The sequence below is a fragment of the Nocardia acidivorans NBRC 108247 genome, assembly GCF_001625085.1.
Lineage (GTDB): Bacteria > Actinomycetota > Actinomycetes > Mycobacteriales > Mycobacteriaceae > Nocardia > Nocardia acidivorans.
The window spans coordinates 1-56,441 of record NZ_BDAW01000012.1; the positions used below are offsets into that span (position 1 = coordinate 1).

Annotated in this window: 57 protein-coding genes (1 of these 57 running past the window's edge); 37 read left to right on the forward strand and 20 right to left on the reverse strand. The window is 67.3% G+C overall.

Annotated features, from left to right (window positions below):
• The first annotated feature begins 563 nt into the window (after window positions 1-563).
• On the forward strand, window positions 564-1,931 hold the full coding sequence (locus tag NA10_RS06025; RefSeq protein WP_084514384.1) for an RsmB/NOP family class I SAM-dependent RNA methyltransferase: 1,368 nt from the start codon (window positions 564-566) through the stop codon (window positions 1,929-1,931).
• Between the two features lie 53 nt (window positions 1,932-1,984).
• On the opposite strand, the gene NA10_RS06030 is transcribed toward NA10_RS06025, so the two are convergent.
• Genes NA10_RS06030 through NA10_RS06040 form a run of 3 tightly spaced genes read right to left on the reverse strand, consistent with a single transcriptional unit; the run spans window position 1,985 to window position 4,200 of the window.
• On the reverse strand, window positions 1,985-2,677 hold the full coding sequence (locus NA10_RS06030; RefSeq protein WP_067564496.1) for a hypothetical protein: 693 nt from the start codon (window positions 2,675-2,677) through the stop codon (window positions 1,985-1,987).
• An 18-nt stretch (window positions 2,678-2,695) separates the two neighbouring features.
• Window positions 2,696-3,778, reverse strand: coding sequence for an RNA polymerase sigma factor SigF (locus NA10_RS06035; RefSeq protein WP_307188379.1), 1,083 nt, complete (start codon window positions 3,776-3,778; stop codon window positions 2,696-2,698).
• Window positions 3,778-4,200, reverse strand: a complete 423-nt coding sequence (locus NA10_RS06040) for an ATP-binding protein (protein ID WP_067564854.1) — start codon at window positions 4,198-4,200, stop codon at window positions 3,778-3,780. Before NA10_RS06040 ends, NA10_RS06035 begins: the two co-directional genes overlap by 1 nt.
• 183 nt (window positions 4,201-4,383) lie before the next feature.
• On the opposite strand from NA10_RS06040, the gene rpe reads away from it, so the two are divergent.
• A complete protein-coding gene (gene rpe, locus NA10_RS06045) occupies window positions 4,384-5,049 on the forward strand; it encodes a ribulose-phosphate 3-epimerase (protein ID WP_067564498.1) in 666 nt (221 codons plus the stop codon).
• On the opposite strand, the gene NA10_RS06050 is transcribed toward rpe, so the two are convergent.
• On the reverse strand, window positions 5,035-5,481 hold the full coding sequence (locus NA10_RS06050; protein ID WP_067564500.1) for a hypothetical protein: 447 nt from the start codon (window positions 5,479-5,481) through the stop codon (window positions 5,035-5,037). The two genes, rpe and NA10_RS06050, sit on opposite strands and share 15 nt — an antisense overlap.
• 451 nt (window positions 5,482-5,932) lie before the next feature.
• Here NA10_RS06050 and NA10_RS06055 point away from each other — a divergent pair, with 451 nt between their 5' ends.
• From NA10_RS06055 to NA10_RS06070, 4 genes are all read left to right on the forward strand, one after another.
• Window positions 5,933-6,559, forward strand: a complete 627-nt coding sequence (locus NA10_RS06055; RefSeq protein ID WP_067564502.1) for a riboflavin synthase — start codon at window positions 5,933-5,935, stop codon at window positions 6,557-6,559.
• A 178-nt stretch (window positions 6,560-6,737) separates the two neighbouring features.
• Window positions 6,738-8,006, forward strand: coding sequence for a bifunctional 3,4-dihydroxy-2-butanone-4-phosphate synthase/GTP cyclohydrolase II (locus NA10_RS06060; protein ID WP_067564504.1), 1,269 nt, complete (start codon window positions 6,738-6,740; stop codon window positions 8,004-8,006).
• Window positions 8,007-8,042: 36 nt separating this feature from the next.
• Window positions 8,043-8,522 (forward strand): 6,7-dimethyl-8-ribityllumazine synthase, encoded by a 480-nt coding sequence (gene ribH, locus NA10_RS06065; RefSeq protein WP_067564505.1) that lies wholly within the window; start codon window positions 8,043-8,045, stop codon window positions 8,520-8,522.
• Between the two features lie 125 nt (window positions 8,523-8,647).
• On the forward strand, window positions 8,648-9,175 hold the full coding sequence (locus NA10_RS06070) for a PH domain-containing protein (protein ID WP_245677057.1): 528 nt from the start codon (window positions 8,648-8,650) through the stop codon (window positions 9,173-9,175).
• A gap of 203 nt (window positions 9,176-9,378) precedes the next feature.
• Here NA10_RS06070 and NA10_RS06075 read toward each other — a convergent pair whose 3' ends face one another.
• Window positions 9,379-11,334 (reverse strand): gamma-glutamyltransferase family protein, encoded by a 1,956-nt coding sequence (locus tag NA10_RS06075; protein ID WP_084514358.1) that lies wholly within the window; start codon window positions 11,332-11,334, stop codon window positions 9,379-9,381.
• Between the two features lie 239 nt (window positions 11,335-11,573).
• Here NA10_RS06075 and NA10_RS06080 point away from each other — a divergent pair, with 239 nt between their 5' ends.
• A complete protein-coding gene (locus NA10_RS06080) occupies window positions 11,574-13,043 on the forward strand; it encodes an amino acid permease (protein ID WP_067564507.1) in 1,470 nt (489 codons plus the stop codon).
• A 241-nt stretch (window positions 13,044-13,284) separates the two neighbouring features.
• Window positions 13,285-13,782, forward strand: coding sequence for a hypothetical protein (locus NA10_RS06085; protein WP_157556123.1), 498 nt, complete (start codon window positions 13,285-13,287; stop codon window positions 13,780-13,782).
• Between the two features lie 52 nt (window positions 13,783-13,834).
• Here the strand turns inward: NA10_RS06085 and NA10_RS06090 are convergent, their stop codons facing one another.
• Window positions 13,835-15,499, reverse strand: a complete 1,665-nt coding sequence (locus NA10_RS06090) for an FAD-binding dehydrogenase (protein ID WP_067564511.1) — start codon at window positions 15,497-15,499, stop codon at window positions 13,835-13,837.
• An 80-nt stretch (window positions 15,500-15,579) separates the two neighbouring features.
• On the opposite strand from NA10_RS06090, the gene NA10_RS06095 reads away from it, so the two are divergent.
• Complete coding sequence (locus NA10_RS06095) at window positions 15,580-16,830, forward strand: winged helix-turn-helix domain-containing protein (RefSeq protein WP_245677058.1); 1,251 nt, start codon at window positions 15,580-15,582, stop codon at window positions 16,828-16,830.
• A 7-nt stretch (window positions 16,831-16,837) separates the two neighbouring features.
• Here the strand turns inward: NA10_RS06095 and NA10_RS06100 are convergent, their stop codons facing one another.
• Window positions 16,838-17,170, reverse strand: a complete 333-nt coding sequence (locus tag NA10_RS06100; RefSeq protein WP_067564513.1) for a hypothetical protein — start codon at window positions 17,168-17,170, stop codon at window positions 16,838-16,840.
• Between the two features lie 105 nt (window positions 17,171-17,275).
• Window positions 17,276-17,440 carry a hypothetical protein gene (locus tag NA10_RS36445; RefSeq protein ID WP_157556125.1) on the reverse strand — a complete coding sequence of 55 codons (165 nt, stop codon included), beginning with the start codon at window positions 17,438-17,440 and terminating at the stop codon, window positions 17,276-17,278.
• A gap of 221 nt (window positions 17,441-17,661) precedes the next feature.
• On the opposite strand from NA10_RS36445, the gene uvrC reads away from it, so the two are divergent.
• From uvrC to NA10_RS36450, 8 genes are all read left to right on the forward strand, one after another.
• Window positions 17,662-19,662 carry an excinuclease ABC subunit UvrC gene (uvrC, locus tag NA10_RS06105; RefSeq protein WP_067564515.1) on the forward strand — a complete coding sequence of 667 codons (2,001 nt, stop codon included), beginning with the start codon at window positions 17,662-17,664 and terminating at the stop codon, window positions 19,660-19,662.
• A gap of 171 nt (window positions 19,663-19,833) precedes the next feature.
• A complete protein-coding gene (gene rapZ / locus NA10_RS06110; RefSeq protein WP_084514359.1) occupies window positions 19,834-20,784 on the forward strand; it encodes an RNase adapter RapZ in 951 nt (316 codons plus the stop codon).
• Window positions 20,781-21,863, forward strand: a complete 1,083-nt coding sequence (locus NA10_RS06115; RefSeq protein WP_067564517.1) for a gluconeogenesis factor YvcK family protein — start codon at window positions 20,781-20,783, stop codon at window positions 21,861-21,863. The genes rapZ and NA10_RS06115 overlap by 4 nt, the downstream gene beginning before the upstream one ends.
• The gene (whiA, locus tag NA10_RS06120) at window positions 21,854-22,837 is read left to right on the forward strand and encodes a DNA-binding protein WhiA (RefSeq protein ID WP_067564519.1); all 984 of its coding nucleotides are present in this window, start codon (window positions 21,854-21,856) and stop codon (window positions 22,835-22,837) included. Before NA10_RS06115 ends, whiA begins: the two co-directional genes overlap by 10 nt.
• 172 nt (window positions 22,838-23,009) lie before the next feature.
• A complete protein-coding gene (gene gap, locus NA10_RS06125; RefSeq protein WP_067564521.1) occupies window positions 23,010-24,029 on the forward strand; it encodes a type I glyceraldehyde-3-phosphate dehydrogenase in 1,020 nt (339 codons plus the stop codon).
• 5 nt (window positions 24,030-24,034) lie between these two features.
• Entirely contained in the window at window positions 24,035-25,246 is a 1,212-nt protein-coding gene (locus tag NA10_RS06130) for a phosphoglycerate kinase (RefSeq protein ID WP_067564523.1), read from the forward strand.
• Window positions 25,247-25,249: 3 nt separating this feature from the next.
• Window positions 25,250-26,035 carry a triose-phosphate isomerase gene (gene tpiA / locus NA10_RS06135; RefSeq protein ID WP_067564524.1) on the forward strand — a complete coding sequence of 262 codons (786 nt, stop codon included), beginning with the start codon at window positions 25,250-25,252 and terminating at the stop codon, window positions 26,033-26,035.
• A 205-nt stretch (window positions 26,036-26,240) separates the two neighbouring features.
• Entirely contained in the window at window positions 26,241-27,350 is a 1,110-nt protein-coding gene (locus tag NA10_RS36450; protein ID WP_067564526.1) for a beta propeller repeat protein, read from the forward strand.
• Here the strand turns inward: NA10_RS36450 and NA10_RS06145 are convergent.
• On the reverse strand, window positions 27,254-27,910 hold the full coding sequence (locus NA10_RS06145; protein WP_067564528.1) for a methyltransferase family protein: 657 nt from the start codon (window positions 27,908-27,910) through the stop codon (window positions 27,254-27,256). The genes NA10_RS36450 and NA10_RS06145 overlap by 97 nt on opposite strands.
• 88 nt (window positions 27,911-27,998) lie before the next feature.
• Window positions 27,999-28,391 carry an Rv1352/Rv1906c domain-containing protein gene (locus tag NA10_RS06150; protein WP_067564530.1) on the reverse strand — a complete coding sequence of 131 codons (393 nt, stop codon included), beginning with the start codon at window positions 28,389-28,391 and terminating at the stop codon, window positions 27,999-28,001.
• Window positions 28,392-28,761: 370 nt separating this feature from the next.
• On the opposite strand from NA10_RS06150, the gene NA10_RS37485 reads away from it, so the two are divergent.
• From NA10_RS37485 to NA10_RS06190, 8 genes are all read left to right on the forward strand, one after another.
• Window positions 28,762-29,250, forward strand: a complete 489-nt coding sequence (locus tag NA10_RS37485) for a hypothetical protein (RefSeq protein WP_067564870.1) — start codon at window positions 28,762-28,764, stop codon at window positions 29,248-29,250.
• A gap of 5 nt (window positions 29,251-29,255) precedes the next feature.
• A complete protein-coding gene (locus NA10_RS06160; RefSeq protein WP_067564531.1) occupies window positions 29,256-30,431 on the forward strand; it encodes a sensor histidine kinase in 1,176 nt (391 codons plus the stop codon).
• Entirely contained in the window at window positions 30,398-31,054 is a 657-nt protein-coding gene (locus NA10_RS06165) for a response regulator (protein ID WP_245677059.1), read from the forward strand. Before NA10_RS06160 ends, NA10_RS06165 begins: the two co-directional genes overlap by 34 nt.
• A 54-nt stretch (window positions 31,055-31,108) precedes the next feature.
• Window positions 31,109-31,471 carry an ACT domain-containing protein gene (locus NA10_RS06170; protein ID WP_067564536.1) on the forward strand — a complete coding sequence of 121 codons (363 nt, stop codon included), beginning with the start codon at window positions 31,109-31,111 and terminating at the stop codon, window positions 31,469-31,471.
• A 123-nt stretch (window positions 31,472-31,594) separates the two neighbouring features.
• Window positions 31,595-31,969, forward strand: a complete 375-nt coding sequence (locus tag NA10_RS06175; protein WP_067564538.1) for a BlaI/MecI/CopY family transcriptional regulator — start codon at window positions 31,595-31,597, stop codon at window positions 31,967-31,969.
• 180 nt (window positions 31,970-32,149) lie between these two features.
• Window positions 32,150-32,602 (forward strand): putative copper homeostasis (lipo)protein LpqS, encoded by a 453-nt coding sequence (lpqS, locus tag NA10_RS06180; protein ID WP_067564540.1) that lies wholly within the window; start codon window positions 32,150-32,152, stop codon window positions 32,600-32,602.
• A gap of 133 nt (window positions 32,603-32,735) precedes the next feature.
• On the forward strand, window positions 32,736-33,824 hold the full coding sequence (locus NA10_RS06185) for a PLP-dependent cysteine synthase family protein (RefSeq protein WP_281180154.1): 1,089 nt from the start codon (window positions 32,736-32,738) through the stop codon (window positions 33,822-33,824).
• Complete coding sequence (locus NA10_RS06190) at window positions 33,821-35,119, forward strand: MFS transporter (RefSeq protein WP_373862340.1); 1,299 nt, start codon at window positions 33,821-33,823, stop codon at window positions 35,117-35,119. Before NA10_RS06185 ends, NA10_RS06190 begins: the two co-directional genes overlap by 4 nt.
• Here the strand turns inward: NA10_RS06190 and NA10_RS06195 are convergent.
• The 6 genes from NA10_RS06195 to NA10_RS06220 form a co-directional block, all read right to left on the reverse strand.
• A complete protein-coding gene (locus NA10_RS06195) occupies window positions 35,031-35,996 on the reverse strand; it encodes a M56 family metallopeptidase (protein WP_067564542.1) in 966 nt (321 codons plus the stop codon). The two genes, NA10_RS06190 and NA10_RS06195, sit on opposite strands and share 89 nt — an antisense overlap.
• Before the next feature lie 281 nt (window positions 35,997-36,277).
• Window positions 36,278-39,154, reverse strand: coding sequence for a thiamine pyrophosphate-dependent enzyme (locus NA10_RS38505; RefSeq protein ID WP_373862341.1), 2,877 nt, complete (start codon window positions 39,152-39,154; stop codon window positions 36,278-36,280).
• A gap of 138 nt (window positions 39,155-39,292) precedes the next feature.
• A complete protein-coding gene (locus NA10_RS06210; protein ID WP_218021461.1) occupies window positions 39,293-39,748 on the reverse strand; it encodes a 3'-5' exonuclease in 456 nt (151 codons plus the stop codon).
• Window positions 39,723-39,869, reverse strand: coding sequence for a 3'-5' exonuclease family protein (locus NA10_RS38095; protein ID WP_218021462.1), 147 nt, complete (start codon window positions 39,867-39,869; stop codon window positions 39,723-39,725). Before NA10_RS38095 ends, NA10_RS06210 begins: the two co-directional genes overlap by 26 nt.
• A gap of 55 nt (window positions 39,870-39,924) precedes the next feature.
• On the reverse strand, window positions 39,925-40,707 hold the full coding sequence (locus NA10_RS06215; protein ID WP_067564544.1) for an META domain-containing protein: 783 nt from the start codon (window positions 40,705-40,707) through the stop codon (window positions 39,925-39,927).
• A gap of 19 nt (window positions 40,708-40,726) precedes the next feature.
• Complete coding sequence (locus tag NA10_RS06220) at window positions 40,727-42,133, reverse strand: lipase family protein (RefSeq protein ID WP_067564546.1); 1,407 nt, start codon at window positions 42,131-42,133, stop codon at window positions 40,727-40,729.
• A 164-nt stretch (window positions 42,134-42,297) separates the two neighbouring features.
• Between NA10_RS06220 and NA10_RS06225 the strand changes: the two genes are divergently transcribed.
• From NA10_RS06225 to NA10_RS06280, 11 genes are all read left to right on the forward strand, one after another.
• Complete coding sequence (locus NA10_RS06225) at window positions 42,298-42,915, forward strand: TetR/AcrR family transcriptional regulator (RefSeq protein ID WP_067564547.1); 618 nt, start codon at window positions 42,298-42,300, stop codon at window positions 42,913-42,915.
• Window positions 42,916-43,200: 285 nt separating this feature from the next.
• Window positions 43,201-43,434 (forward strand): preprotein translocase subunit SecG, encoded by a 234-nt coding sequence (gene secG, locus NA10_RS06230; RefSeq protein ID WP_067564549.1) that lies wholly within the window; start codon window positions 43,201-43,203, stop codon window positions 43,432-43,434.
• A 79-nt stretch (window positions 43,435-43,513) separates the two neighbouring features.
• Window positions 43,514-44,200, forward strand: coding sequence for a DUF1361 domain-containing protein (locus NA10_RS06235; protein WP_067564873.1), 687 nt, complete (start codon window positions 43,514-43,516; stop codon window positions 44,198-44,200).
• 121 nt (window positions 44,201-44,321) lie between these two features.
• Window positions 44,322-45,047, forward strand: coding sequence for a response regulator (locus tag NA10_RS06240; RefSeq protein WP_067564875.1), 726 nt, complete (start codon window positions 44,322-44,324; stop codon window positions 45,045-45,047).
• Window positions 45,047-45,835: a sensor histidine kinase gene (locus NA10_RS06245; RefSeq protein ID WP_067564551.1), complete on the forward strand. Its 789-nt coding sequence runs from the start codon at window positions 45,047-45,049 to the stop codon at window positions 45,833-45,835. Before NA10_RS06240 ends, NA10_RS06245 begins: the two co-directional genes overlap by 1 nt.
• A 73-nt stretch (window positions 45,836-45,908) precedes the next feature.
• Window positions 45,909-46,493, forward strand: coding sequence for a diaminobutyrate acetyltransferase (ectA, locus tag NA10_RS06250; RefSeq protein WP_084514364.1), 585 nt, complete (start codon window positions 45,909-45,911; stop codon window positions 46,491-46,493).
• The gene (gene ectB / locus NA10_RS06255) at window positions 46,493-47,767 is read left to right on the forward strand and encodes a diaminobutyrate--2-oxoglutarate transaminase (protein ID WP_067564552.1); all 1,275 of its coding nucleotides are present in this window, start codon (window positions 46,493-46,495) and stop codon (window positions 47,765-47,767) included. The genes ectA and ectB overlap by 1 nt, the downstream gene beginning before the upstream one ends.
• Window positions 47,764-48,159, forward strand: coding sequence for an ectoine synthase (locus tag NA10_RS06260; protein ID WP_067564554.1), 396 nt, complete (start codon window positions 47,764-47,766; stop codon window positions 48,157-48,159). Before ectB ends, NA10_RS06260 begins: the two co-directional genes overlap by 4 nt.
• Before the next feature lie 300 nt (window positions 48,160-48,459).
• The gene (locus tag NA10_RS06270; RefSeq protein ID WP_067564878.1) at window positions 48,460-48,906 is read left to right on the forward strand and encodes a MarR family winged helix-turn-helix transcriptional regulator; all 447 of its coding nucleotides are present in this window, start codon (window positions 48,460-48,462) and stop codon (window positions 48,904-48,906) included.
• A gap of 97 nt (window positions 48,907-49,003) precedes the next feature.
• Window positions 49,004-49,450 (forward strand): hypothetical protein, encoded by a 447-nt coding sequence (locus NA10_RS06275; protein WP_067564557.1) that lies wholly within the window; start codon window positions 49,004-49,006, stop codon window positions 49,448-49,450.
• A 175-nt stretch (window positions 49,451-49,625) separates the two neighbouring features.
• Window positions 49,626-50,861 carry an amidohydrolase gene (locus NA10_RS06280; protein ID WP_373862343.1) on the forward strand — a complete coding sequence of 412 codons (1,236 nt, stop codon included), beginning with the start codon at window positions 49,626-49,628 and terminating at the stop codon, window positions 50,859-50,861.
• 19 nt (window positions 50,862-50,880) lie between these two features.
• Here NA10_RS06280 and NA10_RS06285 read toward each other — a convergent pair whose 3' ends face one another.
• On the reverse strand, window positions 50,881-51,726 hold the full coding sequence (locus tag NA10_RS06285; protein ID WP_067564882.1) for a helix-turn-helix transcriptional regulator: 846 nt from the start codon (window positions 51,724-51,726) through the stop codon (window positions 50,881-50,883).
• Between the two features lie 139 nt (window positions 51,727-51,865).
• Here NA10_RS06285 and NA10_RS06290 point away from each other — a divergent pair, with 139 nt between their 5' ends.
• Window positions 51,866-52,645: an NAD(P)H-dependent oxidoreductase gene (locus tag NA10_RS06290; protein ID WP_067564884.1), complete on the forward strand. Its 780-nt coding sequence runs from the start codon at window positions 51,866-51,868 to the stop codon at window positions 52,643-52,645.
• A gap of 82 nt (window positions 52,646-52,727) precedes the next feature.
• Here NA10_RS06290 and fadD8 read toward each other — a convergent pair whose 3' ends face one another.
• The 3 genes in view from fadD8 to NA10_RS06305 are tightly spaced (at most 44 nt apart) and all read right to left on the reverse strand, a layout consistent with a single transcriptional unit that may run on beyond the window.
• Entirely contained in the window at window positions 52,728-54,335 is a 1,608-nt protein-coding gene (fadD8, locus tag NA10_RS06295) for a fatty-acid--CoA ligase FadD8 (RefSeq protein ID WP_067564559.1), read from the reverse strand.
• Window positions 54,336-54,356: 21 nt separating this feature from the next.
• Window positions 54,357-55,550, reverse strand: coding sequence for a thiolase C-terminal domain-containing protein (locus NA10_RS06300; protein ID WP_067564561.1), 1,194 nt, complete (start codon window positions 55,548-55,550; stop codon window positions 54,357-54,359).
• A gap of 44 nt (window positions 55,551-55,594) precedes the next feature.
• Window positions 55,595-56,441, reverse strand: partial view of an SDR family NAD(P)-dependent oxidoreductase gene (locus NA10_RS06305; protein WP_067564562.1) — the 3' portion only. 2 nt of this gene lie beyond the right edge of the window; the window shows 847 of its 849 coding nt (coding positions 3-849); the start codon is cut by the window's right edge — 1 of its three bases falls inside, at window position 56,441; its stop codon occupies window positions 55,595-55,597.

Here is a 56,441-nt window from a genome sequence, read left to right on the forward strand (position 1 = left end):
CCCGCGCGGCCAACGCGCCCTACGGTAAGCAGTCCGCCGCCGGTGCGGGCGAGCGTGGCGATGACCGTCGGCGCGCCGATGCCGCCGATTCCGGTCGTCGCGGTGACAGCCCGAATCGCGGCGGTGATCGTGATCGCCCTGCCGCTCAGGGGAATTCGCGTGGACGCTCGGAGAACGCCGGATCGGCGCGATCCGGGGCCGGTGCGTCCGGCGGCTCAGCGCGCACGTCCGGTGGGCGTGCGACCGGCGATGGCTTTTCCGGTGGGCACGGTGGATCGGATCGACCGGTGCGTACCGCACGATCCGACGGTGGCGACCGCCCGCGCGGCGAGCGGGAATCGGCTGCGGCACAGGATGATCGGCGCGGGAGCGGCGGCGCTTCGCGTGGCACCGCCGGGTCGGCCGCGGGCCCGGCCCGCTCCGTTTCTCGCGATTCCGGCTCGTCGCCGCGTAATTCCGCCTCGGGGAGTGGCAAAGCCGGAGCCCCTCGGGGCAAGTCCGGTGCGGCGGGACGGAATTCGGGCGGCAAGTCCGGTGGCCGGGGTGATGCCCGCAAGGTCGATGTGACCGCGGCGTATAACGCCGAGCACGGGCTGGATCCGGTGCGCGTGGTGGCTCGGGATGTATTGCGGGCCGTGCGAGAGCGCGATGCCTACGCCAATCTCGTGCTGCCGGGCCTGCTGCGGGAGCGGAAGATCAGCGGGCGGGATGCGGCGCTGGCCACCGAATTGACCTATGGGGCGGCTCGTTCGCTCGGGCTGCTCGACGCCGTGATCGAGGCGGGGGCGGGACGTTCGGTCGAGGAGATCGACGGTCCGCTGCTCGATGCGTTGCGGCTGGGGACCTATCAGTTGCTGCGGACCCGGATCGGCGCGCACGCGGCGGTGGATACCTCGGTCGCCATGGCTCGGGCCGAATATGGTGTCGGGCGTGCGGGTTTCGTGAATGCCGTGCTGCGCCGGGTGGCCGAGAAATCGGCCGAGGAGTGGGTGGAGGTGCTCGCGCCCTCGGATCCACTGGGGCATATGGCTTTCGAACACGCCCATCCCGTGTGGATCGCGCAGGCGTTCGCCGACGCACTCGGTGCCCGCGCGGGAGAGTTGGAGGAGGTGCTCGCGGCCGACGACGCTCGGCCCGCCGTACACCTCGTCGCTCGGCCAGGCGAGATCAGCGCCGAGGAATTGGCGCTGATCACCGGTGGCGAGGAAGGTAAATGGTCGCCGTACGCGGTGTACATGGACGGCGGTGACCCGGGCAAGCTGGAGCCCGTGCGCGACGGTTTGGCCGCCGTGCAGGACGAGGGCAGTCAGCTTGTGGCGCTGGCGGTGACGCGCGCGCCGCTGGAGGGCGAGGATGGCGGTCGCTGGCTCGACCTGTGCGCGGGTCCGGGCGGTAAGACCGCGCTGCTGGGCGCGATCGCCGATATCGACGGCTTCCACATCGATGCCGTCGAACCCGCCGAACATCGTGCGGACCTGGTCCGCCAGGCGACCCGCGGCCTCCCGGTCGACATCCACGTAGCCGACGGCCGTGACAGCGGACTGACCCCCGGCTACGACCGCATCCTGGTCGACGCCCCCTGCACCGGCCTCGGCGCCCTGCGCCGTCGCCCGGAAGCGCGTTGGCGCCGCCAGCCCGCCGACGTCAAGGACCTGGTCAAGTTGCAGCGCGAATTGATCAGCGCCGCATGGGATCTGGTCCGCCCCGGCGGCGTGGTCGTGTACTCGACCTGTTCCCCCCACCTCCCCGAAACGGTCTCGGTGGTAGCCGATATGGTCCGCCGCACCGGCGCGGAACAGCTCGACTCCCGCGAACTGCTCACCGACGTCCCCGATCTCGGCGACGGCCCCGGCGCCCAGCTATGGCCCCACCGCCACGGCACCGACGCCATGTTCCTCGCGGCCCTGCGCAAACCGCTCGACGCGAAGTAACGTCGCCCCGTCTGGTCCCCCGGGAAGCCTTCATCCTCGCCGGGATCGCATGCCTACGGTCGCGCGGGCGGGTTGGGTCGCCAGGAGACCCAGACGCCCGCGCGGGGGACGCGGCGGCAGCGGATTGCCATCCATTGGGGGCGTTCGGTGTTGTCGGGGCCGCGGTCGGTGCGGCCGAGTATGCAGCTGCCGTCGGAATCGGGTACCAGTTCTATGGTTTCGCCGTTGACTTCGATGAATCGCTCGGGGCGGCCGTTGCCGGAGCGGACGACGGTGTTCACCGTGAGGTCGGCGATGTGGAAGCAGCACCACCACTGGGCTTGGGCGCGGTTGCGGCGGGTGGTGCGGGCGGCGGTGACCGAATGCTGGAGTTCGGCCAGGGCGCGGAAGCGGTCGGCGGGGGTGAAGTCGCCCGGGTCCTCGGATCCGGGGCAGAGCACGGGTGATTCGTCGTCCGGATAGCGATAGCCGGGGTCCACCTCACCGCGCCAGCGCATTTCGGCCATGCGCGTGGTGATGGGCAGGCCGTGCCATTCCTCATCGCACCAGGGGTGCGGACAGCGCGGGAACTCCGGATCGCCGTAGTCGTAGCCGGTGCGTGGTTCGCCGTCGGCCAGCTGGTCGTTCACGAGCTGGTCGATCTGATTCACGATATGTCGATCGCGCTGGGTCATACTGCCGCCCGAATGCGGTGCGTGCCGGGTGGCCTCGATCGTCGCACCGGCGGGCCGTGCGGGCAAGCCCACGGGATTCGGGTGGGCGTGTCACTCGCGCGAGGACTGCTCCCGCAGGCGCGCAAGGGTTTTCGCCAGAATCCGGGAGACGTGCATCTGGGAGATGCCCATCTGCTGTGCGATCTGGGTCTGGGTCATCGATTCGAAGAACCGCATGGTGAGAATGCGTCTCTCACGTTCGGGCAGCCCCGCGAGCAACGGCCGGATGGCCACGTACTCCTCGACCCGATCGAATTGCGACTCCTCCTCGCCGAGTGTGTCGAGCAGCGACGCCTCGGTATCACGGCCCACCGAGACCGCGTCGATGGAGCTGGGCTGGTACGCGTTTCCGGCAATGACCGCCTGGGTCACCTCATCGGGATCGATGCCGAGTTGGGCGGCGATCTCCTTGGCGGTGGGGGAGCGGCCGAGCTGCTGGGACAGCGCGTCGATGGCCGAGCCGATCCGTAGATGAGTTTCCTTGACCCGCCGCGGAACTCGCATGGCCCAGGTGTTGTCCCGGAAGTACCGGCGGACCTCACCCATGATCGTGGGCACCGCGAAGGACAGGAAGTTCGACCCGCGCCCGACATCGAAGCGGTCCACCGCGTGCACCAGTCCGACCCGCGCGACCTGGGTGAGATCGTCGAAAGGCTCACCGCGCCCGCTGAATTTGCGGGCGATGTGATCGGCGAGCGGAATGCACCGGCTGATCAGCTCCGAACGCAGTGCGGCGCGGCGCGCGGAGCTCGGATCGGTGGCGGCCAGCTGTTCGAACAGCGCGGTCACATCGTCGTATCCGCCGGAGACGCTGCGCGCGACCTCCTCGACCTCCTCGGCGTCGACGACCTCGTCGGGCTCGGCGGATTCCTCACTCTCGGGCGCGGCGTCCGTCTCGGAGGTCGGGCCACTGTCCGCCGAACCGGCTTGGGCCGCAGCGTCACCGGCGTTCCCGTTGCGCGGGGCGCTGCCGCGATCCCCGTTCTCGCCACTCGCGGTGCCGTTCGCCTGCCCGCGACCACTGTCCGAGGCACCGGTGGCCGGACCGTCGGAGGCACTGCTCACCGGCTCGGATCCGGGCGAATCGGGCTGTGACGCGTCGGGAGAGGCGAACACCATGTCCTCGTCGGTCACTACGCCTTCCCCCGGACCCGCCGGAACTCCACCGTCGTCGGGTATCCGGAGATCGCCGGGTCGTAATCGCCCTGGCTCGCGGTCACCTCGTCGGAGAGGGTGCGCAGTACATGCCAGCCGAAGCTGCGCTGATCGGGAAGCCCCCGGGTGCCCGCGATACCGCCGACTCGAATCACCAAATCACTGTCGCCCACGGTGAACACGCACTGGAGTGTGCTGCCCGGCACCGCGAGCGCGATCACGGTGGAGGCGGCCTCGTCGACGGCGAGCCGAATATCGGCGACCTCGTCCAGGGTGAAATCGCTGAGTAGCACCAGGGTTTCGGCGAGTCCGCGCACGATGGGCAACTGGGAGACGGATGCGGCGACACCGATCTCGACCGGTGTGGCCCGCAGTCCTTGGTCCGCCGAAATGTTGATCACCTGCACTAGGCTACCCATTCCACCGCGCGGCAATCAGCGCAATGGCCGCGAAGACCCGCGGCGACCCCCGAGCCGGGCCCCTTCGCGAATATCGCGCCACCGACGGTGTCGGTTCGGTTATGCGCGGCCGTTAGACTGCCGCGTGTGTGCACCTCCTCCTCTCCTTTCCAGCGGCCCGCGCCCATGATCGCGCCGTCCATCCTGTCCGCCGATTTCGCGCGCCTCGGTGACGAGGTGCGGGCGATCGAGGGAGCGGATTGGGTGCACGTGGATGTCATGGACAACCACTTCGTGCCGAACCTGACCCTGGGCCTTCCGGTGGTGCAGTGTCTGTTGAAGGCCACCGACATTCCCCTGGACTGCCATCTGATGATCGAGAATCCGGAGCGCTGGGCGCCGGGCTACGCGGAGGCGGGCGCGTACAACGTCACCTTCCACGCCGAGGCGACCGACAATCCGATCGCGGTGGCGCGTGATATCCGTGCCGCAGGCGCGAAGGCCGGGCTCTCGGTCAAGCCCGGTACCCCGATCGAGCCGTATCTGGAGATCCTGCGCGACTTCGACACCCTGCTGGTGATGAGCGTCGAGCCCGGCTTCGGCGGCCAGTCCTTCATCGCCGAGGTGCTCGAAAAGGCCCGCATCGTCCGCAATCTCGTCGATTCCGGTGAACTGCGCCTGGTGGTGGAAATCGACGGCGGCATCAATATGGACACCATCGAACAGGCCGCCGAAGCCGGAATCGACTGTTTTGTAGCGGGTTCCGCCGTCTACGGCACCGCCGATCCGGCCGCGACCGTGGCAGCCCTGCGGCAGAAGGTGATCGCGGTGGAGGCGTCAGCGGCCCAGTAGGGCCTCGACCACCGACTCCAGCGGCGGCACCGAGCTGACCGTCTCCGGGGGATGAATCCAGGTGCGGTAGCCCGTCCGCTCGTCATCGGCGGACGGCAGCACCACCTGCGCACCCGCGCACGCGACCGTCGCGTACAGCCGGAACAGCGCGGCGGTGACGGGCGTGCTGAGCGTCTCGGGCCGGGCGGGACCGGTGATGAAGGTCCAGCGCCGCGCCCGCGGATGGTGCACGACCGGCCCGGCCAGCTCGGCCTGCGCGAGTCTGTGCTGCACCCGTTCGCCTAGTTCGGCGGGCATGGTGATCGCGCCGTAACGGCTGCCTATCTCCAACAGGATGTGTCGTGACGCCGGGTCTATCGATGCCGGGAGGTGAAATTCGCGCCGGTACTGCACGCAACGAACTTCGAGGGTGGTATCGAGAAGCGTGGTCACGCTGCACTCCCAATTGTGTTGTAGTCCACCTGGATCCGACCCCGTACGGGGCCTAACCTTCCTTCGGTTCGACATTGCTGCGAAGACTCATCCGCGCCGGACGCGGCGACGGATGCGGGACTTGTTCCGCGCTGAACTGCTCGCTGAGAGGTACGGTCACCCTGAGGTGGTCGACGAAGTTGAACTGTAGGAATCAGCTGCATAACAATCTTGCGACCATTTCCGCAGATCCGCAAGATTATGGTGTAAGCGAGTCGGAATTGGGAACCGGGGGCCGATTCCCCTGCGCGAATTGGCATCTTCCTGTAGGAGAGGCGCTCTGCCCACTACGACTCCCTGTCGTTAGGCTGAGGGCGGACGCCCGTCATCGGGGAATAGCACCGGTGCTCCGGGCTGTTGGCGCAAGCGGTGGGCCCGTTCCGCGGCCCGAGGCGACAGGGAGAGGCAGGGCATGTTCACAGGCATCGTGGAGGAGCTGGGCGAGATCGTCGCCACCGAGCAACTGGTCGATGCGGCCCGGCTCACCATCCGCGGCCCGCTGGTGACCTCCGATGCCGGACACGGTGATTCGATCGCGGTCAACGGCGTCTGCCTCACCGTGGTGGATCAGCGGGTGGAGGGCGACACCTTCACCGTGGACGTCATGGCCGAGACGCTCAATCGCTCCAGCATCGGCGGTCTCGCCACCGGTTCGCGCGTCAATCTCGAGCGCGCCGCCGCCGTGAACAGCCGCCTGGGCGGTCATATCGTGCAGGGCCATGTCGACGGCACCGGCACCGTACTCTCCCGCACCCCCTCCGAGAACTGGGAGGTCGTGCGAATCTCGTTGCCCGACAGCATCGCTCGCTATGTGGTGGAGAAGGGTTCCATCACCGTCGACGGCATCTCGCTCACCGTCTCGGGACTGGGTCTGGCCGAGGAGGCCGCCGCCGACGGCAGCAAGGACTGGTTCGAGGTCTCGCTCATTCCGACCACCCGCGAGCTCACCACGCTCGGCACCGCACCGGTCGGCACCACCGTGAACCTGGAGGTGGATGTCATCGCCAAGTATGTCGAGCGGCTGATACAGCGCGGATGACTGCAAGTTCCCGGCCCGGCTCGGTTCTGGAGCGACGGAGCGGGGGATCGTAGCGACTGGGCGGAGGAGTGAAGAACCGAGCCTTCGGTGGCCGCGAACCGCGACGCCGGAGGCGGCGCAAATCAGACACTGCCCTAATGTGGGTACTGCACCTAATTCGAGATGGAGCACAACAGACGTGACCAGGTTCGACACCATCGAGCGCGCAGTCGCCGACATCGCCGCCGGTAAGGCGGTCGTCGTCGTCGACGACGAGGGCCGGGAGAACGAGGGCGACCTCATCTTCGCGGCGGAGAAGGCAACACCCGAGCTGGTGGCCTTCATGATCCGCTACACCTCCGGTTACATCTGTGTCCCGCTCACGGGTGAGGACTGCGACCGCCTGGGCCTGCCGCCCATGTACGCGGTCAACCAGGACAAGCACGGCACCGCCTACACCGTCTCGGTCGATGCCCGCGACGGCATCTCGACCGGTATCTCCGCCGCCGATCGCGCCACCACCATGCGGGTGCTCGCCGATCCGCTGGCCAAGTCCGATGATCTGACCCGCCCGGGCCATGTGGTTCCGTTGCGCGCCAAGGACGGTGGCGTGCTGCGCCGCGCCGGGCACACCGAGGCCGCGGTCGACCTATCCCGGATGGCCGGGCTGCACCCGGCCGGTGTCATCTGCGAGATCGTCAGCCAGAAGAACGAAGGCGATATGGCGCGCACCGAGGAGCTGCGTATCTTCGCCGACGAACACGATCTGGCGCTCATCTCCATCGCCGACATGATCGCCTGGCGGCGCAAGAACGAGAAGCATGTGCGCCGCGTCGCCGAGGCCCGCATCCCGACCGCGTTCGGTGATTTCAAGGCCATCGGCTACGAGAGCGAATACGACGACTCCGAGCACGTGGCCCTGGTCATGGGCGATATCGCCGGTGCCGACGGCAAGGGGGAGGACGTGCTGGTGCGCGTGCACTCCGAATGCCTCACCGGCGATGTCTTCGGATCGCTGCGCTGCGACTGCGGTCCGCAGTTCAATGCCGCACTACAGCTGGTGGCCGATGAGGGCCGCGGCGTGGTTCTGTACATGCGCGGTCATGAGGGTCGCGGTATCGGACTCATGCACAAGTTGCAGGCGTACCAGGTGCAGGACGAGCAGCAGTTGGACACCTACGACGCCAATATCGCCATCGGCCAGCCCGCCGATGCGCGCGATTACGGCACGGGCGCGCAGATCCTGGTCGATCTGGGCATCACCTCGATGCGCCTGCTCACCAATAATCCCGATAAGCGCGCCGGGATCGAGGGCTACGGTCTGAGCATCACCGAGCGCGTGCAGATGCCGGTGCGCGCGAACTCGCACAATCTGCACTACCTGCGCACCAAGCGGGATCGTATGGGCCACGACCTGGTCGGCCTGGACGATCTCGACCTGGGTGACCTGGGCGAAACCGCGAACTGACGCGTCAAACGGACATATGAGAAGGGCGGAAAACCGATGAGCGGCACGGGCGTACCCACGTTCGAGCTCGCCGATGCCAAGGATCTCAAGCTTGGCATTGTGGCGTCGCGCTGGCACACCACCATCTGCGACGCACTGGTGGCCAATGCGGAGCAGACCGCACGCGCGGCCGGCGTCGCCGATATCACCGTGGTGCGGGTCGCGGGCGCGATGGAGCTGCCGGTGGTGGCGCAAGCGCTGGCCCGCAGTCATGACGCGGTGGTCGCCCTCGGTGTTGTGATCCGCGGTGAGACACCGCATTTCGAGTACGTCTGCGATTCGGTCACCGCCGGTCTGACCCGGGTCTCGCTCGATGAGAGCGTCCCGGTCACCAATGGTGTGCTCACCGTGAACACCGAACAGCAGGCCCTGGATCGCGCGGGTCTGCCGGGTTCGTTCGAGAACAAGGGTGAGCAGGCATCCGCCGCCGCCCTCGATGCCGCGCTCACGCTGCGCGAACTCTCGCAGACCGCCTGACCATGCCTGTCGTCCGGATCTGGAAGCGCGACGGCGGAGCGGAAGAACCGCCCCGCCGGCCCCAGTCGTCCGCGACCGAGTCGAAGGCCGGTGAAACCGCAGTGTCTGGCACCGAAAGCGCTGGCGTGCAATCGAAATCGAAGTCGACTCCGGATGCCACCGAGGCCCCGGAGGTCGGGGAGAACGAGAACCCGGCCGCGTCCGGAGCGGAGTGGGATCTAGAGGTGCGCCCGAAGCGCGCCATTATGACGGCACGCATCGTCGCGGCATTGCTGGCGCTCGTCTTCATCGTTGCCGGAATTCTGTTGCGGCACGGGTCGACCGGCGTGAACTTCCGCCTCGCGGATCAGTTGGGTCTCGCGGTCTTCGGGCTGTTGCTCGGCGGCGCGGTGCTGCTCCTCGCACGCCCGCGTGTGCGAGTGGGCAAGAGCGGTGTTGTGGTCCGAAACATCCTGGGCGATATGGAATTTCGCTGGCAGGATATTCGCGGTGTTTCCTTTGCGGACAAGAAGTCCTGGGCTCGCCTGGAATTGGTTCACGACGAGTACGTGCCCATGATGGCGATCCGCACCAATGACAAGCTCCGCGCTGCGTCGGCGATGGACCGCTTCCGCGAGCTCGGGGCGAAGTACACCGCCGAGGACCCCCGCTGAAGTACTCGGGGCCTTCATAGCCGAATACCCAGTGGGACATTACGTTCCAGCGGGGTTCGGCAGATGGCCACGAATCTTCGGAGTGGGTACTTCGCCTGCCGTACCCGGCTTTGACCACCGGTCGGGCGCGAATACTCGCGACCCAGCCGGGGTTTGTCCGCTTCCCTGCCGTGAGTTCCTGGTGATCGCCCCGCCCAGGTTTTTTAGTTGGGGTCGCCTAGGACTGTGCCTTCTCGGCGGGGGTCTGCGCCGCCTGTCCAGCCATGGGGGTCTCGGATCAGGGCGGAGAGGCCGCTGGATTGGGGGAGGACCGAAACCGTGTGGCCCAGGTGGCGTAGTTGTTGGACCAGGGAGTCTTGGTCGCCGTTGTTGGCGGCGTTTATCGACGGGTGTTCGCCGCCGACATTGGTGGTGGGGGAGTTGGCTGCGCCGAAGGCGACCATGGAGACTGCCTGTTGCGGGTCCAGGCCCCAATCGAGCATGGCCACCAGGGTTTTCACTACGAATTGGATGATGACCGAGCCGCCGGGGGAGCCGGTGACGTAGGTGAGTTGGCCTCGGGTGCCGTCGGGGGCGCGGTCGAAGACGAGGGTGGGGGCCATCGAGCTGCGCGGGCGTTTGCCCGGGTCGAGTCGGTTGGCTACGGGGAGACCGTCTTTGCCGAGGGGTTCGGCGGAGAAGTCGGTGAGCTGGTTGTTCAGAATGAAGCCGTCGACCAGGTGGAAGGCGCCGAAGGCGGATTCGACCGTGGTGGTCATGGAGGCCGCGTTGCCGTATTTGTCGACGATCGAGATGTGGCTGGTGCCGTGTTCGGGCGTGGGCACGCCATTGCCCAGGGGGACGGGGCCGAAGTCGCCGGGCTGGGCGGTGCCCATGCTGTGGTTGAGGTCGATCAGGCCCGCGCGCTGCTTCAGGTAGTCCGGATTCAGTAGCGTCTGCGGCGAATTGCCGGGCATCGGAATGAAATCCGAGTCGGCGACGTACTTGTCGCGGTCCGCGTAGGCGAGGCGTTCGGCCTCGGAGATCAGGTGTACGGCCTGGGCCGTGGGTTTGCCGCCATTGCGGGCGGTGTCATTGTCTCCGGTGGTGTCCGTCGGTTTCATCGACGCCAGATCGAAGTTCGACAGAATGCCCAGGGTGGCCTCGACGGTGGTACCGCCCGAGGACGGGTTGGGCATACCGCAGATCTCGTGGTTACGGTACGGCGCGCACAATACGGTGCGCTTCTTCGGTTGGTAGGCGGCGAGATCCGCCGCGGTGGTCAGGCCAGGGGTGCGCCCGCCCGAGGTGGTGCCGATGGCATCGACGATATCCGCGGCGATGGCCCCGGTATAGAAGGCATCCGCGCCCTCGGAGGCAATCGCGTTGAGGGTCTTGGACATTGCCGGATTGGTCAGCGTGGTTCCGGCCGGTTTCGCCTTGCCGTCGGCCTGCAGGAAGTAGGCCCGCGCATTGTCGTCGCGCGCGAGATCGGCTGCGCTGTCGGCGATCTGACCGGCCATGCGTGGACCGACCTGAAAGCCCTGATCCGCCAGGGAGATTGCCGGGGCGAACAGATCGCGCCAGGTTTGCCTACCGTGTTCGCGCTGGGCGAGCTCGAGCATGCGCAGCACCCCGGGCGTGCCGACCGATCGGCCGCTGGCTCGCGCGTTGGGCTGCGGCGTAGTGCGATCGGTATCGCTTATCCAGCGCAAATAGTCCTGGGTGGCCGCGGCGGGCGCGGTTTCGCGACCGTCGTAGGCGTCGATCTGCTTGGTGGCCGCGTCGTAGTAGAGCAGGAACGCCCCGCCCCCGATCCCGGTGGCCTGCGGTTCGACCAGTCCGAGCACGGTCTGCGCCACAATGAGCGCATCCGCGGCCGTGCCGCCATCCTTCAGCACCTTGCAGGCTGCTTCGGTGGCTACGGGATTGGCGGTGGAGACCGCGAAGGTCTCGGTGTGCGCGGGTTTCATCCCGGTGCGGTATCCGGTGGCGATCTCCGGATTGGTGCTCAGATTCGTACTGGTGGGGCCGCTACCCGCACTGGCGCTGATGGGAACGCCATTGGGGGAGGTTTCGCACACGCCCGGTTTCGCGTCCGAATCGGACGAACAGGCCGTGGCCGCTCCGAATAGCAGCAGCAGGGCGGCCGCGGCGCCGCTCCAGGTATGCCGTCGCATGCGCCTCATGGTCGGACTCTAGCGCCGGTGCGCGGTCCGGTCTGGTTTTTGCGTTGCTCGGGCCGTATGCCGACCACCGGCGTCATGTTGGTTACCAGCATTGGGAAGGTGTTGGCACCCGTTCGAACTGCTCTGACCACCGGTAATCCGCCCCGGTCGGAGCGGCGATGTGGTTCTCAGTTATTTGCAAGGTACTCTCGGACCGCCTCAATACACGATTGCGGAGGGTTAACCGGCGTATGACCGAGATCCGGACACAGGCCACAAATCTCACTGCCGAGGACAGCGGCTATCACAAAGCCCTGAAGCCTCGCCAATTGCAGATGATCGCCATCGGCGGAGCCATCGGCACCGGCCTGTTCCTCGGCGCGGGCGGTCGCCTCGCCAGCGCGGGACCGTTGCTGTTCGTGGTGTATCTGATCTGTGGTGTTTTCGTCTTCTTCATTCTGCGCGCGCTCGGGGAGCTGGTGCTGCACCGCCCGTCCTCGGGTTCGTTCGTCTCCTATGCACGCGAATTCTTCGGTGAGCGAGCGGCTTTCGTCGCCGGCTGGATGTATTTCCTGAACTGGTCCATGACCGGCATTGTCGATACCACCGCCGTGGCAACGTATTTGCACTACTGGGGCCCGTTCGAGCCTGTAGCGCAATGGATTCTGGCGTTGGGCGCACTGGTCATCGTGCTGGGCATCAACCTGGCGTCGGTGAAGTGGTTCGGCGAGATGGAGTTCTGGGCCGCCATGATCAAGGTGCTGGCCCTGGTCACCTTCCTGATCGTCGGCACGGTCTTCCTGGCCGGGCGCTTCGATGTCGAGGGCGCGCGCACCGGCCTGGGTATGGTCAGCGATGCCGGTGGCTGGTTCCCGACCGGCATCCTACCGCTGATCACCGTCACCTCCGGTGTCGTGTTCGCCTATGCCGCGGTCGAAATGGTCGGCATCGCCGCCGGTGAGACCGAGAACCCGGCCAAGATCATGCCGCGCGCCATCAATTCGGTGATCGTGCGTATCGCGGTCTTCTACTGCGGTTCGGTCATCCTGCTGGCGCTGCTGCTGCCGTACACCGCGTACAAGGCGGGGGAGAGCCCGTTCGTCACCTTCTTCAGCAAAATCGGCGTGGCGCATATGGGTTCGATCATGAACTTCGTGGTGCTGACCGCCGCGCTGTCGAGTCTGAACGCCGGTCTGTATTCCACCGGGCGCATTCTGCGATCGATGGCCATGAACGGCAGTGCGCCCAAGTTCACCGCGCGCATGTCCAGCGCCGGCGTGCCCTACGGCGGCATTCTGCTCACCAGCGCCATCGCGCTGTTCGGCATCTGGCTGAACTACATCGTCCCGGACGAGGCGTTCGAGATTGTGCTGAATGTGGCGTCGCTGGGCATTCTGGCGTCCTGGGCGACGATTGTGCTGTGCCAGCTCAAGCTCTGGTACTGGTGGAAGAACGGCCGGGCCGAGCGGCCCGCGTTCCGGATGTGGGGTGCGCCGTACACCGGTATCGCGACGCTGGTGTTCCTGTGCGCGGTACTGGTGCTCATGGCATTCGACCATCCGGTCGGCACCTGGACCGTGGGCAGCCTGCTGATCATCGTGCCCGCCTTGATGATCGGGTGGCTGGTCGCCAAACCGCGGGTGCTGGCCATTGCCGAACAGCGGGCCGGATATACCGGTGAGTTTCCGGTGATTCCGCCCATCCCCATGGACGACAAGTAGTTTCCGGCTTCCGGCGCTATACTGGAAAATCGCTGGAGGACCTGCACTTACGACGGCCGCACACGCGAATCGTGTGCGGCCGTTATGTGTTCGAGATCACTGTTTGCCGCGCTTGCTATCGGCTGTGGCCATGGTCATAACTTTCCGAACTCGATTGTCTCGCAGCTGAATATTTGGTTAGCGTCAGGCTCTGCGCGTTCGCAGGGGGCGCGCGGCCAGGGGATACTCGATGAGGAGTGCTGTGAGTTCGCAGTCGGCTGTGGTCGACGAGATGGATATCTCGCCGACGAGTGCCGGGAACAGTGTTCCTGCCACGATTTTCGAGCGATTCGCACTGGTGCTGCGAGCGGTCCGGCGTAATAGTTCCGAGATCGAACTGCCCGCGAAGGTGCGGGAAACGCAATACGCCGCTTTCGCCGCCGCGGGATTCGCGCTGGTGCATGTGCTGCTCGGGGTGACCAGCGGATTCGGCGGATTGCTCGGCAGTGCGGGTCATTTCTTCGCCGCCTGGGTGACCGGCGGTGTGGCACTGTTCTTCGGTCTGCGTTCGCAGTGGGTCTGGGTGGCCGCGCTGGGATTGGCCAGCCTGCAAGCCTTCTACGGTGTCTTCACCCTGGTATCGGCCGAAATGCCCACGGGGGTCGGGCCTTTCGCGGTGCTGTTCGGTGTGATGACTTCGGGTGTCGTGCTCGCGTTGCTGTTGCGCGGCGACTGCTACCGCTGGTTCGTGGCCGCGTAGAGACGCTTTGCCGCCCACGCATTCGCCTGGGCGGCAAGCACTTCCGGCTGGATCACTTCAGGCTGCGGCCCAGCGCCCGTCCGGCCGCGCGGCCCGAGAAGATGCAGCCGCCCAGGAATGTGCCCTCCAGCGCGTTGTAGCCGTGCACGCCGCCGCCACCGAAGCCGGCGACCTCGCCCGCCGCGTACAGCCCGGGGAAGGCGGTGCCGTCCGGGCGCATGACCTGGGAGTCGAGGTTGGTCTGCAAGCCGCCCAACGTCTTTCGGGTCAGAATGTTCAATCGCACCGCGATGAGCGGGCCGTGCGCGGGATCCAGGATCTTGTGCGGGGTCGCCACCCGGCCCAGCTTGTCGCCCAGGTAGCGGCGGGCATTGCCGATGGCCATGAGCTGGCCGTCCTTGCTGAACTTGTGCTCGGTATCGCGGTCGCGCGCCACGATCTGGTGTTCGATATCGGCCGGGTCCAGGTGCGGGCCGCGGGTGATCTTGTTCATGCCCGCGACGAGATCGGTGAGGGTGTCGGCGACCACGAAGTCCACCCCGTGCTGTTTGAACGCCTCCACCGGCCCCGGCGCGCCCTTGGCCACGCGGCTCTTGAGGGTCAGCCTGAGGTCCTTGCCGGTGATATCCGGATTCTGCTCCGAACCCGAGAGCGCGAACTCCTTCTCGATGATCGACTGATCCAGGATGAACCAGGAGTAGTCGTACCCGGTCGAGAGAATCTGCTTCATGGTGGCATTGGTGTCGAAACCCGGGAAACACGGTGCGGGCATACGCTTTCCATTGGCGTCGAACCACAGCGAGGACGGACCGGGGATGATGCGAATGGCGTGATCGGGCCAGATCGGATCCCAGTTGTGAATGCCTTCGGTGTAGTGCCACATGCGATCCCGGTTCACGATGCGCCCGCCGGCGGCCTCGGTGATGCCGAGCATGCGCCCGTCCACATGCGCGGGCACGCCGGAGATCATGTGCTCCGGGCACGGGCCGAGGCGATCGACCGGCCAGTTGCGGCGGATCAGATCGTGATTGTGGCCGATACCGCCGGAGGTGACGATCACCGCCTGCGCGGCAAGTTCGAAGTCGCTCACAATGTTTCGTGAGGATGCGACACCGCGTGCCTCGTCGGAAGGCTCGAGTACGCTGCCGCGCACGCCGGTGACCGTGCCGTCGGCGACCACCAGTTCATCGACGCGATGCCGGAAGGCGAATCCGACCTGTCCGCGCTGTTCGGCGGCGAGCACCGGCTCCAGGAATACCCGCACCACCTCGGGCCCGGTGCCCCAGGTGAGATGGAAGCGCGGGACGGAATTGCCGTGCCCGTCGGCGAATTCGCCGCCGCGTTCGGCCCAGCCGACCAGGGGGGTCACCCGCAGCCCGAGATCGTGCAGATACTGCCGCTTCTCCCCGGCGGCGAACTCCACATAGGCGCGCGCCCACTGGCGACCCCAGTGGTCCTCGTCCTCGCGGTCGAAGCCCGCCGAGCCGAACCAGTCCTGCATGGCCAGTTCGAGGGAGTCCTTCACACCGAGGCGGCGCTGTTCGGGACTGTCCACGAAGAACAGGCCGCCTAGCGACCAGAATGCCTGCCCGCCGAGGTTGGCGCGGTTCTCCTGATCCAGCACCAGCACCCGGCGCCCCGCCTTGACCAGTTCGTGGGTGGCGACCAGGCCGGCCAGACCGGCGCCGACGACGATGACATCCGGGTTCTCGATCATGCCCAATTCCTCGGTTCGTAGAAGTTCGATACACGACTGTATCGAACTTGGCTGTCGGTGGGACATGGCATGGTTCCACTGTGCCGATTTCCTCCCGTGGATCTGCTGTCCTGACCGTCGCGGCGGCGCGTCGGATCGCCCTGGGCGCCCAGGGCTTCGCCACCGCCCGCCCGAGTGCACCGCCCACCCGGCGCACCCTGGCCAAGGTGCTCGACAACACCAAACTGCTACAGATCGATTCGGTCTCCGCGGTGGTGCGCGCGCATTACGCGCCGGTGTTCAGTCGTATCGGGGCCTACGACCGGGCGCTGCTGGACGAGATGTCGTGGAGCGATTCCGCGCGCCGCCCGCGCAAACTGGTCGAGTACTGGGCGCATGAGGCGGCGCTGCTGCCGGTGCAGGATTGGCCGCTGATGCGGTGGCGCATGGTGAAGTACCGGCACGGCCGCTGGGCCGGACTCGGCCGCCATCGCGATGAGAAGCTCGCCGACGAGGTGCTGAGCGTGGTGCGCGAATTCGGTCCGAGCACCGCCGGGGAGATCGAGAAACATCTCGAACTGGATCGGCCGCGCGCCAAGGACAATTGGGGCTGGAACTACAGCGAGACCAAGGTGGTGTGCGAGCAGCTCTTCGCCTCGGGTGAGCTGTCGGTACCCAAACGCGTTGGCTTCCAACGCCATTACGACCTCACCGAGCGGGTGCTGCCCGCCGAGGTCTGCGGCCGGGAACTCGATGAGGCCGACGCCATCCGCGAGCTGGTGCGCCGGGCCGCGTCCGCGCACGGCATCGGCACCGAAACCGATCTGCGCGACTACTACCGGCTGAGCCGCGTCCAAACCGAACCCGTCATCGCCGAACTCCTCGCGGCGGGCGAGCTGGAGCAGGTCACCGTCGAAGGCTGGGACAAGCCCGCCTACCTGCACGCCACGGCCCGCGTTCCGCGCCGCATCACCGGTGCGGCGCTGCTGTGCCCATTCGATCCGTTGATCTTCTTCCGCGCCCGCACCGAGCGCCTCTTCGACTTCCACTACCGCATCGAGATCTACACCCCCGAACACAAACGCGTGCACGGCTACTACGTCTTCCCATTCCTGCTCGACGGCGAGATCGTCGGCCGCGTCGATCTGCGCGCGGACCGCACCACCGGCGTGCTCCGCGTCCCCGGTGCATTCGCCGAACCCGGCCGTGGCATGACCTACGTGGCCTCGGAACTCGCTGCGGCCCTTCGGGAAATGGCCGATTGGCTCGAACTCGACACCCTCGAGGTAGGCGACCGAGGCGACCTGGCCCCCGCGCTCAGGCGCGAGCTGAGCCCGCGCCTGCGCGTCTAGTTCAGCCTCAGAAGGGCCCGTCGGTGTAGGCGTTCAGGACGATGCCTCGCTTACCCTCGCCATTGCATTCGATGGTCATGGGGATGAGCGGGCGGGGGGAGTCGCCCACGATGTAGGTGGGGGACTGGAAGCCATTGCCGACTTGGCGGGTGCCGAGGCATTCGACGACGGCGGCGTACCACATGCCCTCGGGGCAGGTGTAGGTCGCGGTGTCGAGCGTGCGGTCGATGCGGCAGGGCGCGTCGGCGTGCGCGGCCGGTGCGGCAATGCTCACCAGGGCGGCGGCTCCGAGGCTGAGGGCCGAGCCGAGCCCGAGCGAGCGGCGGTGTTGCTGATTCATCTTCAATACTCCCCTTGTGCGTGGACAGATCGTTCGATGACCGTGCGCACCCATACTGGCCTCGTGTACCGCCGCGATGTGGGAATACGCGTGCGGCGTGGCGCGCTAGGCGACCGGGAGCGGTGCGGGTTCGGACAGCACCGGACCGCCGCAGACCGCGACGGTGGATTGGTGAATCAGGTAGTCCCCGTAGACGAAGATGGTGCCGTCGGCGGATTCGGCGGCCGCCGGAACGGACACCGCCACCAGCGCGGCGGCGGCCAAGGTCAACGCTGCTCCGATCGCAAGCGACCGGCGTCGACGGCGAAGGCGAATCATGGCACTGCTCCCCTCTGGTTCGGTGATCTTGCCGGTACCTTCGTCGCCGCGGCGCTCGCGGATGAGATCGACGGCGTGGCGCGGTCCTACACCGGTGTCGTGTCGCCTTCGCCGGATTGGTCGGGAGCCGGGCGTGACGGGGGCCTGTCGGAGGGGATCGTTAATCTGGGTGCGTGCCTGATCCTTCGACGTACCGGCCCGCGCCGGGGACGATTCCTGTTGAGCCCGGCGTCTACAAGTTCCGGGACGTCCACAAGCGGGTCATCTACGTCGGTAAGGCGAAAAGTCTGCGCAGCAGGCTGAACTCGTACTTCGCGGATGTGTCCGGTCTGCACCCGCGCACCCGCCAGATGGTGACCACCGCCGCCAGCGTGGAGTGGACGGTTGTCTCCACCGAGGTCGAGGCGCTACAGCTGGAGTACAACTGGATCAAGGAATTCGATCCGCGCTTCAATGTGCGCTATCGGGACGACAAGTCGTATCCGGTGCTGGCGGTGAGCCTCAACGAGGAGTACCCGCGGGTTTTCGTCTATCGCGGTGCGCGCAAGAAGGGGGTGCGGTACTTCGGCCCGTACGCGCACGCCTGGGCCATTCGCGAGACCTTGGATCTGCTGCTGCGGGTGTTCCCCGTGCGCACCTGTTCGGCGGGAGTCTTCAAGCGGCACAGTCAGATTGGCCGTCCCTGCCTGCTCGGCTATATCGACAAATGCTCCGCGCCGTGCATCGGGCGGGTGACTGCCGACGAGCATCGGCAGATCGTGGAGGACTTCTGCGACTTCCTCTCCGGTAAGACCGACCGGTTGGTCAAGGAGCTGGAGAAGCGCATGCACTCCGCCGCCGAGGAACTCGACTTCGAGACCGCGGCCCGCCTGCGCGACGATGTGCAGGCCCTGCGGCGCGCGCTGGAGAAGCAGGCCGTGGTGCTCGGCACCGGCACCGATGCCGACGTAATCGACTTCGCCATAGACGAATTGGAGGTCGCGGTACAGATTTTCCACGTCCGCGACGGCCGCGTGCGCGGTCAGCGCGGCTGGGTGGTCGACAAATCCGGTGATGCCATCGACGAGGTCGAGGCCGGCGGTGAGGTGCCCGCGCTGGTCGAGCAGTTCCTCACCCAGTTCTACGGTGAGCAGTCCACCCTGGCCGCACAGTCGGGCGAGGAGCAGCCCGGCAATGTGGTGCCGCGCGAGGTGCTGGTACCCGCCCTGCCCCGCGATGCCGAACAGGTGCAGCAGTGGCTCTCGGCCATTCGCGGCTCGGCGGTGCAGCTGCGGGTACCCCAGCGCGGTGACAAGAAGGCCCTCGCCGAGACCGTGCAGCGCAATGCCCAGGAGGAATTGCAGCGCCATAAGCTAAGGCGCGCAGGCGATCTCACCGCCCGCTCGGCCGCGCTGCAGGAGATTCAGGACGCCCTGGATCTGGACAGCGCCCCGCTGCGCATCGAGTGCGTGGACATCAGCCATGTGCAGGGCACCGATGTGGTGGCCTCGCTGGTCGTCTTCGAGGACGGTCTGGCGCGCAAATCCGAGTATCGGCACTACGCCATCAAGGAGGCCGCCGGTGACGGCCGCTCCGACGATGTGGCCAGCATCGCCGAGGTGACCCGCCGCCGCTTCGCCAAACTACGTCGCGATCTGGATGCCGCCGAGGCCGCCGAGCTCGCCGAATCCGATTCGGAGGCAACCGAATCCAGTCTGCCCGGGATCGACCCCAAGACCGGTAAACCGCGCCGCTTCGCCTATCCGCCCAACCTGTACGTGGTGGACGGCGGCGCCCCGCAGGTCAATGCCGCCGCCGAGATCCTGGACGAACTCGGCATCACCGATGTCGCGGTCATCGGTCTGGCCAAGCGCCTGGAAGAGGTCTGGGTCCCCAATGAGCCCGATCCGGTCATCATGCCGCGCACCAGTGAGGCGCTGTACCTGCTGCAGCGCGTGCGGGACGAGGCGCATCGTTTCGCCATCACCTTCCATCGCAGCAAACGTTCGCGGCGGATGACCGCCTCGGTGCTGGACACCGTCCCCGGCCTGGGCGAAACCCGCAAAACAGCGCTGGTGACCCACTTCGGGTCGGTCGCCAAGCTGAAGGAGGCTACGGTGGAGCAGATCACCGAGGTCCCGGGCATCGGGGTGGCCACGGCCAAAGCGGTTCTCGCCGCTTTGCATACCGACTAGGTCACCGGGCGGCACTTGCGCGACACGCCGAGAGCGTGTTGCGCGACACGCCGTCTGTGCAGGTCGGGAGGGAGAATCACAGCTGTGTCTCTCCTCGAGCGTGCGCCTGCGCCGGATTCGGGTATCGGTGCAGGATGATCGTGGGACCCTCAGAGACGAACCCGGTAGGACATGACGCGCGTCGAAGCCAGCAGCAGTGCGGTCGCAAACCAGAGCGGTACGACCCGGACCGGTGAGCAACCGGTCGAGGTGGTCATAGTCACCGGTTTATCCGGGGCCGGACGTGGTACTGCCGCCAAGGTGCTCGAGGATCTGGGCTACTACGTGGCCGACAATCTGCCGCCCGAGTTGATCGGCCGCATGGTCGAATTGGGTGAAAGCGCCGATCCGCCCATTCGCAAACTCGCGATGGTGATGGATGTGCGCAGTCGCTTCTTCACCGGAAACCTCTCGGCGGTCACCGAACAATTGCGCTCCGCGGGCGTGCGCACCCGCATTCTCTTCCTGGAGGCCTCCGACGATGTCCTGATCCGTCGATACGGGTTCGCCCGGCGTCGCCATCCGCTGCAGAGCGAGAGCGCCGACGGCACGCTCACCGCGGGTATCGCGGCCGAGCGTGCGCGTCTTGCCTCGGTCAAGACCGCGGCCGACCTGGTTATCGACACCACCGCACTATCGATCCACCAGCTGCACCGAAAGCTGGAGGAGGCGTACGGCGGGGCCACCCCGACCGCCCTCCACTTAACAATCCAATCGTTCGGTTTCAAGTACGGAGTACCACTCGACGCCGACATGGTGTTGGATTTGCGTTTCCTGCCCAATCCGCATTGGGTGCCGGAACTCCGCGAACAGACCGGACAGGATGCCGCGGTCAGTGAGTATGTGCTGTCGCGTCCCGGCGCCCAGGATTATCTGGGCACCGGCCGCCACCTCATCGATCTCACCACCGAGGGCTACCGCCAAGAGGGGAAGCGATACATGACCGTGGCAGTGGGCTGCACGGGCGGTAAGCACCGCAGTGTGGCAATGGCGGAGGCACTGGGTGACCTACTCGGTGCCGACGCGAACAACGGAGCGGGGGACGTTGTTCGCGTAGTTCACCGGGATTTGGGGCGGGAATGAGTGCGCGCGAGACGGATACCGCGGCGAGCCGCGCAACGGGCCGCGCGACCAATCCGGCGATCGTCGCGCTGGGCGGTGGACACGGTCTGTACGCGACGCTGACGGCGGTGCGACGGCTGACCCGCAAGATCACGGCGGTGGTGACGGTCGCCGATGACGGCGGGTCCTCCGGACGGCTGCGCGGCGAGCTCGGCATGCTGCCCCCGGGTGACCTTCGAATGGCGTTGGCGGCCTTGGCCGAAGAGTCCGACGGCATCTGGGCGCGGACGCTGCAGCACCGCTTCGGCGGCAGCGGCGCGCTCGCCGGGCATTCGGTGGGCAACCTCATTCTGGCCGGGCTCACCGAGGAACTCGGGGATCCCGTTGCGGCACTTGACGAAGCAGGAAAAATTCTGCGGATCACCGGCCGCGTACTACCGATGTCGCCGATCGCGTTGACCATCGAAGCCGATGTGGCGGGCCTGGAGGGTGACCCCCGGGTGAGCCGCTGCATTCGAGGTCAGGTGGCTGTGGCGACCACGCCGGGCAAGGTGCGGCGGGTGCGGTTGATCCCCTCGGATCCGCCCGCCTGCCCCGAGTCGACCTCGGCGATCGAGCACGCGGATGTGGTCGTACTCGGCCCCGGCAGCTGGTTCACGAGCGTGATTCCACACGTCCTCGTGCCCGATTTGCACGAAGCTCTGCTTCACACTCGGGCGCGGAAAGTGTTGGTGCTCAACCTCGCTGCCGAACCGGGCGAAACGGCCGGATTCTCCGCGGAGCGGCATCTCCATGTATTGTCCCAGCACGCACCGGATTTCACGGTAGACCATGTTTTGGTGGATTCCGGCTCCGTACCCGAGGGTAGGGAACGCGAACATGTGGCAAGAGCTGCCGAACAGCTGCGAGCACGAGTAACCTTCGCTGATGTCGCCGAGGCCGGGACAGACCGGCACCACCCCGGAAAGCTTGCCGCCGCACTGGATCAGGTGATCCGGCAACCTCGGCCGGAATCAGCAGGGCTTCGAGTCGAAGGACGGCATATGGGCCAACATGTGCGGTCCGGGTTGGGTGGAAAGGAGCGCGTCTCGTGGCGATGACAGCGGAAGTGAAGGACGAGCTGAGCCGACTCACCATTTCACAGGTGAGTTCGCGCAAGGCGGAACTGTCCGCGCTACTGCGGTTCGCCGGTGGATTGCACATCGTCGGTGGTCGAGTGATCGTTGAGGCCGAGGTGGACATGGGTTCCATCGCGCGCCGACTGCGTCGTGAGATCTTCGAGCTGTACGGCTACGGCTCCGATGTGCACGTCCTGGGTGCAGGCGGGCTTCGCAAAACCTCCCGGTACGTCGTACGGGTTTCCAAGGAAGGCGAGGCGCTCGCGCGCCAGACCGGATTGCTCGATGTGCGCGGCCGACCGGTGCGGGGTCTACCCGCGCAGGTGGTCGGCGGCAGTATCGGTGATGCCGAAGCGGCTTGGCGCGGAGCGTTTCTCGCGCACGGTTCGCTCACCGAACCGGGCCGCTCCTCGGCACTGGAGGTCAGCTGCCCGGGACCGGAGGCCGCACTGGCCCTGGTCGGTGCCGCCCGGCGCATGGGCATCTCGGCCAAGGCTCGTGAGGTGCGCGGCACCGATCGGGTCGTGGTGCGCGATGGCGAGGCCATCGGGGCGCTGCTCACCCGCATGGGTGCGCAGGACACCCGGCTCACGTGGGAGGAGCGGCGCATGCGCCGCGAGGTCCGCGCGACGGCCAACCGGCTGGCCAACTTCGACGACGCCAATCTGCGTCGGTCGGCCCGGGCCGCGGTAGCCGCCGCCGCCCGCGTGGAGCGCGCGCTGGAGATACTGGCCGATGATGTACCCGATCATTTGGCCGCCGCGGGCAAGCTCCGTGTGCTGCACCGGCAGGCGTCCCTGGAGGAGCTCGGCCAGCTGGCCGATCCACCGATGACGAAAGACGCTGTGGCAGGCCGCATTCGACGCCTGCTCTCGATGGCAGACCGGCGCGCAAAGGAATTGGGCGTCCCCGACACCGAATCCGCTGTCACCGCCGAACTCCTCGAAGAGGCGTAAAGGTGTCTGAGGCACCGTACCCACCGGGTACGGTGCCTCCGTCGTAACTGGAACAAAACCGACTGACCCGGAGCTCGCACATCTGCCGGGGTGTGTCCGTGATGTTTCCGTGACGACGTTAGGGTGAGTACCACAAGGGAAACGATCCGCTTGAAAGCTGAGGAGCGATAACGTGACTGTCCGGGTAGGCATCAACGGCTTCGGTCGTATCGGACGCAACTTCTTCAGGGCCGTCGAAGCGCAGAAGGCGCTCGGTACCACTGACATCGAAATCGTCGCGGTCAACGACCTCACCGACAATGCGACGCTGGCGACCCTGCTCAAGTACGACTCGATCCTCGGCCGTTTGCCGCAGGATGTCTCGCTGGACGGCGATGACACCATCGTGGTCGGCGATATGCGTATCAAGGCCCTGGCCATCAAGGAAGGCCCGTCGGCGCTGCCGTGGGGCGATCTGGGTGTCGACGTGGTCGTCGAGTCCACCGGTATCTTCACCGATGCGACCAAGGCCAAGGGGCACCTCGCCGCCGGCGCCAAGAAGGTCATCATCTCCGCGCCCGCCAAGGGTGAGGACATCACCATCGTGATGGGCGTCAACGACGACAAGTACGACGGTTCGCAGAACATCATCTCGAACGCCTCGTGCACCACGAACTGCCTTGGCCCGCTGGCGAAGGTGCTGAACGACAACTTCGGCATCGAGCGTGGTCTGATGACCACCATCCACGCGTACACCCAGGACCAGAACCTGCAGGACGCCCCGCATGCCGACCTGCGTCGTGCGCGCGCGGCGGCCCTGAACATCGTGCCGACCGGCACCGGTGCGGCCAAGGCCATCGGCCTGGTGCTGCCCGAGCTGCTGGGCAAGCTGGACGGCTACGCGCTGCGCGTTCCGGTCCCGACGGGCTCGGTCACCGACCTCACCGTGACGCTGTCCAAGTCGGCCTCGATCGAGGCGATCAACGCCGCGTACCAGGCCGCCGCCGAGGGCGCGCTCAAGGGCTTCCTGAAGTACAACGTGGACCCGATCGTGTCGAGCGATATCGTCACCGACCCGCACTCCTGCATCTACGACGCGCCGCTGACCAAGGTCATCGACGATCAGGTGAAGGTTGTCGGCTGGTACGACAACGAGTGGGGCTACTCCAACCGTCTGGCCGACCTCATCGGTCTCGTCGGCAAGTCGCTCTGAGCACGATGGCGATCAAGACACTCGCAGATCTGCTGAACGAGGGTGTCGAGGGTCGGGGCGTGCTCGTGCGCTCCGACCTGAACGTGCCCCTCGACAACGGTGCCATCACCGACCCGGGCCGGATCATCGCGTCCGCTCCGACCATCAAGGCGCTCGCCGAGGCGGGCGCGAAGGTGGTCGTGACCGCGCATCTGGGTCGCCCCAAGGGTGAGCCGGATCCGAAGCTGTCGCTGGCTCCCGTCGCCGCGCGGCTGGCCGAGGAGCTGGGCCGCAATGTGCAGCTCGCCGGTGATGTCGTCGGCCAGGACGCGCTCGCGCGCTCCGAGGGCCTGACCGACGGTGATGTGCTGCTGCTGGAGAACATTCGCTTCGATCCGCGCGAGACCAGCAAGGACGATGCGCAGCGGGCCAAGCTGGCCGCGGCGCTGGTCGAGCTGGTCGGCGATGACGGCGCGTTCGTCTCCGACGGTTTCGGTGTGGTGCATCGCAAGCAGGCGTCGGTCTACGACGTGGCCAAGGTGCTCCCGCATTACGCGGGTCAGCTCGTGGCCGCCGAGACCGAGGTGTTGCGCAAGCTCACCGAGAACTCCGAGCGTCCGTACGCGGTCGTGCTCGGCGGATCCAAGGTCTCGGACAAGCTGGCTGTCATCGAGGCGCTCGCGCCGAAGGTGGACACGCTGGTCATCGGCGGCGGTATGTGCTTCACCTTCCTTGCGGCGCAAGGACTTCCGGTCGGCGGTTCGCTGCTGCAGGAAGAGATGATCGACACCTGCAAGGATCTGCTCGACAAGTACGCCGATGTGATCCACCTGCCGCGCGATATCGTCGTCGCCGACAAGTTCGCGGCCGACGCGGAGTCGAAGGTGGTGCCCGCCAACGAGATTCCCGAAGGCTGGATGGGCCTGGACATCGGTCCGGAGTCCACCGATCGGTTCGGCGCGCTGCTGACCGAGGCCAAGACGGTGTTCTGGAACGGGCCCATGGGCGTGTTCGAGTTCGAGAAGTTCGCGGCCGGTACCCGCGGTGTGGCCGAGGCGATCGCGGTCGCCACCGGTAAGGGTGCGTTCACGGTGGTCGGCGGCGGCGATTCGGCCGCGGCCGTGCGTTCGCTCGGTCTGCCGCAGGACGGTTTCTCGCATATCTCCACCGGTGGCGGTGCGTCGCTGGAATACCTGGAGGGCAAGGAACTTCCCGGCCTTTCGGTTCTGGAGGACTGAGTCATGGCACGTAAGCCTTTGATCGCCGGCAACTGGAAGATGAACCTCAATCACCTCGAGGCCATCGCCCTGGTGCAGAAGATCGCTTTCGCCCTGCCCGAGAAGTACTTCGCCAAGGTCGATGTCACGGTGATCCCGCCGTTCACCGACCTGCGCAGCGTGCAGACCCTCGTCGAGGGCGACCGGCTGCTGCTCACCTATGGCGCACAGGACGTCTCGACCCACGACGAGGGCGCCTACACCGGCGAGATCAGCGGTTCCATGCTGGCCAAGCTGGGCTGCACCTACGTCGTGGTGGGCCACTCCGAGCGTCGTCAGTACCACCTGGAGGACGACGCGACGGTCCTGGCCAAGGCCAAGCAGGCGCTCAAATACGGCATCACCCCGATCGTCTGCATCGGTGAGGGCCTGGGCGTCCGCGAGTCCAAGACCCATGTCCAGTACAACCTCGAGCAGTTGCGCGGTTCGTTGAAGGGCCTGACCGCCGAGGAGATCGCCAAGGTCGTCATCGCCTACGAGCCCGTCTGGGCCATCGGCACCGGCAAGGTCGCCACCCCCGCCGACGCCCAGGAAGTCTGCGGCGCCATCCGCAAGGAACTCGCCGACCTGGCGAATCCCGAAGTGGCAGCGGGCGTCCGCGTCCTCTACGGCGGCTCGGTCAACGCCAAGAACGTAGGCGAACTCGTCGGCCAAACCGACATCGACGGAGCCCTCGTAGGCGGCGCCTCCCTGAAGGGCGACGAATTCGCCACCCTCTCAGCTATAGCCGCCGGCGGCCCCCTGCCGTAACCGGCATTACGCGAAAGGCCGGACATCCGAAGGGATGTCCGGCCTTTTTGTCGTCTTCGGCCTTTTTGTCCTAGCTCGTGCGATCGATCGCGGACTCGAGTGCGCCTCGGACGGAACGGATTTCGAGTAACCGGCCGGAACGGCCGACAACGGGGGCGGGCGTCTATAGGCTGCGTGCATCATTCCGTATTCGGTGGGAGGGCCGATGGCCTACTTCGATGGACCCGATGATGGTGGAGGGGAATTCGGGGGTGCGGGGGTGCCGGGTGGGGAGTCGGTGCTGCGGTTGGTGCGGGTGTTGCGGGAGGCGGGGTGGGATCCGGCGGCCGGGCGGGTTTCGGCGGTGGCGGTGGATCCGGAGGATGCGGCGCATGTGCTGGTGGGGGCGGGTAATGGTGGGGTCTGGGGGAGTTGGGATCGGGGGGAGAGTTGGCGGGCCTGTACCGGGAGTGCTTCGGCGTTGGCGGTGGGGGCGCTGGCGTTCGATCCGGGTCGGCCGGGGACGGTGTATTGCGGGACGGGGGAGGGCGATTGCTGGTTCTTTCTCGGGGCGGGGGTGCTCGCCTCGGCGGACGGCGGTGCCACCTGGTCGGTTCGCTGTTCGGATCCCTTTGTGGGGCAAGGGTTTTATCAGCTGCTGGTCGACCCGCGGGATTCCGGACGGCTGTTGGCGGCCACCACCGGTGGGATGTACACCTCCGATGATTCGGGTTCGACGTGGGTCCGGCGGCGCTCGGAGTGCACCTGGTCGATGGCGCTGGGCCGCGAGGAGATCTTGGCGGCCAGCTCGGACGGGGTCTGGCAATCCGACTATGCCGCAGGGACTTTCCGGCGCATACGGCTCCAAGGAGCGCCGTCCCGATTCACCCGGCTGGCAGTGGCGACCGCGCCGAGCGATCCCGCCATCGCCTACGCCTGGGGCACCGGCGAACCCTTCGACACCGACGGCAATCCGACCGCCTACCTGTGGCGGCGTGCCCGAAACGCCTGGAGCGCACAGCAACTCCCGCCCGGCGTGCGCACCGCGCAATCCTGGTACGACTGGTTCCTGGCGGTCGCGCCCGATAATGCCAATCAGATCTACGCCGGCGCCATCAACGTCCATCGCGGTGACCGCCGCGGCAGCGGATGGACCTGGATGGAAATCGGCGCCGAACCCGAGGGCGGCCCGGTCGATCAGCACGCCATCGCCTTCGAACCCGGTGCGCCCGGCATTGTCTATATCGGTTGCGACGGTGGGCTTTTCCGCAGTTCGGATCGCGGCCGCAGCTGGTCGCGGCGCGGGATGGGGATCAGCGCGCCGACCTCCTGCTGATAGCTCCGGTAGCGGTCCCCGAACGTCGCGACGAGGATGCGATCCTCCTCGCGCACCCGCCACAGCAGCCATCCCAGTACGAAGGCGAAGGTGACCACGCTGGCCCCGAAGCCGGCCAGGAGCGTGAGCCCGGTCACGGCCCCGAGGATGCCGGTGTAGATCGGATGCCGCACCACCCGATACGGCCCGCCGGTACGCAATTCGTGCTCTCGCTGGATCATCGGGCGCCCGGCCCACATGGTGCCCAGGGCCAGGCGCGCCCACACCATGAGCGCCGCCGAGACGATCACGAGCACCGAACCGGCCTCGGCCAGCGCCGGATTGCTCCAGGTCATCGCCTCCCGGATCGCGGTGGGCAGCAGATCCACGACGGCGATGAGTACGGCGAGTCCGAGCAGCATCCGCAGCTCGGGGAGCAGGGTGCGCGCGAAATACCAGAGCTTGTCGCGCACCGAGCCCGCCCGCCGCGCCGCGAACCAGACGGCGGTGACGAGCCAAACGATCCCGACCACTTGCAGACTCACCAGCGCGGCCGCGGGCAGTGCATGAATGATGACCATATTTCCAGCGTGCTACCGGTCCGCCCGCTCGACCACCACCCTCGGCACGACCGGTGTCCACCCGGGGGTGGACACCGGGCGGAGACGACTAGGACGACCCGGTGCCCGAACCGCTGCCACCGGAACCGCTACCGCCGGACCCGGTATTGATGGAGGTGGTGGTCCGCAATTTCCAGGTGCCGCACCCGGTGGTGAAGAAGGCGATATCACCCGGCTTGATCTCAACGGTGACCTTTCCGTTGATCGCTCCACCACTCTCGAGCACCGCGCTGAGATCCTCGGTGATGGCCGAGAGCCGAGCCCACGCGCAGACGGTCGCGGCGGTGGTCGTGGTGTACACGCCCGGCTTGATATCGACGCCGACCTTGAAGGTGGAGTCATATCCCATCGAATCCGCGACGGTGGCCGACGCGGGCCCCGCCGCACTCATCAGGGCGGCAGCGGTGAGGGCAATACCATTGACCCACAGGGTTTTACGCATGAACGCGAATCCTTTCGGTGGACCCGCGCGGATACCCGCGGCAATGCCGAGGACGCGCCGGCGACCCGACGTAGAGCATGTGAAATCGAAGTGTTTCGGAGAGTAGTGCCCGCCACCCCGCCCCGTCCCCGAAACCGCTCGACCGAGGTGCGCGTAATGACGCAGGCAAACGCCGGGCAGACCCCTGCGCCATTACCTGCGTGATCGCGGATCAGCCCGCGCCGGACCCGCCGCGCCAACTCCGCGTCGAGCGGATACGGCCGCTCCGGTGGCAGCAGCGCCTTGGCGCCTCTACTAAATCGGTGGATTTCCACCCGTGCTCCACCCCGGGGTGGTGGGATCGAGCTCCGGATTCGCCGACGCTCGAAACATGAATTCGCAGAACACGGTTGTCGAGGTCGTCCTCGTCCTGCTGGTGGTCGGATGGTTCGTGTACCGGCAGACCCGCTGGCAGGACCTGGACCCGAATCGGATCTGGCGCGGGCCGATCATTCTCGGCGTCATCGGATTCGTGCGGTTGCGGTCGGCGATTCCGGCGGCGGGGATCGGTGCGGTGGCCGTGGTGCTGCTCGTCATCTCCGCGGCGCTGAGTATCGCGGTCGGACTAGCCATGGGTGCGCTGTCTCAGGTGCGCCGGGCCGAGAGCGGGTGGCAGGCGCGGACCGGTCTGCTGGGTTCGCTGCTGTGGCTGGTCCTGCTCGCCGTGCGGATCGGCGTGGATATCGGGGCGAAGCACGCCGGTGCCGAGGTGGTCGCCTCGGTGGGGGCGATCCTGCTCATGCCGGCCTTGAATCGCGCGGGCCGCGGCGTGGTGCTGGCCGGTCGTGCCGGACAGCCGCGGCTGGTTGCGGCAGACTGAACCCGATGCTGATCGGTACGCCCCCGACTCGCCTGACCAGGCTGTTCCGCCTGGTCGGGCTGATCGCGGTGATCGTGACCTCGTGGCATGCGCCGGCGCTGCACGAGCCATGGGTGCTGATCGCCGCGGTGGTGTCCTGGATCGGCTGGGCGGGCTGGGTGGTGGCACCGCCCGCCGCCCGCGCGGAGCGAAACTGCCTGTGTGCCATGGCGGTCGGCGGCGGTATCACCGCCGTACAGCTCACCGGATCGATGATGACGGCGCTGGTGGTGATCGTTTTCGCCATCGCGGTCATGAGCGACCCGTTCTGGTTCGGACTCACGGTGGCGGCCGTGACCACGGCGGGAATGTTCCTCTCCGCCACGCTGGCCGGATCCACCGCGACCGGATTCCTCGGCCTGTTCGGGGTGGCGGGCCTGGTCGCCCTGATGGGCTGGAACCGGCGACAGACCCGCATCACCGCGGAACAGGATCGCCTGCTGCTGGAGCAGAGCCGGGTGATTCGCATCGAGCGGGATCGCGCCGCCGCGCTGGCCGAACGCGGCCGCATCGCCCGCGATATCCACGATGTCCTCGCGCACACCCTCGGCGGTCTGGTGCTGCAACTCGACGCCGCCGACGCCCTGCTCGAGGCCGGTGCGGTCGACAAGGCCGCCGAACGGGTGAAAGCCTCACACGCCCTGGCGGTTTCGGGCCTGGCCGATGCCCGCCGGGTGGTCGGGGCACTGCGCTCCGCGGAGTTCGATCTCGACGCCGAACTGCACCGGCTCACCACCGAACATCGAGCCGCCGGTGGGGCGGTGGACCTGCGCACCGAGACGAATTCACCCGATATCGGCGACCGAGCGGAGGTCGCGCTCGAACAGAGCGGTCCGACCCCCGAGCGTTCGGTGAGCGAGCAGGTGGCGGTGGCGCTGGCGCGTGCGGTGCAGGAGGCGCTGACCAATGCCCGCAAACACGCGCCCGGACAGCCGGTTACGCTCGTCCGGCACGACGAGGCCGACGATATCGAGTTCCGGGTGTCGAATCAGGTTGTGCCGCATATCGGTTCGCTGGCTCGGTCCGGAGCGGGCGCGGGCCTGCTCGGTATGCGGGAACGGATCGCGGCGGTCGGCGGCACGGTGACGGCGGGGAAGGAGGACGGTCGATGGACGGTGCGAATTCGAGTGCCGCGCAGATGATCACGGTGGTGGTCGCCGATGATCAGACCACCGTGCGGGACGGCCTGGCCACGGTGCTGTCCCTGCTCCCCGATGTCGAGGTGGTGGGCGAGGCCCGCGACGGCGCGGAGGCGGTCGAGCTGGTGCGCCGCCTGGCCCCGCGGGTAATCCTCATGGATCTGCGGATGCCCGGTATCGACGGCGTCACCGCGACCGCGACACTCACCGCGGCGCATCCGGCCACGGCCGTGCTGGTGCTCACCACCTATGCCGATGACGCCTCCATCGCCGGTGCGCTGCGCGCCGGGGCCCGCGGCTATCTCACCAAGGACGCCGGTCGCGCCGAGATCGCCGCCGCCATTCGCTCGGTCGCCAGCGGTCACACCACCCTCGCCGCCGATGTCGGCGCGCGCCTGGTCGCCGGTCTGGAGGCGCCCGCCGCGGCCACCGCCGATCTCACCGATCGCGAACTCGACGTGCTGCGCCTGATGGCCCAGGGGCGCAACAACTCCGAGATCGCCCGCGAACTGTTCATCGGCGTGAGCACCGTCAAGAGCCATATCAACTCCCTGTTCGGCAAACTCGGCGTCCGTGATCGCGGTCAGGCCATCGCCTACGCGCACCGCACCGGACTCGCGCGCTGAAGCCCGACTCCGGCGCGGACGGGGCCGGTCGGTGCCCGCCTCTACGATGCGTACATGACCGCCCGCCAGCGCCTGCGCATCGTCCCGTCACAGTTTGTGGTGGAGCATCTGCCGAACTCGACCTTCCCGGAGGATGACGACTGGATCGCGCTGGTGCGAGCGCCGGAGGGGCTCACCGTAATTCGTGAGGCCCCGGGCTGGGCCGAGGGTGAGCGCTGGAAGGGCATCTACGGCGACAGCGCGCACGGCGTGGATCAACCGGGCATGCTGGCCGCGCTGGTGGGCCCGCTGGCCGAATCGGCCATTCCGGTGTTCGTGGCCTCGACCTACCATGCCGATCTGGTGCTGGTGCCGGATCATCGCCTGGAGGAGGCGTCCACGGTGCTGCGCGAGGCCGGGCACCGCATCGTCGACTGACGCGCGGGCCCCGGATTCGGCTCCGGTTGCGCCGGGCGCACGCCGGGTGCACCATACTACTGTCTACGTACGTAGAACGTATGTGAGGGCATACGCTGCGGACCGGATGAGGAGATGAGACCCATGGGTGCGCGAGGCTTCGGCGAATTGGAAGCGGTCGTGATCGAACGGATCTGGGACCGCGCCGAGAAGACCACCGTCCGAGAGGTGTTCGACGGCCTGGCCGGCGAACGCGATATCGCCTACACCACCGTCATGTCCACCATGGACAACCTGCATCGCAAGGGCTGGCTCGAGCGTGAGCGCGTCGGCAAGGCGTACGCCTACTGGCCCACCCTGAGCCGCGAGGAGTACAGCGCCCGCCTCATGTGCGAGGCGCTGGGCAGCGGTGGCCGCTCCGATCTGGTGCTCGCGCATTTCGTCGAGCAGATGAGCGCCGAGGAGTCCGAGGGCCTGCGCGCCGCCCTGCGCAAACTCACCCGGGGCAAGCGCGCATAGTTTCGTCCCCCATCGTTTCGCTTCGAATTCATCTGCCGTGCATCGACTCGCGTATCTGGTTTCAACTAAGTACGTACGGAGATAGTAGATTGTTTCGAGGCGATGTCAATCATGTCGCCACACCGGGCATGATCGAGCGAAAACGACGCCCGGTCAATCGGATTCGACGGGGGAGGTGGCGTGCGGCAGGTGCGGCGATGGTCACCGGCCATGCTGATCGGATTGCTGGGCGCCATCCTGCTGCTGTTCGCGATGCTCGCCGAATGCACGCTCTCGCATGCGGACCGGCACAGTCACGCCGTAGCCGGGAGCAGCGCGCAGCGGGGTGAACCCGCACCGGATACGGCGAACGCCCCGCTCGATTCCATCGCCGCCGCTGCCCTCGAACCCCGCCGCGCGGTAGGGGAATTCGTCGACTGCTCCCCGCATCACCAGCACTGCCCGGAGGGTCTGCTCGCGGTCACCCCGGAGGGCATCCACGCACCGTCGCTGTCGCTGAACGCGCTCGCGCACGCCGTGCTCACCTCCGCGCCGATCATCGGCGCGCATCCCGGACGCGGCCCGCCATCGTGCCCGCTCCCCACCGTCAGCGGCCGAATGCTGTTGACGCGCTTGTGTATCGCCCGACGCTGATCGGTCAGCGCCAGGCCGATGTGTATTCGCCACCGGCCGGTGTTCGCTGCCCGCACTCGTCCTGCCGCCGGTCGGCGGCTCGATACCGAAAGCGACAGTCATGGACAAGATCACGCTCGGCAAGCTCGCCGCGATGGTCGACGAACAGGTGGTGTCCGCGCCCGGCGTGGCCCGGCAACCGCGCGCCCTGGTGGGCAATACCCCGGTGCTGTGGGTCGGGGAACCCTTCGCGCCCGCCGGATCCGGCTTCTGGGCCAAGCTCGAGGGCTGCAACCCCGGTGGGATGAAGGATCGGCCCGCCCTGCATATGGTGTGCTGCGCCGAACAGCGCGGCGATCTCGTACCGGGCGCACGGATCATCGAATCCACCAGTGGCACCTTGGGACTCGGTCTGGCACTGGCGGGGCTCGTCTATCGCCATCCGGTGACGGTGGTGACCGATCCGGGACTGGAACCGATCGTCGCCCGCATGCTCACCGCGTACGGCGCGCGGGTGGATTTGGTGGCCGCACCGCATCCGATCGGCGGCTGGCAGCAGGCGCGGCGTGACCGCGTCGCCGAATTGCTTGCGGCGGAACCGGATTCCTGGTGCCCGGACCAGTACAGCAATCCCGACAATGTCGACGGCTACGAATCGCTGGCCCTGGAACTCATCGAGCAACTCGGCGTCATCGACGTCCTGGTGTGCGCGGTGGGCACCGGCGGGCACTCCGCCGGTGTCGCGCGGGTACTGCGGCGATTCAATCCGGCGCTGCGACTCATCGGCGTGGATACCGTGGCCTCCACCATTTTCGGGCAGGCCGCCGGGCCGCGGCTCATGCGCGGCCTGGGCTCGAGCATCTATCCGCGCAATGTGGATTACGCCGCCTTCGCCGAAGTCCATTGGATCGCACCGGCCGAGGCCGTCTGGGCCTGCCGCACCCTGGCCGCGGGCTATCACGCCAGTGGCGGCTGGAGTGTGGGCGCGGTCGCCCTGGTGGCGGGCTGGGCGGCGCGGGTATCCGGCCCGGATCGCACGGTGGCGGCGGTCTTCCCCGATGGTCCGCACCGCTACTTCGACACCGTGTACAACGACGCCTACTGTGCCGAGCACGGCCTGTTGACCGCGCCACCCGCCGAGCCGGATACCCTGGCGTATCCGACGCAACGACAGGTGCGGTCCTGGACGCGCTGCGAAACCGTGCTGGATCCCAGCGAATTCACCCCGGAGCCCGCCCGGTGAGCATCCTCGCGAAATTCCGCGGCTTCGATACCGCGGCTCAACTGCTCATGGTCAATCAGTTCGGCATCAACCTGGGCTTCTACATGCTGATGCCCTATCTGGCCGGATACCTCGCCGGGCCACTGGGTTTGGCGGCTTGGGCGGTCGGTCTGGTCCTCGGGGTGCGCAATTTCTCCCAGCAGGGCATGTTCCTGCTCGGCGGCACCCTGGCCGATCGGCTCGGATACAAACCGTTGATCGTGGCCGGATGTCTGCTGCGCACAGCGGGATTCGGGCTGCTGGCCTTCGCCACCTCAGTGCCCGCGCTACTGATCGCTTCGGCGGCAACGGGATTCGCCGGAGCACTGTTCAATCCGGCGGTGCGCGCGTATCTCGCCGCGGATGCGGGGGAGCGACGGGTGGAGGCGTTCGCGGTCTTCAACGTCTTCTATCAGGCGGGCATTCTCGCGGGACCACTGGTCGGACTCGCCCTGATGGCCTTGGAGTTTCGCGTCACCGCGGGGGTGGCGGCGCTCGTCTTCGCCGCGCTGACGGTGGCGCAGCTCTTCGCCCTGCCCGCCCGCCGAGCCGCGCCGACGACCGAGACCTCGATCATGCAGGACTGGCGGACGGTGATCGGTAATCGCCGATTCCGGTACTTCGCCCTGGCCATGACGGGCTCCTATGTGCTGTCGTTCCAGGTGTATCTGGCGCTGCCGTTGCAGGCGGACTACATCGCCGGGGATCGCGCACAGGTGGTGACGTCCGCACTGTTCGTCATCTCGGGCGTGGTGGCGGTGGCGGGACAGCTGCGTATCACCGCGTGGCTCCGTCGGCGATGGGGAACGAGTCGCAGCCTGGTGGCCGGAATGGCGATGCTCGCCCTGGCGTTCCTGCCGCTCGTGATCGTGCCCGGCACAGGCGGATTCGGCCCGGTCGCCGCCGTTGCGGCTCTGCTGATCGCAGCCGCGCTCTTGGCGGTCGGTTCGGCGGCGGTATTCCCGTTCGAAATGGACACCGTCGTCTCGCTGTCCGAGAATCGCCTGGTCGCAACCCATTACGGCTTCTACAACACGGTGGTGGGCATCGGCATCCTGATCGGCAATCTGGCCACCGGCGCGGTGGTGGGCGCGGCCCGTGCGGCCGGTGCGGATCGCGCGGTGTGGATCGGGCTCATTCTCATCGGCGCGGTGGCGACCGCGGCGCTGTACGCGCAGGATCGGGCGCTCACTCGATCGGAGTGCAGACCATCAGACCGATTGCCGCCGCGATCACCGAGGCCAGCGGAATCAGCGCCGCCGACGCGGCGGCGGTGATGAGCGCCAATCTGGCGCGCAGCCGCAGTGCGGGCGCGGCGGGTACGGCCAGACGCTCGACTCGCGCCGTGAGCCCGACCTCTCCGGCATTGCCGAGCGTGCCGACCGGCCCCTCGGCAATGCCGGAGAGGGTGAGCAGCGCCTGAAGTACGGTGCCGCGGCCGTGAATTCGGGCCGCGGCATCGTCGGCGATCATCTCCAGCAGCCGGGCCACCTCGGCCGCGCCCACGGTGAACAGGTCGATTCGCGGCATGACCGTGGCCAAGCCGCGGGTGAGGGCGAGCACCAGATGATGCCTGCCCTCGAGGTGCGCGCGTTCATGACTGAGCACGGCATCGAGATGATCGTCGGTGAGCGCGCGCAGCACGCCGCGACTGACCACGACCGTATGTGGTTTGCCCGCAACGCAATACGCGGCGGGTTGATCGACATCGAGGACGACCGCGTTCAAGCGGGCGTGGTGCCGCCCGGCCAATCGCGCCATCCGCGCGTGCTCATGGGTGATGCGCCGTGCCCGCAATAGCGTCTGGGCGAGCCGGGTCGCCACCAGCCCGGCCGCGAGCGCGGAGAAGCCGGACAGCAGCAGGAGCCCCGCCTGCACCGGCATGCCGTACCGCCCGATCGCCGCATCGTGCAGGTGCAGCAGGCAGCTGTCCATGAAGCGCTGCGGGACGGTTGACACCCGGTGGGTCGCGAGATCGAGAATCAGAATAATGAGCGCGACGGCCCAGGCGAGCACCGTCGAGGCCATTGATGCGAGCCAGGCGGCGAGCGCCACCCGGGGCGTCGCGCCCACATGTCCAACTCGGCGCAGCAGTCGCGGTGCGAGGACGGCGACCGCGAATCCGTAGAGGGCCAGACATGCGGAAATGCTCATCGGGCCATCTGCCGTCCAGCCGCCCGCATCGAACTCCTCCCGTTGACCGGCCCGAGTCTACGTAGAAAACCTGAGGGAACCCTTACTTTCGTGCTTGGGCTATTGCGCCGGGCGATGCTCGTCCGGTAATACTATCTACGTACGGAGATAGTAGATAACAGCTTGTGCCGCCCCCTCATCGGCACAGGGGCGCCGACCGGACCGGCGTCGGCGACGAGCGGACGGGGGACCACCCCTCATCGGGCCTGCTCTGCTCGTCGCCAAACCTCCGTCGAGGGAAATCAGAGCGCGGCGAGCAGTTTGTCCGCCGCCGCCTCGATCCGATCCTCGTCCAGCAGAACGGAATTCGCGGCCGGGCCCAAAGGGATGAAACTGTCCTCACTGGTGACCCGGGCAATGCGCCCGTCGAATCCGGCATCCAGCAGCGCGGTGCACACCGCCTCGGAAACGCCTCCACTGCGGCGGGTTTCATCGGCGATGAGCACGCGACCGGTCGCGCGCGCGTTGTCCAGCAGATCATCGACCGGCAGCGGCGCGAGCCAGCGCAGATCCACGACCCGCGCGTGCACGCCGCGCTCGGCCAGCCGCCGCGCCACCCGCAGACTCATCGGCACGCCATTGGCGAAACTGACGATCGTCAAATGCGTTCCGGTGCCGTGCACGCGGGCCTGGCCGATCTCGATATGACGCACCGCGTCCGCCGGGGCCAGCCAGCCGCCGTCGCCGGGGCGGTGCAGATCACGCGTGTGATAGAGCGCGATCGGCTCCAGGTAGACGCAGACCCGCCCGTCCACCCGCGCGGCGGAGACACAGGTGCGCAGCATGGCGGCGGCATCGTCGGCGCGGGATGGCGTGGCGATCACCAGACCGGGGATATCCCGCAGTGCCGCAATGGAATTGTCATTGTGAAAGTGTCCGCCGAAGCCCTTCTGATAGGCGTATCCGGCGATGCGCACCACCAGCGGATTGCGGTACTGCCCATTGGAGAAGAAGGACAGCGTCGCCGCCTCGCCGCGCAGTTGATCCTCGGCATTGTGTACGTAGGCCAGGTACTGGATCTCCGGAATCGGGACGAATCCGGCCAGCGCGGAGCCCAGGGCGGTGCCGAGCACGCTCTGTTCATCCAGGAGTGTGTCGAAAACCCTTCGCACGCCGAAGGTCTGCTGCAAACCCTTGGTGACGCCGTACACCCCGCCCTTGCGCCCGACATCCTCACCGAACACCAGCACATCCGCATCGCGGCTCAGCAGCTGCCCGAGCGTGTGATTGACGGCCTGCGCCAACGTCATCGGAGTTCCGGCGGCACTCGCCGAATTCGCCCCCGAAACCGGTTGACCCGCAGCGGCGTACTTCGGCGCGATCGCCCGAGGGCTCCCCGATGCGGAGGCGGCCGACCGCGCGGAGCCGCTGACGGCCGAGCCGCCCACACCCGATTCGCCGCGGTCGACCGCGCTCGACCCGGTGCGACCGCCCGAACCCGTGGCCCCAACGGGGACCGATCCGGTGAGAGCGCCCCCGCCGGAGCCGGTCGAGCCGGCGGCCCCGGATCCCGAGCCGATGGCGACCGATCCGGTGAGACCGCCCGCGTCCGGGCCGGAGGAGCCGACGGGGGCGGATCTCGAGGAGCTGCCGGGTGCCGATCGCGTGAGACCGCCCGCGCCCGAGCCGGAGGAGCCGACGCTGGTGGATCCCGGGGAGCTGCCGGGTGCCGGTCCGGTGAGACCACCTCCGGTCGATCTGGTCGACCCATGGGTCGTGGATCCCGTCGAGCCGACCGTGCCCGAGCCGGTGGTACCGACGGTGACCGAGCCGGTAAGGCCGCCTCCGCCGGAGCCGGTGGATCCGCCGGTGCCGGATCCCGTGGAGCCGATGGTGACCGAGCCCGAGGACCCGAGGGTGACCGAGCTGGTGGAGTTGGTGGCCACCGCGCCGGTGGAGATCGCGGCCGCTGTGCCGGTGGCATTGACGGCGGCCGAGCCGGGGATCGCCGAGGCCGTGCCGCTGGTGCGCAGGGCGTCGGTGCGCACCACGCTCGGCCGGGACGGCGCGATCGGGGCCATGATCGCGCTCGCGGAGGTGAGTTTCGCTTCGCCCCAGACGCTTTCGGCCGTCGCGGTGACGCGCGCCCCGATATCGCTGTACCGGCGCAGGATCTCGCCGGGTGTGGCGAAGCCCGCGGTGATCAGCAACCGTGCGGTGCGGGTCACCGGATCGCCGTGCAGATCGCTCGCCAAATCGGCGGGGCGGCGATACGCGGTCTCGACATCGGATCCGGCATGGCCGAGCAGTCGCACGGTCCGCATTCGCAGGAATGCCGGTTTGCGGTGCGCGCGAACCCAATTCGCCGCCTCCTGAGCGGTGGCGAAGGTCTCCGCGAGGTCCGAGCCGTCGGTGTCGAACCAGCGCAGTCCGGGTCGTGCACCGTACGCCTGCTCGATCCATCCGCGCGGGGTCGGCACGCTGATCCCGATGCCATTGTCCTCGCACACGAACAGCAATGGCATGGGCACGCCCAGCTGCGCGGTGTGCACGGCGGTATTGATCGCACCCACCGCCGTCGAGTGATTGGCCGAGGCATCGCCGAAACTGCACACCACCACCGCGTCCGAAGGCCATTCGCAGGCCACCTTCAGCTGCATGGCGCGTTCGAGCGCGAAGGCCAGCCCCACCGCGCGCGGCAGATGCGAGGCGATGGTGGAGGTCTGCGGAATGATATTCGCGGCCTTGCTGCCGAAAACCTTGTGCCGCCCACCGGAAATCGGATCGGCGACCGCCGCCACCACCCCCAGCAGCACATCCCTGATCGGATCCAGCCCCGCGACCCGCCGGGCCCGCTGGACGAAGAACGCCCCCGAGCGATAGTGCAGCAGCGCCGGATCGTCCACCCGCAGCGCCGCCGCCACCGCCGCATTCCCCTCATGTCCCGAGGAGCCGATGCTGTAGTACCCGCGCCCCTCGCGCGCGAGCTGCCGCGCCGCCAGATCCAGCTGCCGCGAGGTGGCCTGCGCCTCGAACAGTTCCAGGCCCTGCGTCCCGGTCAGCCGACTCCCCGGCGTGAGCGATTCCTGTTGTGGCCGAGCCGCTCCCGGTCTCGTGGCCGCGACTTCCGCGCGAAACCATCCATCGACTTCGGCCTCCCGCTCGTTGATGCGACCCACCCTCTCCCGTATGTCCCATATGTCGCGTCCGCCGGGCATCACACTAGATGCGAAAAGCGCAGGTCCGGCGCAACTCCAGTCGGGTCGGCTGGTCGCGGCACTCCCTCGATTGTGGCGCGGCCGGCAGCGGTGTGCGAGCTATTCGGGCCAGTCGCCCCGCCGCATCATGTCGATGATCAAGGCCGCGATATTCCAGGCGTCATCCCCGCCGCGATGATGGGTCCCCTCGAGCGGCAGCTCCGCCGCCTTCAGCGCGCCCGCCATACCGAAGCGGTGCCCGGTGCCGCGCGAGGCCGAGAACGCGAGTTTGGCATTGGTGTGCCTCGAGCCGAAAGGGTAGGGGACTTCGGTTGCGGCACACTGTCGTTCGAACTGCTGACGGTCGTACGCGCCCCAACTGGCCCACGGTCTGGAATCGGCGTGGAATTCGGTCCGCAGCAGCGCGCACGCCTCGGCGAAGGAGATGCCGGTGGCCACCAACTCCGGGGTGAGGGTGGTCAGTTCGGTGCAGAATTCGCTGACCGTCGAGCGCTCCGGGCGCACCAGAATGCTGTGTTCGGCCACGCGTTCACGGGCCTCGGTATACGCGTTCACGGGCCTCGGTATCCAGGACGCAGAGCCCGATCTCGATGATCTCCATCGGTTGGCCGGGCGGGTTCGGCCCGCGCCAGCAGGTGGCTTCCACATCCACCACATTGAGGTACCTGGTATGCATCGCCGGACGGTACCGCTCGGATACCGCCCGGCGACGACGATTTCGACGCCCCGCGCTACTCCGCGTGCAGTTTCAGTCCCGTCCCGTTGCCGGTGTTCTTCAGGCTCAGCGTAGTGGCATCGACTGTGGCCGTGACCTTTCCGTCCAGAGCCGTCAGCACCGCCCGCTCCACATCCATCACCTGCGGATCGCACATCATCTTGGTGGTGGCGATCTGGAAGCTGATCTCGGAGCCGCTGATCTCGGCGCGCCCGGTCATGGTGTTGCAGCCCGCGGTACCCGAGACCGATCCGTCCGGTGCGATGGTGAGCGTCGGGCGCACCTCGTCCAGGGTCCGCGACCGCTCGACCGCGTCATTGCGCACCAGCGAGTCGACGATCCACGGCGTCCCGACCATCGGCTTGTCCGGATTCGCGACCTTGCGATCGAGCAGCGTCACCGTGCTGCCATTACCGGTGATGGTCAGATCCGAGCCGCTGAGCTTCCAGGTCGGCGAGGAGCGCAGCACCCCGAGCGCCCACTCGTCCGCGCCCGCGTTCTCGCCCGGGCAGCCCATCATGGTGCTGGCCAGCTCACCGACCTTCAGAACCCCGCCGTCCAGGGTAACCGGCCCGGTCGCGGTATTGCAGCCCGCGTTCGCGGACACCCGCCCGTCCCGGAACTGCAGCGTCAACGGCCCGCCACCCGGAATCCCGGTCCCCTCGACCCCGGTGGATACGAACGACCGTCCCATCGGCGTCTCCGTCGGCTGATCGCCGGCCTGCTGCGAATTCGTGCACCCGGCCACCGCCCCCACCGTCACGGCGAGCAGCGCACACCACCTGCGAGTTGCTGACATGTAGCCGATCGTACGGACCTCACACCGGCATGCCGAGTGCCGACGCGAGGGTTCCGCCGATCGCCTGGACGAAGGCCGCGAGCGCGCCCGGGTCCAGGAATTCGGTGGGGACGTCACGTTGATGGCAACCCGGTTGGGCGGCAACGCCATTGAGGCGGGCATCGAGCCACAGGACCGCGCTGGCCGTGCCGGAGACGGCGGCGACGCCGTGTTCGGAGAGCAGGTCCCGGGTGTAGGCGACGCTGGCGTTCGGGTCCTGGCAGTAGGTGTCGTAGAGGTTGTTGACCGCGTTGATCGGCATCACCTCGTCGAGCGGGGCCTCGTAGAGGTAGACGGGCGCGGCCGGGGTGCCGCGGCGGCCGAGGCTGAGTTCGTCCAGCACCGGCTGCATTTCGGGCGAGCGCATGGGGTCGCCCGGATAGTCGAACAGGCCCTTGATGTCGATGAACGGGAACCCCGCGAATTGTAGTGCCACGCATTGGTTTTCGTGTACCAGGCGGACGGCCTTGCCGAGCGGATTCATATGCTGCTCGATGAACCGGTTGACCTCGGGGTACTCGCGGGCGACGCCGAACAGCCCGCCCAGGACCGCCCCGCCGAAGGTGGAGGTGCCGTTGTTGTAGTCGACGGCCATGCGGATATCGGCCATCAGGCCGCCCGTGGCGGAGCCGACGATATTCAGTTCGGGAGCGTACTCGGGAGCGAGTTCCGCGGCGTGCGCGGTGGGAATGGCCCCGCCCGAATACCCCCACATCGTGACACGGGTGGCCGCGCCGGTCAGGGCGGCGGGCTCGAAATTCTCCGCGGCGCGAATGCCGTCGAGGGTGATGCGACCGCCGAGTGGGCCGACCGCGTAGGCGGCGTTCGGTCCCTGGTGATCGGGGATGACCACGGCGTGCCCGCGCTGCAACATGGCCTGGACCTCGATGAACTCCGCGCCGATCACGGGATTCAGCGGATTGGGCAGCGACCCCATCTGCAGGGTGTAGGACGGCGCGCAATTCTGCGACAGCGAATCCTCGGCGAACTGGAAGGAGAGCAGGCCGCGCTCGCCGCTCGGGGCAGGGCGATGCGGGACGATGACGGTCGCGACCGCCGCGATCGCCGCACCCCGGGTATCGGTGCTGCGATAGGACAGCTGCCAGGCGTTCACATTGAGCGGAATCAGCCAGAAATTGGCGAGATTCACCTGTCGTGCGGCCAGGATCTCACCGGGTCGCGCCGCCGCCACCTTCGACGAATCCGGTTGGTAGAAAACGGGATCCAGGTATGGCGGGGCCGGGGGCAATGGAAAGGGGAGTGCTGGATCAACCGTAACCGGCTCCGCCGCAGCGGTATTCGGTGCGATCGGGCACAGGCTCATGGTCAATCCGGCTGCCACGGCCAGGCAGGCTTGGGCGATGGTCGCCCGGGTCCCCGCTGTCATTTCGAACTCCTCCACGCCACCCGAGCGCCCACCCCCCGAGTAAATAGAGAGCGCTTGGTATCTAAGTTGTGCCGCCGACCCTAGGGCGTGGGCATGGAGTGTGTCAACGCTCACGTCGGGGTGCTGATTCGTCACCCCCCGCGCACACGGCAGGATGGTGCGATGTGACTGAAGTTTCGCGTCCGCGCCGCACCCAGCAGGAGCGCCGGACCGCCACGGTGACCAAACTGGTCGACGCCACCATCGCGGCGATCGGAGAGGTCGGCTATCAACGCTCCACGGTGCAGGAGATCTGCGGTCGCGCCGGACTCTCGGCCGGGGCCATGTTCCGCCAGTTCGACACCCGCCTGGATTTGATCGTGCGCACCACGCAGGAGGGGTTCGGCCGCCAGCTCGACGCGTATCGCTCGACCATGGAACGCCTTGGCGCACAGGACAATGCCCTCGATACCGCCCTGCGATTCCTGCGCGCGGCGCAATCGTCGCACCTCTCGCACGCACTGCGCGAGATCTTCCTGGCCGCACGTTCGGATGCCGAACTGCGCCGGCGCATCGAACCCATCGCGCAGGCCTACTACGGCGAAATCGTGGCAACCTTGGACCGCACCGGACTGCTCGACGCCTATCCGGCCGAGAGCCGAGAGCCGATCTTCTTCCTGGTGCTGCACCTGTTCTCGGGTGAGGCGGTGGTCCGCGGCGTCTACCCGCGACCCGAGATCGACGATGCCGTCCTGCGGCTGATCGAGGACATGCTCGCCATGTACGCCACCCGCGACCCGTAGCGCGCGGTCGCACCGACGGGCATGTACTCACGCGGCTGCTGCCCCTGCTCGCCCATGACCGGCTGCACCTCTCGTCCTCCGGCAACGGTCTGGTCCTGGCCGCGTTGGGCGCGGACGCGGTCTTCGGCGCGACCCAGCCGAGCCGGGTCCGCCGCCACCTCTCACCCACGCACGACGCCCCGGTCGAGCGGCGCCGCACCCAGTCCCGGTGATCTTGCCGGGAAGCTGCCGCACCGACCAGGGTGTATGCGATCGTGCCGCTGACGACCGCATACAATACCGACCATGCGCATGTTCCTCGACATCCTTCTGATCATCACCAGCGTGCTGCTGGTGCTGCTGGTGCTGTTGCACCGCGCCAAGGGCGGAGGTCTGTCGAGCCTGTTCGGTGGTGGTGTGCAGTCCAGTCTGTCGGGTTCCACGGTCGTCGAGAAGAATCTCGACCGCATCACCATCTTCCTCGGCGTGATCTGGTTGATCTCGATCCTGGGTATCGGCCTCGAGATCAAGTTCTCCTAGCTGAGACAAAGACAATCGCCCGGGTCTCGCTTTCAGCGACGCCCGGGCGAATTGTGCTGTCCGCGTGCATTATGAATGCATGGACTTGGTAAATGCGGTTACGCCGAGCCTCTCGGGGGTATTGCACCGCGATCTGTTCTGGATGACGTGGAACACCGTCTTGGCATGGATACCGGTTGCGCTGGCGCTGCTGGTGTTTCGCTCCGACCCGCAGATGGGCAAGCGTTTGCCGGTCTCGCCGGTGTGGTGGGCGGGGGTGGTGCTGATGATGTTGTTCCTGCCCAACGCGCCGTACGTGGTGACCGATCTGGTGCATCTGCGCGATGACATCAAGGCGATCGGCAACGGGCCCGTGGTGAGCACGGTGCTGCCGGTGTACGGCGTCTTCATCATTTCCGGATTCGTCGCCTACTACCTGGTTCTCGCCGAGCTACGCGGATTCCTGGAGCGGTCCGGATTCGGGGCGTGGCGCACGCCGATCGTGCTGGCCATCCATTTCCTCTGTGCCATAGGCGTTTTCCTGGGCCGCTGGGTCCGGCTCAACAGCTGGGAACCCGTGGTGCAGCCCAAGGGCACCCTCGAGCGCATGGTGCTGGCACTGACGTGGGAGTGGGCGCCGATCCTGATCGCGGCGGTCTTCGTGGCCACCGCCCTGGGCCATTTCGTGACGCGCGCGGTGGTCGAGGCGAGCCTCGCCAGCGCGCGCCGGGGAGCGAGATTGCTGCGGAGTCTGCGGTGGAGCCCGCCGCGGGCCGATCAGGTGTGATCGTCGTCTCGTCTGTTTGAGCGGGCCGCGGCCGGGTACCCGGGGTGTTCGTGTGTGCCCGCACGGGCGCACGATCGGGAGAGCGCGGCCCGCCGCGTTCGTGTGCAGGTGAGGGATGGGTATGGGTGCGAGCCTGATGATCGTGGAGGACGACGACCGGGTTCGCGGCGCTCTGCGGCTCGCCATGGAGGACGAGGGGTACGACGTCGCCGAGGCCGAGGAGGCCGAAACGGCCCTGGAGCATCTGCGCGATCACGGAGTGCCCGATGTGATGATCGTCGATCTCATGCTCGGCGAGATGGACGGATTCACCTGCATCCGTGAGGTCCGCCGCGACCATGATGTCCCGATCATCGTGGTGAGTGCCCGCGACGACACCCACGATGTGGTCGCCGCGCTCGAAGCCGGTGCGGACGATTACGTCACCAAACCGTTCGAGATCAAGGAGATCACCGCACGCATGCGGGCGCTGCGCCGGCGTGCGCGCCTGGCCGGCGCCCAGGACGAGCCGCAGTCCGAATCGCCGGAGGAGGTGGTGCTGGACGCGGATCCGCAGGCGCCGCTGCTGCTTTCCCCCGACGGCGGCACCGTCCGCCGCGGCGATGAGGAGTTGCACCTGACCATTACCGAATTCCGGGTGCTGTGCGAACTGGCCGCGAGTCCGGGGCGGGTGTTGAGTCGCACCGCACTGCTGGAACGCATTTGGGATCGCGGGTTCTTCGGTGACGAGCGGATTGTCGATGTCCACGTGCGCCGACTGCGCACCAAGATCGAGCAGGACCCGTCGGATCCACGGATTGTGGTCACGGTGCGCGGACTCGGCTACCGACTCGACGCGCAGCGTTGATGCCGACCGTGGTGGTCGCGATCATCGCGGCCATATGCGGTGTGGCGGTAGGGGTTTATTTCACCCGGCGGCGGCTCTCCACCACCGTGGAGGAGTTCAACACCATGGTGGATTCGCTGCGACGCCGGGTGGAGCGCGAACGCCGCCTGGTCGGCGATGTGAGCCATGAACTCCGCACCCCGCTGACCACGCTCATCACGAGTGTCGGTGTGCTGAACCGGCATTCGAGTGAATTACCCGAAAGATCGCGCCGCGCACTCGAATTCGTGAGCGCCGAGCTCGAACATCTGCGGCACATCCTGGACGATATGCTCGAACTGGCCCGGGTGGAGGCCGGTGTGCACCGTGGCGACACCGAATTACTCTCGGCCGCAGAGCTTCTCACCCATATGCTGGCCGAGCGGTCATACCCGCCCGATCTGCTCGAGGTGCGCGGTGAGGTGATGATCACCGGTCGCAAGCTCGAACTCGAGCGCGCCATCGGCAATCTGCTCGACAATGCGAACCGGCACGGCTGCGGAGTGGTGGCGGTATCGGCTGTTCGCGCCGGTCCGGAGGTGGTGATCACCGTCGACGACGCCGGTTCCGGAGTGCCTGCGGCGGAACGGGAACGGATCTTCGAACGCTTCGCCACGGTCCGCAATGCCCGGCGCGCCGCCAGCGGCACCGGTATCGGCCTGGCCCTGGTCGCGGAAACCGTTGCGGCGCACCGTGGCCGAGTGGAGTGCGGCGAACGCCCCGGCGGCGGTGCGCGATTCGCCATCAGGTTGCCCAGCCCCGCTCCCTGACACGGGATCGTCACACGATCGTAATGTGGCGAAAAGAAGACCTCAAAGTTTGTTCGCCAACCTGGAAAGGGTCATGCAGACCCAATTCACGAAATTCGACGCACTAGTTCGACAAATCACTCCGGAGCCACCACCGGTACTGTCACCGGTGCGCTGGAATCGCGGCGGGAATGCGGCGGTGCTGCGCACTCCGGACTTGGCAGACGGAGCGCGGTTGTGGCAGATCGCCGCGAATTCGGGAGTCCTCGACACCAATTCGAGTTATGCCTATCTGCTGTGGTGCCGGGATTTCGCGGCCACCTCGGCGGTCGCCGAAATCGACGGCGCGATCGGCGGATTCGTCATCGGCTATCTGCGCCCGCAACAGCCGGACGCCTTCTTCGTCTGGCAGGTCGCGGTGGAGCCCGAACATCGCGGTAAGGGCCTGGGTGTGGCCATGCTCGACTACCTGTTCGACGGTCTCGCCGAACAGGGCATCTCCGCACTCGAGACCACTGTTTCGCCGGACAACGCGGCCTCCATCGCGATGTTCGGCGCACTCGCCCGGCGGCACGGCGCCGGGCTCACCCGCCGCCGGCTCTTCGATCCCGGCCATTTTCCCGACGGCCATGAGCCCGAGCATCTGTTCCGTATAGCCCTCGACCAGGAGGTTGGATGATGACTACCCTCGACATGACCATCTTCGAAGAACTCGAATCGAATGTGCGCGGTTATTGCCGGGCCTGGCCGACGGTATTCGACAGCGCCTCCGGAGCCTGGCTGCGTGATGAGGAGGGCCGCGATTATCTGGACTTCTTCGCCGGTGCGGGCGCACTGAATTACGGCCACAACAATCCGGTGCTCAAGCAGGCGCTGGTGGATTACATTATGGCCGACGGCATTACGCACGGCCTGGATATGTCGACCGTCGCCAAACGTCGACTGCTGGAGACGATTCAGCGCACCATCCTGGCTCCGCGCGACCTGGACTACAAGGTGCAGTTCCCCGGGCCCACCGGTGCGAACGCGGTCGAGGCGGCGCTGAAACTGGCCCGTAAGGTGACCGGGCGGACCACAATCCTGAACTTCACCAACGCATTCCACGGTATGACCCTGGGTGCGCTGGCCGTCACCGGCAATGCCGCCAAACGGGCCGGGGCCGGTGTGCCGCTGCTGCATGCCACGCCCATGCCCTATGACGGCTACCTGCCCGACGCCGATGAGGACCCCTTCCTCTGGATGGAGACCATCCTCGATGACGCCTCCTCCGGTGTGGACAAGCCCGCCGCGGTCATCGTGGAGACCGTGCAGGGTGAGGGCGGTGTCAATATCGCGCGTCCCGAGTGGCTGCGCAGCCTGGCCCACCTGTGTGCCGCGCGTGAGATTCTGCTGATCGTCGACGATGTGCAGATGGGTTGCGGGCGCACCGGGCCGTTCTTCTCCTTCGAGGCCGCCGACATCACCCCCGATATCGTGACGCTGTCGAAATCCATTGGCGGCTACGGTCTTCCGATGGCGCTGGTGCTCATGAAGCCCGAACTCGACCAGTGGGCGCCGGGTGAGCACAACGGCACCTTCCGGGGGAACAATCCGGCCTTCGTGACCGCGCAGGTGGCGCTCGACCACTACTGGTCCGACACCCTGCTGGCCGCCTCGACCATGGCCAAAGGTGAACTGGTGCACCGTAATCTGATCGAGCTGAGTTCGGCCTACCCGGGCCTGTCGACCCGCGGTCGCGGTCTGGTGCACGGTCTGGTCTTCGAAGAGCCCTCGCAGGCGGGCAAGGTGTGCCAGGTGGCCTTCGAGCACGGTCTGCTCACCGAGACCTCCGGCGCCTGCGACGAAGTGGTGAAACTGCTGCCGCCGCTGACGATCACCGATTCCGAGCTCGAACACGGCCTGGGCATCCTGGCCGAATCGGTGGCCACCGTCTGCGACGGAGTGCTGAAATGATCGTGCGCACCACCTCGGAGATCACCGGAACCGACCGCGACGTGGCCGAGGCGGGCTGGCGCAGCAAGCGCATCATCCTGGGCGGTGACGGCGTGGGTTTCTCCTTCCACGAGACCACCATCGAGGCCGATACCGAGCACGAATTCCACTACCGCAATCACGTCGAGGCGGTCTGGCTGGTCGAGGGCACGGGCACACTCGAGGATCTCGACAACGCCGTCACCTATGAGCTCGGCCCCGGCTCGATGTATCTGCTGAACGGCCATGAGCGGCATCGCCTGCGCACCCGCACCCGTATGCGCATGCTGTGCGTGTTCAATCCGCCGGTCACCGGTCAGGAAGTGCATGACGAGCACGGGGTCTACCCGCTCGTCGCCGTACCCGCCGATTAGCCGAAGATGGGAGTTCCCAAGGAATGTCGTCGCCGACCCACACTCTGATCGGTCGCTGTCCCACCCGCACCTCGGGACCCGCCCCGCATCTCGAGCGGGTCGATCCGTGTGGGGCGAGATCGGCTTCCCGGCGTCGGCGGATTTCGAGAACGACGGTTATGCGGTCCTGGACGGGCTGCTCGATCGCGAGGAGGTGGCCGATGTGGAGCCCCGCGGTCCACCTCCGATCGGCGGGGTGTGTCGGCGTTTCGGCGGCGGTCGCCGGGCGAAAGGACGCCGGCGGTGCGGGAAGATGGGGCGGTGACCACCGAGAGCGATCACCCCGAACCGCCGCCCGCGAGCGCGTCGATCATCGTGCTGACCCTGGCGCATCGTATCGAGGCCGAACTCGCCGCGGCCCTGATGCCGCTGCGGCTCACCGTCTCCCGGCTGGCGCTGCTCGGGCATATCGCGAGGGTGCCCGGTGCGTCGTTCAGTGATCTGGCGCGGATGGGGGCGATCAGCGTGCAGAGTGTGCACACCGCGGTGAAGGCGATGGTGGCCGCGGGGTTGGTGCGGGATCGCACGGCGCGGGCGGGTTCGGCCTCGATCATCGAGTTGACCGCCGAAGGGAAGCGGCTGTTGCACGCGGCGCAGGAGGTCGTCGCCGAGGTGGACGAGCGGCTGTTCGGTCCGGCCGCCGATCCGTTCCAGCGCCAGGTGGGCACCGCCGTACTCGCCGCCTTCGCCCGTCGAAACGGTTCCTGATCCTCGATTTCCGCGGTGGCGGTGACCTTTTCACAACCTTCAACCAAGCTGAAGCCCGGCGCTATGCTTCAGCCGGACTGAAGGTTGGAGGATTGTCATGCAGAAGATTCTGCTGTCGATACACGTGCTGGTCGCCATTGTCTTCGTGGGCGGATCCGCCGTCGCCGCAAGCCTGTTCCCGCGCTACGCGCCGCTGGCGGTCGACGCGGCGACGCCCGCGCCGGAGCAAAATATCGCCGTGGCCAAGGCATTCCACCGCATTACCGGCACCTACGCCGCCCTGGCCCTGTCCGTCCCGATCGTGGGCATCGCGCTGGCGGCGGTCCAGGGCCGGATGGGCGAGGTCTGGATCACCCTCTCCATGGGCCTCACCTTCGCGGCGGGCGCGCTGCTGGCGGCCTTCATCCATCCGCTGCAACGCCAAGCGCTCGAGCACCCCGACGCGGGACAGCGCCTGCGCACCCTGTCCATGACCTCGGGCATCTACAACCTGCTCTGGGCGGCTGTCGTGGTCCTCATGATCTCCCGCCCCGGCGCGCACTGACGGCACGAATTCCCCTGTGCGCTGTGAGGTATGGGCGTATCGGGCCACGGGAGAAGCGGCAGAACAGTATGTTTGTACGGTCGCCCTGTGGCTGCCTCTGATCGGTGCCGGAGCTTCAACGCGTGTTGTCCTCTTCTACCGGGAGGGATTTGTTGTGATTGGTGCTGTGTCGTGGATCAACACTCGTGTTGCCCGCATCAATGCGGATCTTGTTGCGCTGTACCGGGATCTGCACGCGCATCCCGAGCTTTCCTTCGCCGAGCATCGGACCGCGGGGATCGCCGCTCGGCGCGCCCGGGCGCTCGGCTTCGAGGTGACCGAGGGCGTCGGTGGGACGGGTGTGGTCGCGCGCCTGGTGAACGGTCCCGGCCCGACGGTGCTGTTGCGCGCCGATATGGACGGGCTGCCGGTGCGTGAGCAGACCGGGCTCGCGTACGCCTCGACCGCCTTCGATCCGGAGTGCGGTGAGCCGGTGATGCATGCCTGCGGGCACGATATGCACACCGTCTGCCTGCTCGGCGCGCTGGATGCGCTGGTGCAGGCCCGCGCGCGGTGGTCGGGCACGGTGGTGGCGGTCTTCCAGCCCGCCGAGGAGGTCGGGCGCGGTGCGCAGGCCATGGTCGACGACGGTCTGTTCGAGCGCTTCGGTAAGCCGGAAATCGTACTGGCGCAGCATGTTCTGCCGATCGCGGTGGGAACGGTGGCGACCCATCCGGGTCCCTTCCTCGCCGCGAACGACAGCCTGCGGATCACCCTGCACGGTCGCGGCGGTCACGGCTCGCGCCCCGAGACGACCGTCGACCCGATCGTGATGGCCGCCGCGGCCGTCCTGCGTTTGCAGACCATCGTCTCGCGTGAGGTCGCCGCCACGGATCGGGCGGTCGTGACGATCGGCAGTCTGCACGCGGGCGCCAAGGAGAACATCATCGCCGATGAGGCCGTGCTCGGGGTCAGCGTGCGCACCTACTCCACCGAGGTGCGCGATCGGGTGGTCGAGGCGGTGCGGCGCATCGTGTGCGCGGAAGCCGCGGCTTCGGGCGCGGATCGCGCGCCGACCATCGAGTTGCTGATGCGCCTACCGGTAACCGTCAATGATCCGGTGGCACTGGACAAGACGCGCGGCGCGCTATCGAATGCCCTCGGGGCCGAACGGGTCCTGAACATCGCCGCCTTCCCTGCGAGCGAGGACGTCGGCATCCTCGCCGAGGCCGCCGGCGCGCCACTGTCCTTCTGGTTCTTCGGCGGAGCCGATCCCGCGAAAGTCGCCGCGGCGCAAGAGAACGGCACCGTAGAACGCGATATCCCCATGAATCACTCGCCGTACTTCGCACCCCTGGCCGAACCGGCCATCGACTGCGGCGTAACCGCACTGACCGCGGCGGCTTTCGCCTGGCTGGACTCGAATCCCTGAGCGCGCAACGGTTTCGGGTTCAGTCGCGCACCCGGGCATTCTCATCCGTCCGAACCTCGCCGACCGCGTCCAGGCCGGCGAGCAGGCGCAGGCCGTCCGCGGCGGCGCTGTCGGGCGCGGCGGACAGCACGATCAGTTCCATCCCCGATTCGTTCGGGAGTGCGAAGTTCTCCTGATGCAGTTCCAGCAGGCCGACCAGTGGATGCCGGTACGCCTTGCGGCCGTGGGTTCGGGCGCGCACATCCGCGCGCGCCCACAGTCGGCGGAAACGCTCACTGCCCATGGACAATTCGCCGATGAGTGAGGCCAGGCGCGGATCGTCGGGGTACTTGCCCGCGGCCAGTCGCAGATGTCCGACCACATCGCGGGTGCACTGTTCCCAGTCCGCGTAGAGCCCGCGCTCGGCCTCCTCGAGGAAGATGTGCCGGGCGGTGTTCAGCCCGGGCAGCGGACGATCGTAGAGGAGTCCGGCCAGGCGATTCCCGGCGACCACGTCCAGGCGGTGGTCCATGATCAGGGCAGGCGCGTCGGCGACCAGATCGAGGACCCGCAGCAGTTCCGGGCGCACCCGCCCGCTCGGTGCCTTGGCGCGGCGACGGCGTTGCCGCGCCAGCCGGTCGAGGTGTTCACGTTCGATCTCATCGAGTCCCAGGACCCGCGCCAGAGCATCGAGCACCTGCTCCGAAGGCTGCGTCGCCCGCCCCTGCTCCAAGCGCACGTAATAATCCACGCTGACCCCCGACAGATGCGCGACCTCCTCACGCCGCAATCCCTCGACGCGGCGATACCGGTCCGCGGGAATGCCGACGGTCGCCGGATCGACCCGGGACCGCCGGGTACGCAAAAAACCCGCAAGATCATCCATGCCCTCCAGTATGGCGTCGCCGCCGCCGGTGAAGGTGGTCCTGCCGTTACCAGGAAGCTCCGTCCGATGGAAGCGCCGCCCCTGAACGAACGGCGGCGTGCGGCCCACGATCGAAGGCATCCGATCCGAAGGAGTTTCCATGAAGACGCTCATCGTCCACGCGCACCCCGAGCCGAATTCGCTCAATGGCTCGCTCAAGGACCTGGCCGTGTCCACTCTCGAATCCCTGGGGCACGAGGTCCGGGTGAGCGATCTCTACGCGATGAACTGGAAGGCGGTGGTGGATGCGGACGATTACGGTCCGGCCGCCTCGAACCCGCTGCGGGTCGCCCGCGATTCCGGCCGCGCGTTCGACGCGGGCACCCTCACCGAGGATGTCCGCGCCGAACAGCGCAAGCTGCTGTGGGCCGACACGATCATCTTCCAATTCCCGCTGTGGTGGTATTCGATGCCCGCCATTCTCAAAGGCTGGGTGGACCGGGTGTTCACCTACAACTTCGCCTACGGCGTCGGCGAGCACAGCGACACCCGCTACGGCGAACGCTTCGGCGAGGGCACCCTCGCGGGCCGAAAAGCCTTGCTGTCGGTCACCATCGGCGGCCCCGAGTCGCACTATTCCGCCCGCGGTATCAACGGCCCCATCGACGATCTGCTCTTCCCCATCCAGCACGGCATCCTCTACTACCCGGGCATCGAGGTCCTGCCGCCCTTCGTCCTGCACGGCACCGACCGCCTGACCGAGCAGGACTATCCGGACGTGGCCAAGGCATGGAAGGAGCGCCTGCTGACCCTGGACTCCACCGACCCCATCCCATTCCGCCCACAGAACTTCGGTGACTACGAAATCCCGTCCCTGCACCTCAAGCACGGGCTGGAACCATTGGGCCGCAAGGGTTTCGAACTGCATGTACGCCACTGATCACACATTCGGCGGCCCGCGTTTCGAGTCGGGAACGCCCCGCCGGCCGAAAGGTCGACGGGGCGTTGGATATTCGATGCGATCAGGCCAGGCCGAGGCGTTCGGCGGCGAGGACGCGGATTGCCTTCTTATCGGGTTTGCCGAGGCCGGTGAGGGGGAGTTCGTCGACCAGCAGGACGTGCTTGGGGGACTGGACCGAACCCTTGCGCTGCTTCACCGCGGCTTGGATTTCGGCGGTGACGACCTCGACGGCGGCGGGGTCGGCGGCGGTTTCGGGGTCCAGGACCAGGACGGCGGTGACCGCTTCGCCGTAGTAGGCGTCGGGGACGCCGACGACCGCCACATTCAGGACCTTGGGATGTTCGGAGACGACGTCTTCGACCTCGCGGGGGAAGACGTTGAAGCCGCCGGTGACGACCATGTCCTTGCTGCGGCCGACGATGAACAGGAAGCCGTCGTCGTCCTGGCGGGCCAGGTCACCGGTGTGCAGCCAACCGTCGACGAAGGTTTCGGCGGTGACCTCGGGAAGATTGAGGTAGCCGCCCGCGAGAAGTGGTCCGGAGACGCAGATTTCGCCGACCTCGCCGGGGGCGACGCGGTTGCCCTCCTTGTCCAGCAACGCGACTCGGATGGCCGTGGAGGGGCGGCCGCACGAGGTCAGTCGCTCCTTGTCGTGCTCCTGCTTGCCCAGGTAGCTGATCGCCATGGGCGCTTCGGACTGACCGAAGTACTGCGCGAAGATCGGCCCGAATCGATCGATGGCCTCCTGCAGGCGATTCGGATCGATCGCGGCCGCACCGTAGTAGACCGTCTCGAGCGAGGACAGGTCGCGGGTCTTGGAGTCGGGGTGATCCAGCAGCGCGTAGAGCATGGACGGCACCAGCATGGTGGCGCTGATCTTGTGCTCCTCGATGGCGCGCAGCACCTCACCGGGCTCGAAGCGCGGCACCACCACGCACTGGCCGCCGAGCAGCACGACCGGCAGGAAGAACGCCGCGCCCGCATGCGAAAGCGGCGTGCAGATAAGGAATTTCGGCCGCGTCGGCCATTCCCATTCCGACAGCTGGATCTGCGTCATGGTGGTCATGGCCTGCGCGGTGCCGATGACACCCTTGGGCTTACCGGTGGTGCCACCGGTGTAGGCGATGGAGATGACGTCCTCGGGCAGCAACTCCACGGCCTCGACCGGCCGCGGGGAGTACTTGTCCGCCGCCGCGAGCAGATCCACGCCCACATCGGCGAGCTCCTCGGGCACCGGCCCGAGGGTCAGCACCCGGTTCAGGCCCTCCACGCGATCCACCAGCTCGCGGGCGCGCTGCACGAACGCGGGCACCGGATCCAGGATCAGTGTCGTAATCCCGGCGTCCGCAAGCACATACGCGTGATCGTCGAGCCCGCCGATCGGATGCAGCGCGGTGCGCCGCGAGCCCACGATCTGCCCGGCGCCGATGGTGAAGAGCACCTCGGGCCGGTTCAGCGCGAGCACGCCCACGGGCGTCCCGGTGGTGACACCGTGCTCCTCGAAGGCCGCGATATAGCGGCTGATGGCGTCGAGTACCTCACCGCCGGTGAGGATTTGGTCACCGAGGGTCAGCACCGGCCGGTTCTTGTGCCGCCGCAGCCCCGCAACGAGGGCGTGGCCGTTGTGCACCGGCAGGCGCAGCAGGGTGTCGGAATCGATTGCAGTCATTGATATCTCACTCCGTCCAGATCACAGCGTATTGGCGGCATACAGGGTGACGACCACCGCGCCGCCCAGGCCCAGGTTGTGCGCCAGCGCGATGCGCGCGTCCGGCACCTGCCGGTCGCCCGCGAGTCCGCGCAGATGCCAGGACAATTCGGTGGCCTGCGCCAGCCCGGTCGCGCCGAGCGGATGCCCCTTGGAGATGAGCCCGCCGGACGGGTTCACCACCCAGGTGCCGCCGTAGGTGGTCGCCCCGGATTCGATGAGCGCACCGGATTCCCCCTCACCGCACAGGCCCAGCGCCTCGTAGGTGATGAGCTCGTTGACGGTGAAGCAGTCGTGCAGCTCGATCACATCGACATCATTCGCGCCGATTCCGGCGGTGGCGAACACCTTCGACGCGGCCGCGCGGGTCATGGGCGCGCCCACCACATCGATCATGGAACCGGTCGAGAACGAGGTGCCGTCATCGGTGGCGAGTTCCTGCGCCAGGATCTCGACGGCCTGCGCCTGAAGCCCGTGCGCCCGCACGTACTCCTCGCTGACCACCACGGCCGCGGCCGCGCCGTCGGACATGGGCGAGCACTGCGAGCGCGTCAGCGGTCCGTGCACCGGCTTATCGGTGAGCACCTGGTCCAGGGTGTACGCATCCTGGAACTGCGCCAAGGGATTCCGCGTCGAATGCTCATGATTCTTCACGGCCACGGCGGCGAGCTGTTCGGGGGTGGTCCCGTACTGCTTCATATGCTCGATGGCGGCGTTGCCGAAGAACTGCGTGGTGATCGGCGCCTGGCTGAACTCGTACTGCCCGCGCATGACACCCAGGTGATGATCCACCGTGGTGGCCTTGGGCCGGGTGGCCGGACCCGCCATGGCCTCCTTGGTCATCTGCTCGAAGCCGACCGCCAGGGCCACATCGACGATTCCCGCGCCGACCCATTCGCGGGCCAGCATGAGCGCGGTGGAGCCGGTGGCGCAGTTGTTGTTCACATTGACCACCGGAATCCCGGTCAGGCCCACGTCGTACAGCGCCCGCTGCCCTGCGGCGGAGGGCTGGAACACATATCCCACGGCGGCGCGCTGCACCTGGTCGTAGCCGACACCGGCATCGCCGAGCGCCCCGCGCACGGCCTCACCGACCATCTCCGGGTAGGTCCACTCGCGGGACCCGATCTTGACGAACGGGGTCATATTGACACCGACGACGAAAACGCGACGCATAACTTGCTGTACTCCTCTTGTCCGGGAACGTTTGTCGGTGGTGACTAATCCGCGCGGGGTACGCGGCCGTCGATATCGGTGAAGCCGTAGTCCTCGGCCAGATCGGCGACCTTCCAGGCTTTTCCGCTGCGCGCCTTGCGATTCGGATCGGCCGCGAGGGCGGCGACGGCGCGCCCCGGGAAGCGCGGGGATTCGGCCTCGCCGAGATCGAAGGTGCCCTCACCGGGCAGGGTGACCAGCCGCCGGCCATCGGCATCGGCCGGAACCATTTGCAGCAGTTCGGTATCCACGATGCCGGGCCACAGTGAGACCGCCGTCGCGCCGGTATCGGCCAGATCGTGCGCCAGATCGGCGGTGAGCCGGTCCAGCGCGGTCTTGCCGACGCCGTAGACGGCATTGTGCATGTACCGCACCGCGCCCGGCGAGGACACGTTCACGATCAGCCCGCTCGATTCGATCAGCAGCGGTGCGGCCAGAACGCTTGCCACATAGTGCGATCGGACGCCGATATCGAAGGTCTCGTCCCATGCCTTGGCGGGCACTTCCCAGAATTTGCGGCCGAGCCAGCGCGCCGCGGCGGGGGAGTTGTAGACATTGTTGACCAGCACGTCCAGGCGGCCCTGTTCGTCACGCACCTGTGCGAACAGTTTTTCCACGGCCGCATCGTCCCGGTGGTCGCAGACAACCGGCACCCCGACGCCGCCGAGCGCGTCGATCTCGGCGGCGGTGCCCGCCACGGTGCCGGGCAACTGCCCGGGGGTGGTGGTGCGCCCGGTGACGTAGACGGTCGCACCGGCCGCGCCCAGCTCCAGGGCAATGCCCTTGCCGATGCCACGGCTGGCTCCGGTCACCACGGCGACCGTTCCGGCGAGAATCTTGGGTATTTCGCTC

Bases quoted from the DNA above. Each gene is read 5' to 3' on its own strand.
- rpe (WP_067564498.1), top strand. From the start codon at position 4,384: ATGATCGCGCCGTCCATCCTGTCCGCCGATTTCGCGCGCCTCGGTGAC.
- NA10_RS06055 (WP_067564502.1), top strand. From the start codon at position 5,933: ATGTTCACAGGCATCGTGGAGGAGCTGGGCGAGATCGTCGCCACCGAG.
- ribH (WP_067564505.1), top strand. From the start codon at position 8,043: ATGAGCGGCACGGGCGTACCCACGTTCGAGCTCGCCGATGCCAAGGAT.
- NA10_RS06075 (WP_084514358.1), bottom strand. From the start codon at position 11,334: ATGCGACGGCATACCTGGAGCGGCGCCGCGGCCGCCCTGCTGCTGCTA.
- NA10_RS06080 (WP_067564507.1), top strand. From the start codon at position 11,574: ATGACCGAGATCCGGACACAGGCCACAAATCTCACTGCCGAGGACAGC.
- NA10_RS06090 (WP_067564511.1), bottom strand. From the start codon at position 15,499: ATGATCGAGAACCCGGATGTCATCGTCGTCGGCGCCGGTCTGGCCGGC.
- NA10_RS06100 (WP_067564513.1), bottom strand. From the start codon at position 17,170: ATGAATCAGCAACACCGCCGCTCGCTCGGGCTCGGCTCGGCCCTCAGC.
- rapZ (WP_084514359.1), top strand. From the start codon at position 19,834: ATGACGCGCGTCGAAGCCAGCAGCAGTGCGGTCGCAAACCAGAGCGGT.
- NA10_RS06115 (WP_067564517.1), top strand. From the start codon at position 20,781: ATGAGTGCGCGCGAGACGGATACCGCGGCGAGCCGCGCAACGGGCCGC.
- NA10_RS06130 (WP_067564523.1), top strand. From the start codon at position 24,035: ATGGCGATCAAGACACTCGCAGATCTGCTGAACGAGGGTGTCGAGGGT.
- tpiA (WP_067564524.1), top strand. From the start codon at position 25,250: ATGGCACGTAAGCCTTTGATCGCCGGCAACTGGAAGATGAACCTCAAT.
- NA10_RS36450 (WP_067564526.1), top strand. From the start codon at position 26,241: ATGGCCTACTTCGATGGACCCGATGATGGTGGAGGGGAATTCGGGGGT.
- NA10_RS06145 (WP_067564528.1), bottom strand. From the start codon at position 27,910: ATGGTCATCATTCATGCACTGCCCGCGGCCGCGCTGGTGAGTCTGCAA.
- NA10_RS06150 (WP_067564530.1), bottom strand. From the start codon at position 28,391: ATGCGTAAAACCCTGTGGGTCAATGGTATTGCCCTCACCGCTGCCGCC.
- NA10_RS37485 (WP_067564870.1), top strand. From the start codon at position 28,762: ATGAATTCGCAGAACACGGTTGTCGAGGTCGTCCTCGTCCTGCTGGTG.
- NA10_RS06160 (WP_067564531.1), top strand. From the start codon at position 29,256: ATGCTGATCGGTACGCCCCCGACTCGCCTGACCAGGCTGTTCCGCCTG.
- NA10_RS06165 (WP_245677059.1), top strand. From the start codon at position 30,398: ATGGACGGTGCGAATTCGAGTGCCGCGCAGATGATCACGGTGGTGGTC.
- NA10_RS06170 (WP_067564536.1), top strand. From the start codon at position 31,109: ATGACCGCCCGCCAGCGCCTGCGCATCGTCCCGTCACAGTTTGTGGTG.
- NA10_RS06175 (WP_067564538.1), top strand. From the start codon at position 31,595: ATGGGTGCGCGAGGCTTCGGCGAATTGGAAGCGGTCGTGATCGAACGG.
- NA10_RS06185 (WP_281180154.1), top strand. From the start codon at position 32,736: ATGGTCGACGAACAGGTGGTGTCCGCGCCCGGCGTGGCCCGGCAACCG.
- NA10_RS06195 (WP_067564542.1), bottom strand. From the start codon at position 35,996: ATGAGCATTTCCGCATGTCTGGCCCTCTACGGATTCGCGGTCGCCGTC.
- NA10_RS38095 (WP_218021462.1), bottom strand. From the start codon at position 39,869: ATGCATACCAGGTACCTCAATGTGGTGGATGTGGAAGCCACCTGCTGG.
- NA10_RS06215 (WP_067564544.1), bottom strand. From the start codon at position 40,707: ATGTCAGCAACTCGCAGGTGGTGTGCGCTGCTCGCCGTGACGGTGGGG.
- NA10_RS06220 (WP_067564546.1), bottom strand. From the start codon at position 42,133: ATGACAGCGGGGACCCGGGCGACCATCGCCCAAGCCTGCCTGGCCGTG.
- secG (WP_067564549.1), top strand. From the start codon at position 43,201: ATGCGCATGTTCCTCGACATCCTTCTGATCATCACCAGCGTGCTGCTG.
- NA10_RS06235 (WP_067564873.1), top strand. From the start codon at position 43,514: ATGGACTTGGTAAATGCGGTTACGCCGAGCCTCTCGGGGGTATTGCAC.
- NA10_RS06240 (WP_067564875.1), top strand. From the start codon at position 44,322: ATGGGTGCGAGCCTGATGATCGTGGAGGACGACGACCGGGTTCGCGGC.
- NA10_RS06245 (WP_067564551.1), top strand. From the start codon at position 45,047: ATGCCGACCGTGGTGGTCGCGATCATCGCGGCCATATGCGGTGTGGCG.
- ectA (WP_084514364.1), top strand. From the start codon at position 45,909: ATGCAGACCCAATTCACGAAATTCGACGCACTAGTTCGACAAATCACT.
- ectB (WP_067564552.1), top strand. From the start codon at position 46,493: ATGACTACCCTCGACATGACCATCTTCGAAGAACTCGAATCGAATGTG.
- NA10_RS06260 (WP_067564554.1), top strand. From the start codon at position 47,764: ATGATCGTGCGCACCACCTCGGAGATCACCGGAACCGACCGCGACGTG.
- NA10_RS06275 (WP_067564557.1), top strand. From the start codon at position 49,004: ATGCAGAAGATTCTGCTGTCGATACACGTGCTGGTCGCCATTGTCTTC.
- NA10_RS06285 (WP_067564882.1), bottom strand. From the start codon at position 51,726: ATGGATGATCTTGCGGGTTTTTTGCGTACCCGGCGGTCCCGGGTCGAT.
- NA10_RS06290 (WP_067564884.1), top strand. From the start codon at position 51,866: ATGAAGACGCTCATCGTCCACGCGCACCCCGAGCCGAATTCGCTCAAT.
- fadD8 (WP_067564559.1), bottom strand. From the start codon at position 54,335: ATGACTGCAATCGATTCCGACACCCTGCTGCGCCTGCCGGTGCACAAC.
- NA10_RS06300 (WP_067564561.1), bottom strand. From the start codon at position 55,550: ATGCGTCGCGTTTTCGTCGTCGGTGTCAATATGACCCCGTTCGTCAAG.